This is a genomic window from Streptomyces sp. NPDC051183 (assembly GCF_040682455.1).
GTDB lineage: Bacteria > Actinomycetota > Actinomycetes > Streptomycetales > Streptomycetaceae > Streptomyces.
In genome coordinates this window covers 114,291-171,961 of record NZ_JBFBBA010000014.1, presented here as the reverse complement: position 1 = coordinate 171,961, position 57,671 = coordinate 114,291, and the positions used below count along the sequence as shown (strand labels likewise).

49 protein-coding genes and 2 tRNA genes (2 of these 51 cut by a window edge) are annotated in these 57,671 nt (G+C 71.3%); 9 read left to right on the top strand and 42 right to left on the bottom strand.

The genetic code is table 11. From position 1 onward, the window contains the following. The 4 genes from rsfS to AB0M99_RS15360 all read right to left on the bottom strand — a co-directional run. Positions 1 to 162, bottom strand: partial view of a ribosome silencing factor gene (gene rsfS, locus AB0M99_RS15375; RefSeq protein ID WP_365920425.1) — the beginning only. 285 nt of this gene lie to the left of the window's left edge; the window shows 162 of its 447 coding nt (coding positions 1–162); its start codon is at positions 160 to 162; the stop codon falls past the left edge of the window. Between the two features lie 120 nt (positions 163 to 282). Continuing rightward, on the bottom strand, positions 283 to 1,983 hold the full coding sequence (locus AB0M99_RS15370; protein WP_365920423.1) for an LCP family protein: 1,701 nt from the start codon (positions 1,981 to 1,983) through the stop codon (positions 283 to 285). 24 nt (positions 1,984 to 2,007) lie between these two features. Further along, positions 2,008 to 2,625, bottom strand: a complete 618-nt coding sequence (nadD, locus tag AB0M99_RS15365; RefSeq protein WP_365920421.1) for a nicotinate-nucleotide adenylyltransferase — start codon at positions 2,623 to 2,625, stop codon at positions 2,008 to 2,010. 66 nt (positions 2,626 to 2,691) lie between these two features. After that, entirely contained in the window at positions 2,692 to 2,856 is a 165-nt protein-coding gene (locus AB0M99_RS15360) for a hypothetical protein (protein WP_365920419.1), read from the bottom strand. A gap of 140 nt (positions 2,857 to 2,996) precedes the next feature. Here AB0M99_RS15360 and AB0M99_RS15355 point away from each other — a divergent pair, with 140 nt between their 5' ends. Then, the gene (locus AB0M99_RS15355) at positions 2,997 to 4,103 is read left to right on the top strand and encodes a M48 family metallopeptidase (RefSeq protein WP_365920417.1); all 1,107 of its coding nucleotides are present in this window, start codon (positions 2,997 to 2,999) and stop codon (positions 4,101 to 4,103) included. On the opposite strand, the gene AB0M99_RS15350 is transcribed toward AB0M99_RS15355, so the two are convergent. The 7 genes from AB0M99_RS15350 to AB0M99_RS15320 all read right to left on the bottom strand — a co-directional run bounded on the left by AB0M99_RS15350 (position 4,087) and on the right by AB0M99_RS15320 (position 10,485). After that, entirely contained in the window at positions 4,087 to 5,229 is a 1,143-nt protein-coding gene (locus AB0M99_RS15350; RefSeq protein WP_365920415.1) for a hypothetical protein, read from the bottom strand. The two genes, AB0M99_RS15355 and AB0M99_RS15350, sit on opposite strands and share 17 nt — an antisense overlap. A gap of 70 nt (positions 5,230 to 5,299) precedes the next feature. Beyond that, positions 5,300 to 5,863: a hypothetical protein gene (locus tag AB0M99_RS15345; protein WP_365920413.1), complete on the bottom strand. Its 564-nt coding sequence runs from the start codon at positions 5,861 to 5,863 to the stop codon at positions 5,300 to 5,302. A gap of 77 nt (positions 5,864 to 5,940) precedes the next feature. Further along, a complete protein-coding gene (locus AB0M99_RS15340; protein WP_365920411.1) occupies positions 5,941 to 7,224 on the bottom strand; it encodes a glutamate-5-semialdehyde dehydrogenase in 1,284 nt (427 codons plus the stop codon). A 159-nt stretch (positions 7,225 to 7,383) separates the two neighbouring features. Continuing rightward, complete coding sequence (locus AB0M99_RS15335; protein ID WP_365920448.1) at positions 7,384 to 7,773, bottom strand: hypothetical protein; 390 nt, start codon at positions 7,771 to 7,773, stop codon at positions 7,384 to 7,386. Between the two features lie 98 nt (positions 7,774 to 7,871). Beyond that, on the bottom strand, positions 7,872 to 8,999 hold the full coding sequence (gene proB, locus AB0M99_RS15330) for a glutamate 5-kinase (protein ID WP_365920409.1): 1,128 nt from the start codon (positions 8,997 to 8,999) through the stop codon (positions 7,872 to 7,874). A gap of 80 nt (positions 9,000 to 9,079) precedes the next feature. Then, entirely contained in the window at positions 9,080 to 9,514 is a 435-nt protein-coding gene (locus tag AB0M99_RS15325) for a GtrA family protein (protein WP_365920407.1), read from the bottom strand. Beyond that, the gene (locus AB0M99_RS15320) at positions 9,511 to 10,485 is read right to left on the bottom strand and encodes a glycosyltransferase family 2 protein (protein WP_365920405.1); all 975 of its coding nucleotides are present in this window, start codon (positions 10,483 to 10,485) and stop codon (positions 9,511 to 9,513) included. The genes AB0M99_RS15325 and AB0M99_RS15320 overlap by 4 nt, the downstream gene beginning before the upstream one ends. A gap of 158 nt (positions 10,486 to 10,643) precedes the next feature. On the opposite strand from AB0M99_RS15320, the gene AB0M99_RS15315 reads away from it, so the two are divergent. Both AB0M99_RS15315 and AB0M99_RS15310 read left to right on the top strand, forming a co-directional pair. Then, positions 10,644 to 13,523 (top strand): bifunctional glycosyltransferase family 2 protein/CDP-glycerol:glycerophosphate glycerophosphotransferase, encoded by a 2,880-nt coding sequence (locus tag AB0M99_RS15315; RefSeq protein ID WP_365920403.1) that lies wholly within the window; start codon positions 10,644 to 10,646, stop codon positions 13,521 to 13,523. Continuing rightward, positions 13,520 to 14,698: a glycosyltransferase gene (locus tag AB0M99_RS15310; RefSeq protein ID WP_365920401.1), complete on the top strand. Its 1,179-nt coding sequence runs from the start codon at positions 13,520 to 13,522 to the stop codon at positions 14,696 to 14,698. The genes AB0M99_RS15315 and AB0M99_RS15310 overlap by 4 nt, the downstream gene beginning before the upstream one ends. An 84-nt stretch (positions 14,699 to 14,782) precedes the next feature. On the opposite strand, the gene galE is transcribed toward AB0M99_RS15310, so the two are convergent. From galE to AB0M99_RS15220, 18 genes are all read right to left on the bottom strand, one after another. Beyond that, the gene (gene galE / locus AB0M99_RS15305; RefSeq protein ID WP_365920399.1) at positions 14,783 to 15,763 is read right to left on the bottom strand and encodes a UDP-glucose 4-epimerase GalE; all 981 of its coding nucleotides are present in this window, start codon (positions 15,761 to 15,763) and stop codon (positions 14,783 to 14,785) included. Positions 15,764 to 15,803: 40 nt separating this feature from the next. Next, the gene (locus AB0M99_RS15300) at positions 15,804 to 17,426 is read right to left on the bottom strand and encodes a glycosyltransferase family 2 protein (protein WP_365920397.1); all 1,623 of its coding nucleotides are present in this window, start codon (positions 17,424 to 17,426) and stop codon (positions 15,804 to 15,806) included. 52 nt (positions 17,427 to 17,478) lie between these two features. Continuing rightward, a complete protein-coding gene (gene obgE / locus AB0M99_RS15295; protein WP_365920395.1) occupies positions 17,479 to 18,924 on the bottom strand; it encodes a GTPase ObgE in 1,446 nt (481 codons plus the stop codon). A gap of 169 nt (positions 18,925 to 19,093) precedes the next feature. Continuing rightward, positions 19,094 to 19,348 (bottom strand): 50S ribosomal protein L27, encoded by a 255-nt coding sequence (gene rpmA / locus AB0M99_RS15290; protein WP_030027134.1) that lies wholly within the window; start codon positions 19,346 to 19,348, stop codon positions 19,094 to 19,096. A gap of 13 nt (positions 19,349 to 19,361) precedes the next feature. Next, entirely contained in the window at positions 19,362 to 19,682 is a 321-nt protein-coding gene (rplU, locus tag AB0M99_RS15285; protein ID WP_365920392.1) for a 50S ribosomal protein L21, read from the bottom strand. Positions 19,683 to 19,954: 272 nt separating this feature from the next. After that, positions 19,955 to 23,998, bottom strand: a complete 4,044-nt coding sequence (locus tag AB0M99_RS15280; protein WP_365920390.1) for an Rne/Rng family ribonuclease — start codon at positions 23,996 to 23,998, stop codon at positions 19,955 to 19,957. A gap of 232 nt (positions 23,999 to 24,230) precedes the next feature. Beyond that, positions 24,231 to 25,010 (bottom strand): TIGR03936 family radical SAM-associated protein, encoded by a 780-nt coding sequence (locus AB0M99_RS15275; RefSeq protein WP_365920388.1) that lies wholly within the window; start codon positions 25,008 to 25,010, stop codon positions 24,231 to 24,233. Positions 25,011 to 25,137: 127 nt separating this feature from the next. After that, the gene (locus tag AB0M99_RS15270; protein WP_365920386.1) at positions 25,138 to 26,337 is read right to left on the bottom strand and encodes a hypothetical protein; all 1,200 of its coding nucleotides are present in this window, start codon (positions 26,335 to 26,337) and stop codon (positions 25,138 to 25,140) included. A gap of 61 nt (positions 26,338 to 26,398) precedes the next feature. After that, entirely contained in the window at positions 26,399 to 28,324 is a 1,926-nt protein-coding gene (locus tag AB0M99_RS15265) for a TIGR03960 family B12-binding radical SAM protein (RefSeq protein WP_365920384.1), read from the bottom strand. A gap of 80 nt (positions 28,325 to 28,404) precedes the next feature. Further along, positions 28,405 to 29,943: a CYTH and CHAD domain-containing protein gene (locus AB0M99_RS15260; protein WP_365920382.1), complete on the bottom strand. Its 1,539-nt coding sequence runs from the start codon at positions 29,941 to 29,943 to the stop codon at positions 28,405 to 28,407. 49 nt (positions 29,944 to 29,992) lie between these two features. Further along, a complete protein-coding gene (rodA, locus tag AB0M99_RS15255; protein ID WP_365920380.1) occupies positions 29,993 to 31,192 on the bottom strand; it encodes a rod shape-determining protein RodA in 1,200 nt (399 codons plus the stop codon). Positions 31,193 to 31,204: 12 nt separating this feature from the next. Then, positions 31,205 to 33,385 (bottom strand): penicillin-binding protein 2, encoded by a 2,181-nt coding sequence (gene mrdA, locus AB0M99_RS15250; protein WP_365920378.1) that lies wholly within the window; start codon positions 33,383 to 33,385, stop codon positions 31,205 to 31,207. 13 nt (positions 33,386 to 33,398) lie between these two features. Next, positions 33,399 to 34,103, bottom strand: coding sequence for a rod shape-determining protein MreD (gene mreD, locus AB0M99_RS15245; RefSeq protein ID WP_365920376.1), 705 nt, complete (start codon positions 34,101 to 34,103; stop codon positions 33,399 to 33,401). Between the two features lie 12 nt (positions 34,104 to 34,115). After that, the gene (gene mreC / locus AB0M99_RS15240) at positions 34,116 to 35,057 is read right to left on the bottom strand and encodes a rod shape-determining protein MreC (RefSeq protein WP_365920375.1); all 942 of its coding nucleotides are present in this window, start codon (positions 35,055 to 35,057) and stop codon (positions 34,116 to 34,118) included. Between the two features lie 132 nt (positions 35,058 to 35,189). Beyond that, positions 35,190 to 36,209 (bottom strand): rod shape-determining protein, encoded by a 1,020-nt coding sequence (locus AB0M99_RS15235; RefSeq protein WP_008738981.1) that lies wholly within the window; start codon positions 36,207 to 36,209, stop codon positions 35,190 to 35,192. A 296-nt stretch (positions 36,210 to 36,505) separates the two neighbouring features. Continuing rightward, on the bottom strand, positions 36,506 to 36,916 hold the full coding sequence (gene ndk, locus AB0M99_RS15230; RefSeq protein WP_365920372.1) for a nucleoside-diphosphate kinase: 411 nt from the start codon (positions 36,914 to 36,916) through the stop codon (positions 36,506 to 36,508). Positions 36,917 to 36,992: 76 nt separating this feature from the next. Beyond that, positions 36,993 to 37,361, bottom strand: coding sequence for a DUF4233 domain-containing protein (locus tag AB0M99_RS15225; protein WP_365920370.1), 369 nt, complete (start codon positions 37,359 to 37,361; stop codon positions 36,993 to 36,995). 2 nt (positions 37,362 to 37,363) lie between these two features. Beyond that, entirely contained in the window at positions 37,364 to 38,896 is a 1,533-nt protein-coding gene (locus tag AB0M99_RS15220; RefSeq protein ID WP_365920368.1) for a folylpolyglutamate synthase/dihydrofolate synthase family protein, read from the bottom strand. Between the two features lie 118 nt (positions 38,897 to 39,014). Here AB0M99_RS15220 and AB0M99_RS15215 point away from each other — a divergent pair, with 118 nt between their 5' ends. Then, a complete protein-coding gene (locus tag AB0M99_RS15215; protein ID WP_365920366.1) occupies positions 39,015 to 40,064 on the top strand; it encodes a rod shape-determining protein in 1,050 nt (349 codons plus the stop codon). 24 nt (positions 40,065 to 40,088) lie between these two features. Here AB0M99_RS15215 and AB0M99_RS15210 read toward each other — a convergent pair whose 3' ends face one another. Then, a complete protein-coding gene (locus AB0M99_RS15210; RefSeq protein WP_365920364.1) occupies positions 40,089 to 41,237 on the bottom strand; it encodes an ATP-binding protein in 1,149 nt (382 codons plus the stop codon). A gap of 163 nt (positions 41,238 to 41,400) precedes the next feature. On the opposite strand from AB0M99_RS15210, the gene AB0M99_RS15205 reads away from it, so the two are divergent. Further along, a complete protein-coding gene (locus AB0M99_RS15205; protein ID WP_365920363.1) occupies positions 41,401 to 41,970 on the top strand; it encodes a vitamin K epoxide reductase family protein in 570 nt (189 codons plus the stop codon). Positions 41,971 to 42,066: 96 nt separating this feature from the next. Here AB0M99_RS15205 and AB0M99_RS15200 read toward each other — a convergent pair whose 3' ends face one another. Continuing rightward, on the bottom strand, positions 42,067 to 44,715 hold the full coding sequence (locus AB0M99_RS15200; protein ID WP_365920362.1) for a valine--tRNA ligase: 2,649 nt from the start codon (positions 44,713 to 44,715) through the stop codon (positions 42,067 to 42,069). Positions 44,716 to 44,842: 127 nt separating this feature from the next. Here AB0M99_RS15200 and AB0M99_RS15195 point away from each other — a divergent pair, with 127 nt between their 5' ends. After that, on the top strand, positions 44,843 to 45,778 hold the full coding sequence (locus AB0M99_RS15195; RefSeq protein WP_365920360.1) for a hypothetical protein: 936 nt from the start codon (positions 44,843 to 44,845) through the stop codon (positions 45,776 to 45,778). Positions 45,779 to 45,802: 24 nt separating this feature from the next. On the opposite strand, the gene AB0M99_RS15190 is transcribed toward AB0M99_RS15195, so the two are convergent. From AB0M99_RS15190 to AB0M99_RS15165, 6 genes are all read right to left on the bottom strand, one after another. Next, entirely contained in the window at positions 45,803 to 45,979 is a 177-nt protein-coding gene (locus AB0M99_RS15190) for a hypothetical protein (protein WP_365920358.1), read from the bottom strand. A 167-nt stretch (positions 45,980 to 46,146) separates the two neighbouring features. After that, positions 46,147 to 47,433 carry an ATP-dependent Clp protease ATP-binding subunit ClpX gene (gene clpX / locus AB0M99_RS15185; protein WP_030229634.1) on the bottom strand — a complete coding sequence of 429 codons (1,287 nt, stop codon included), beginning with the start codon at positions 47,431 to 47,433 and terminating at the stop codon, positions 46,147 to 46,149. Positions 47,434 to 47,586: 153 nt separating this feature from the next. After that, positions 47,587 to 48,258 (bottom strand): ATP-dependent Clp protease proteolytic subunit, encoded by a 672-nt coding sequence (locus tag AB0M99_RS15180; RefSeq protein WP_362045227.1) that lies wholly within the window; start codon positions 48,256 to 48,258, stop codon positions 47,587 to 47,589. Between the two features lie 55 nt (positions 48,259 to 48,313). Then, positions 48,314 to 48,931, bottom strand: coding sequence for an ATP-dependent Clp protease proteolytic subunit (locus AB0M99_RS15175; protein WP_030649990.1), 618 nt, complete (start codon positions 48,929 to 48,931; stop codon positions 48,314 to 48,316). 286 nt (positions 48,932 to 49,217) lie between these two features. After that, positions 49,218 to 50,612, bottom strand: coding sequence for a trigger factor (gene tig / locus AB0M99_RS15170; RefSeq protein ID WP_365920355.1), 1,395 nt, complete (start codon positions 50,610 to 50,612; stop codon positions 49,218 to 49,220). Positions 50,613 to 50,778: 166 nt separating this feature from the next. Next, positions 50,779 to 50,855: transfer RNA gene (locus AB0M99_RS15165), tRNA-Pro, on the bottom strand. A 167-nt stretch (positions 50,856 to 51,022) separates the two neighbouring features. Here AB0M99_RS15165 and AB0M99_RS15160 point away from each other — a divergent pair. Beyond that, a tRNA-Gly gene (locus AB0M99_RS15160) sits at positions 51,023 to 51,096 on the top strand. Between the two features lie 167 nt (positions 51,097 to 51,263). Beyond that, positions 51,264 to 51,707 (top strand): hypothetical protein, encoded by a 444-nt coding sequence (locus AB0M99_RS15155; RefSeq protein WP_365920353.1) that lies wholly within the window; start codon positions 51,264 to 51,266, stop codon positions 51,705 to 51,707. A 59-nt stretch (positions 51,708 to 51,766) separates the two neighbouring features. Here the strand turns inward: AB0M99_RS15155 and AB0M99_RS15150 are convergent, their stop codons facing one another. The 3 genes from AB0M99_RS15150 to AB0M99_RS15140 all read right to left on the bottom strand — a co-directional run bounded on the left by AB0M99_RS15150 (position 51,767) and on the right by AB0M99_RS15140 (position 53,959). After that, a complete protein-coding gene (locus AB0M99_RS15150) occupies positions 51,767 to 51,961 on the bottom strand; it encodes a hypothetical protein (RefSeq protein WP_365920351.1) in 195 nt (64 codons plus the stop codon). A 157-nt stretch (positions 51,962 to 52,118) separates the two neighbouring features. Then, entirely contained in the window at positions 52,119 to 52,574 is a 456-nt protein-coding gene (locus AB0M99_RS15145) for an HD domain-containing protein (protein WP_365920349.1), read from the bottom strand. Next, the gene (locus AB0M99_RS15140; protein WP_365920347.1) at positions 52,571 to 53,959 is read right to left on the bottom strand and encodes a pyridoxal-dependent decarboxylase; all 1,389 of its coding nucleotides are present in this window, start codon (positions 53,957 to 53,959) and stop codon (positions 52,571 to 52,573) included. The genes AB0M99_RS15145 and AB0M99_RS15140 overlap by 4 nt, the downstream gene beginning before the upstream one ends. A 253-nt stretch (positions 53,960 to 54,212) precedes the next feature. Here AB0M99_RS15140 and AB0M99_RS15135 point away from each other — a divergent pair, with 253 nt between their 5' ends. Further along, a complete protein-coding gene (locus AB0M99_RS15135) occupies positions 54,213 to 54,785 on the top strand; it encodes a DUF4232 domain-containing protein (RefSeq protein WP_365920345.1) in 573 nt (190 codons plus the stop codon). 16 nt (positions 54,786 to 54,801) lie between these two features. Here AB0M99_RS15135 and AB0M99_RS15130 read toward each other — a convergent pair whose 3' ends face one another. Together AB0M99_RS15130 and AB0M99_RS15125 are read right to left on the bottom strand one after the other, a co-directional pair. Beyond that, positions 54,802 to 57,165 carry an FtsX-like permease family protein gene (locus AB0M99_RS15130; RefSeq protein WP_365920343.1) on the bottom strand — a complete coding sequence of 788 codons (2,364 nt, stop codon included), beginning with the start codon at positions 57,163 to 57,165 and terminating at the stop codon, positions 54,802 to 54,804. Further along, a protein-coding gene (locus AB0M99_RS15125) for an ABC transporter ATP-binding protein (protein WP_365920341.1) crosses the window boundary here: on the bottom strand, positions 57,165 to 57,671 show its 3' portion. 315 nt of this gene lie beyond the right edge of the window; only the last 507 of its 822 coding nucleotides appear in the window; its start codon lies off the right edge, out of view — the gene reads right to left on this strand; it ends in the stop codon at positions 57,165 to 57,167. The genes AB0M99_RS15130 and AB0M99_RS15125 overlap by 1 nt, the downstream gene beginning before the upstream one ends.

Genomic DNA, 57,671 nt, shown 5'->3' with positions numbered 1-57,671 from the left:
CGACTTGACCTGGCGGTCGTTGGGCGCCGAGGCGAGCAGGAAGGCGTCGGTGATCGACAGCACGTCGCTGACGTCGTACGCGATGATGTCGTGCGCGAGCCGGTCGGCCGCGGCCTGGGCGGCGGCGGTGATGAGCTCGATGGAGCGGTCCGTGGCGGTCACTGGCCATGCTTTCGGGTTGGCGGGCAGATCCATACAAGGGTCTCATGTACCGCCGTCACCGCCCGCGCGGAACGTCCCGCGCGGGCGTATCCCCACCTCGGAGCCCTGACCGGGCAAGGCTCAGGACGTCTTGTAGTCCTTGCCCAGGATCACCACGATGTCCGCGTTGACCGTGTTCTCGCCCTTCTTCACGACGGTCTCGGGCAGCCCCAGCGTCTTGGCGACCTCGATCGCCCGGTCCCGCTGCGCGTCGTCCTGGTACGTGATCTGCGACGCGGGAGCGGTCTTGTCCGCCTTGCCGCCGTCGACGAGCGAGTAGCCGCCGTTGAGCAGCGCCGCCTTCGCCGCCGTCTGGTTCTTGTCGTCGCCGCTGGCGTCCTTGAGGCCGACCCGCGGGGCGGCGCCGGCCTGGGCCGCCGTGAAGGAGCCGCCGAGCACCTCCTTGACGACCGTCTTGTTGGCGTCGTCGGTCAGACCGCCGTCGGGCTTCACCGCGAGCACGTCGGTGCGGTACGAGCCCACCTTGGCGTGTTCGCCGAGCTTGGCCAGCATGGCGCCGAGGGTCTGCGCGTTCAGCGCCGGGTCCAGGATCTGGCCGATGCTCTCGACCGTCATCGTCGCCGACTTGGCGTCCCCGGGGACCTTGCGCAGTACGGCGTACAGGACCTTGCCCAGCCGGTCCAGCTGCTTGGCCTCGGGTTCGCCCTGGCCGCGGTGGGTGGCGTACGCGACCGCCATCGCGCCGCTGAGGCTCTGCTTCTGGCCCTGGGCCACGGCCGGGGCCTTGGCCGCGTCGTCCGCGGGCACGGCGGTGTCGGTGTCGACCTCGATGCCGCCGACCAGCTCGACGAGGTTCTCCAGGAAGGGGGTGTCCAGGCGCCAGGTGCCGCCGATGTGCGTGCCGAGCACTGTGTCGAGGGATTCGCGCACACCGAGGCCGCCCTCCTCGACCGCCTTGCCGAGGGCGGAGGCGCTGCCGTCCTCCTTGGGGACGTTGAGGGTGTTGGGCACGAGGACGGTGGCGCCCTTCTTGGTGGTGACGTTGTCGACGAGCAGCGCCGTGGAGGTGCCGCCCTTCTTGGTGTTGTGCACGTGCACGACGATCATGTCGCGCTTCTGCGGCCCGGTGGCGGCCGCGGCGTCCTTCGCCTTTCCGGGGCCCTCCAGGAAGGGCAGCTTGCCCGCGTACCAGAGGTAGCCGAGGCCGCCCACCACGAAGAGGGCGAGCGCGACGATCAGGGCCACCACGCGCTTGCGGCCGCGCCGGCGGGCCTCCTCGCGGCGCTCGGTGCGGCTCTCGGTGAAGGCGAGCCAGTCGATGACGTCCTCGGAGTCCTCGTCCGGCTGGTCGATGAAGTCGAACTGCTCGGTGCGGTACCCGGCGGACTGCTGCCCGGGGGCGGCGTCGGACCGGCGGGGCTCCGGGACCTGCGGGGCGGGCCGGCGGAACTCGGGCTCCGGGGCCGGTGCGGGCTCGGCCGCGGGGGGCCGGGCCGGGGCCTCGGGGGCGGCCTGCTGCGGGATCCACTGCTGCGTGGCCTGAGTGTCGTAGCCGTACGCCGGGGCCTGGGCGTAGTCCTGCTGCGGCTGCTGCGGCGGGTAGTACTGCTGCTGGGGCTGCTGGTCGTACGGCTGGTAGCCGTACCCGCCGTACGACTGCTGCTGCCCGTAGCCCTGCTGCTCGTACTGCTGGGCAGGGGTGGGCGACGGCTGCGCGGGCACCTGGCCGTACACCGGCCGCCCGTACTCGTCGTAGCCGATGAGCTGCTGCTCGTGGGCGTGCGGATCGTACCGGTCGTACTGATCCTGTCGGTCGTTCACCGCGGGGCCCCTCTCTCCGGAAGCTCAGGCTCCCCGGTACAGCTCACGCTTGTCGATGTAGCGCACCACGCCGTCCGGAACCAAGTACCAGACAGGATCCCCCTTGGCGACCCGGGCGCGGCAGTCCGTGGATGAGATCGCCAGTGCGGGCACCTCGACCAGGGAGACGCCGCCCTCCGGCAGACCGTCGTCGGTGAGGGCGTGGCCCGGCCGGGTGACGCCGATGAAATGGGCCAGCGAGAAGAGCTCCTCGGCGTTTCGCCAGGTCAGGATCTGTGCGAGGGCGTCGGCGCCGGTGATGAAGAACAGGTCGGCGTCGTCGTTGAGGGCGCTGAGGTCGCGCAGGGTGTCGATCGTGTACGTCGGCCCGCCGCGGTCGATGTCGATGCGGCTCACCGAGAACTGCGGGTTCGAGGCGGTCGCGATGACCGTCATGAGGTAGCGGTCCTCGGCGGACGACACGGCCCGCTGCGACTTCTGCCACGGCTCACCGGTCGGTACGAACATCACCTCGTCGAGGTGGAACAGCGCAGCCACTTCGCTGGCGGCCACCAGGTGGCCGTGGTGGATCGGGTCGAACGTCCCGCCCATCACGCCGAGCCGGCGCTTGACCGGGCCGGTAGGCACTTCCTGCTCTTCCATGAGCGCAGAGCCTACTGGCCCGGCGGACCGGTCCGGACCCGCATTCGAGCGCGTACGCGAGGTGATCTAGCGGTCGCGGTTCAGGCGCGTGGTGACCCACAGCAGCAGCATCAGGATGACGAACGCGGCGCCGCCGGTCAGGTAGGGGTTGAGGCTGTCGTGGTTGCCGCCGTGCTCGGCCCCCTCCGAGGCGAGGACGACCAGGCTGTTGGCGGTGGTGGCGAGGCTCATCAGGCAGGTACCTATCGAGTCGGGGAGCGGGCGGAGATTTCGCTCACATCGTATGCGGGGGCCTGGGGCACGCTCACGTCGACTCAGGCGTTGGAGAGGATAGACGCACAGGCTGGAAGTCAGATCGAGGGGGAGGCGCTATGACGGACACGGGATTCGAGAAGGCACCGGCACGGGACCGCAGGAGGTTCCCCGGGATCTCCTCGCGGGCGTACGAGCACCCCGCGGACCGCTCGGCGCTGGTGGCGCTGCGCAAGCTGAGCGGGTTCGACACGGTGTTCAAGGCCCTGAGCGGGCTCCTTCCGGAGCGGAGCCTGCGGCTGCTGTTCCTGTCGGACTCCGTGCGGGTGGGCGAGACGCAGTTCCCGCACCTGTACGCGATGCTGCGCGACGCCTGTTACATCCTGGACCTGGAGAAGGTCCCGCAGATGTATGTGCAGCAGGACCCGAAGCCGAACGCGATGTGCATCGGGCTGGACGAGCCGATCATCGTGGTGACGACGGGCCTCGTCGAGCTGCTCGACGAGGAGGAGATGCGGGCGGTCGTGGGCCACGAGGTGGGCCACGCACTGTCGGGGCACGCCGTGTACCGCACGATCCTGCTGTTCCTGACGAACCTCGCTCTGAAGGTGGCGTGGATCCCGCTGGGCAATGTGGCGATCATGGCGATCGTGACCGCGCTGCGGGAGTGGTTCCGCAAGTCGGAGCTCTCGGCGGACCGGGCCGGTCTGCTGGTGGGGCAGGACGTGAACGCCTCGATGCGCGGGCTGATGAAGATCGCGGGCGGCAACCACCTCCACGAGATGAACATCGACGCCTTCCTCGCCCAGGCCGAGGAGTACGAGGAGAGCGGCGACCTGCGCGATTCCGTGCTGAAGATCCTCAATGTGCTGCCCCGCACGCACCCCTTCACGACGGTACGGGCGGCCGAGCTGAAGAAGTGGTCGCAGACCCGGGACCACCAGCGGATCATGGACGGCCACTACCCGCGGCGGGACGAGGACAAGGACACCTCGGTGACCGACTCCTTCCGGCAGTCGGCCGCGCACTACGCCGACTCGGTGCGCACCAGCAAGGACCCGCTGATGAAGCTGGTCGGCGACATCGCCGGCGGCGCGGGCGACCTGGGCGGCAAGCTCCGGGACAAGTTCACCGGAGCCGGAGCCGGAGCGGGTGGAGCGAGCGACGCGGGCAGCGACGCGCAGGGCAAGGGCCAGGACGGCGGCGGGTCTACGGAACGGGGCTGACGCTCTGCGCCGGTGCGGGCGTCGCCGCCAGTACGCCGCACAGCCCGGCCGTCTTGCGCGGATGGCCGCTGGCGTACGGGTCGCTCGCAGCCGGGCCGACCGTGGTCGGCCCGGCCCCGGCCATCAGCGGGCGGAAGCCCGCGGCGGGGTCGGCGGAGCAGTCCTGCGGGCCGGCCATCACATAGGCCGAGGCCAGCTCGGCGCGCCGGGCGGTGAGGTCCTCGCGGTCGAAGCGCAGCCGCAGCTCGCGGCGGACGGTGAAGAGCGAGGCGCCGTCGGCCGCGGTCGGCGGCCCGGTGGCCGGGCGCACGGCGTAGACGAAGGTGTGGTCGGTGGTCACCTCCAGCACCTCCGGGCTCACCTCCTCGACTGCGAGGGTGCCGCTCACCCGGACCCGGGAGTCGGCCACGACGGCCGCGCCCGCGTCGAAGCGCACCAGCCAGCCGGTGGCGGCGTGCCGGCCGTCGCCCGTGGGCGAGAGCATGCTGCGGTCGAACTGCGCCAGCTGGTCGGGGTCGAGCAGGACCCGCACCGGCCGGGAGGCGGCGGAGGACAGCACGTCCGGGTCCAGCGAGGACTGCACCAGGTAGTCCTTGGCCACGGTCAGGGCGACGAGTACCTGGCTCTCGGTGAAGTGATGGGTGCGGCGCACCCCGGGCAGGGTGATCCCGGCCGCCCCGACGCGGTACTGCGCGGCCGGGCTCTGGGCGTACAGGTCGGCCGGGCGGCCGCCCGGGACGGTCACGCTGGGCGCCAGCGGGACGACGGTGCTGCTGAGCGGCTCGGCGCGGCCGCCGACGGGTGGCACGTACGGGTTGCGCAGGCCCATGTAGACGGCGGCGGCGAAGGCCGAAGCGATGAGCAGCACGAGCAGCATGCCCTGCCGGGCTCCGCGGCCGGGGCTGCCGGTGCGGGAGCCCGCGTAGCCGCCGGACCAGATGGAGCGGCTGCGTACGGCACGGGTGTGCCCGTCGAGGCGTTCCTCGGCGGAGTACTCCTGGATGCGGGCAGCCCTGACGAAGTCGTCGTCGAACACCACCGACCGGTACTCGTCCGCCCGGAACTCGTCGTCGCCCCCGCCGATGCCTTCGGGGGTGCCGTTGGGTGGATCTCCTGGCATGGCCATCGCTTCTCCCCGCTGTCCCCGCTTCAGAGAAGCCCCCGGCTCCGGCGAAAAAGGGAGTGGGGTCGTACCTTCAGGGTTGGCGGCCGACGGGCTGCGTAAACGCCTTGGCGCCGGTGACTTCGCCCATCGGAGTGCTGGCGGGTAGTGGGGCCGGGCCGGCGGGGTCGGCGTCGGCGGCGGCGCTTCGGTAGACGGCGCTGAAGGCGAGGGCCACCATGCCCAGGCCCATCACGAAGGCGAGCACCCAGGCGACGGGGCGCAGCCATGGTGAGCGGCCGCGGTAGGGGCGCAGGCTGCCGCCGTAGGCCCCGTACGGGCCTTCCGCGTAGCCGTAGCCGTGGCCGTGCTCCCAGCCGGATTCGTCGAGCCCGTATCCGTCGGGATGGCCGTAGGCGTAGTCCTCGTCGCCCTGCCAGCCGCCGGCGACGGCGCGGGCGGCTTCGGCCTCCGCGCGGGCCCGGTCGGCTGCCCGTTGGCGCTCCGCGGCGCTCGGTTCGTGGATCTCGGCGTTCCGGACGAAGTCCTCGTCGAACACCACGGAGGCGAAGTCCTTGTCCGCGCCTCCGCGGTCGTCTGCATCGTCTTCGGGGGTCCCGTCGTCCGGGAACGGCTTGCCCCCCACGTCGTCCGGCACAGCACCAGCGTAGACCTGGGGGGCGGGTTTGGGCAGGGCATGTGCCGAAATCCGGCCACGCGGCGTCCCGGCTGCGATTACCGAACGTGACCGTCGCCGGTGACGATGTACTTGGTCGAGGTGAGCTCGGGGAGGCCCATGGGGCCCCGGGCGTGCAGCTTCTGGGTGGAGATTCCGATCTCGGCGCCGAAGCCGAACTGGCCACCGTCCGTGAACCGGGTGGACGCATTCACGGCGACCGTGGTCGAGTCGACCAGCTGGGTGAAGCGGCGCGCGGCGGCCTGCGAGGTGGTCACGATCGCCTCGGTGTGGCCCGAGGTCCAGCGGCGGATGTGGGCGACGGCGTCGTCGAGGGAGTCCACGACGCCGGCCGCGATGTCGTACGAGAGGTACTCGGCGGCCCAGTCCTCGTCGGTGGCGGGGAGCGCGGTGACCTTGGAGTCCTCGGCGAAGGCGAGCACCCGGGCATCGCCGTGGACGGTCACCCCGGCGTCGGCGAGCGCGTCGAGGGCGAGCGGCAGGAAGGCGTCGGCGATGTCGCGGTGGACGAGGAGCGTCTCGGCGGAGTTGCAGACGGAGGGCCGCTGGGCCTTGGAGTTGACGAGGATGTCCACTGCCATGGCCAGGTCGGCCTGGGCGTCCACGTAGACGTGGCAGTTGCCGGTGCCGGTCTCGATGACCGGGACGATGGACTCCTCGACCACGGTCTTGATGAGGGAGGCGCCGCCGCGCGGGATCAGCACGTCGACGAGGCCGCGGGCGCGCATCAGTTCGCGGACGGAGTCGCGGGACTCGCCGGGTACCAGCTGGATCGCGTCGGCGGGCAGGCCCGCGGACTCGACGGCGTCGCGCAGGATGGCGACCAGGGCGGTGTTCGAGGCGTACGCGGAGGAGCTGCCGCGGAGCAGGACCGCGTTGCCGGACTTCAGGCAGAGGGCGGCGGCGTCGACGGTGACGTTGGGGCGGGCCTCGTAGATGATGCCGACGACGCCGAGGGGGACGCGGATCTGGCGGAGGTCGATGCCGTTGGGGAGCGTGGAGCCGCGGACGACCTCGCCGACGGGGTCGGGCAGGGCGGCGACGTCCCGTACGTCGGAGGCGATGGCCGCGACCCGCTCGGGGGTCAGGGTGAGCCGGTCGATGACGGTCTCGCTGGTGCCGGCCGCCCGCGCCTTGGCCGTGTCGGTGGCGTTGGCCTCGACGATCTCGGCCGTACGGGCCTCCAGCGCGTCCGCGATGGCCAGCAGGGCCGCGTCCTTGGCGGACCGCGGGAGCGGGGCGATGGCGGCGGCCGCCGTGCGGGCCGCTTGCGCGGTGGCGAGGACGGGCGAGGTGGCGGTGGCGTCATCGAGCGAGGTCATGCGGCCAGGGTAGTCCCCACCGACCCCCCGCCCGGCGGGGGTTCCACCCCCCGAGACGGCCGTTGCGCGGCCGGCCCGGGCGGCCCCCGTCGGTCCGGCCGTCGCCGTACGGAGTCCGGCGCAGCGGCCCGAAGCCCGCGAAGCGGTGCGAGGGTCGCGTCAGTAGGGGTGGACGCCCACCGGGTGGGCCGGGGGCGGACCGTAGCCCTCCGCCACGCGCTGGTGGTAGGTGGCGCGGTCGATGACCTCCAGCCCGACGATCTCCCAGGGCGGGAGCTGCGCCGAGGAACGGTGTTCGCCCCACAGCCGCAGGGCGACGGCGGCCGCGTCGTGGAGGTCGCGGGCCTCCTCCCAGTAGCGGATCTCCGCGTGGTCGTCGGCGTACCGGCTGGTCAGCAGGAAGGGGTGGTCGTGGGCCAGCTGCTCCAGCCCGCGCCGGACCTCGGACAGCGGCGCCGGCTTGCCGGAGACGCTCAGGGTCACGTGCCAGAGGCGGGAGGAGTCGTCCTGCCCGACTCCGCCGCCGTCCCCCGTGCCGACGCTGGTCAGCGCTCGTCTCACCAGCCGCCTCCTGTTCTTGCGCTACGCGTGTCCGCCCCTCACAGTTGACCAGTCCTCGGCGCACCGCGCGGCGGTTTTACGGAACCTCAGCCCTGGAGCAGGACCAGATCGTCACGGTGGACGACCTCCCGCTCGTACGCGGGTCCGAGTTCCCGCGCGAGCTCTCGGGTGGAGCGGCCGAGGAGCTGCGGCAGCTCCTTGGCGTCGAAGTTGACCAGGCCACGGGCCACCGCCCGGCCGTCGGTGGCCCGCAGTTCCACGGGGTCCCCGGCCACGAAGTCGCCCTCGACGGCGGCGATGCCCGCCGGCAGCAGGGAGCTGCCGCGCTCGGTGACCGCGCGCACCGCGCCCTCGTCCAGTACGAGGTGCCCCTGGGGGGTCGACGCGTGCTGGAGCCACAGCAGCCGGTCCGCGGAGCGCCGGCCCGTGGCGTGGAAGTGCGTGCCGGTCAGGCGCCCGGCCAGCGCGTCGGCCGCCTGGCTGGCCGAGGTGAGGACGACGGGGATGCCGGCGGCGGCGGCGATGCGGGCCGCCTCGACCTTGGTGACCATGCCGCCGGTGCCGACGCCCGCCTTGCCGGCGCTGCCGATCGAGACGTGCGCGATGTCCTCGGGACCGCGCACCTCGTCGATGCGGGTGGTGCCGGGCAGGGACGGGTCGCCGTCGTAGAGGCCGTCGACGTCGGAGAGCAGGACGAGGAGGTCGGCCCGGACCAGGTGGGCCACCAGCGCCGCGAGCCGGTCGTTGTCTCCGAAGCGGATCTCGTCCGTGGCGACGGTGTCGTTCTCGTTGACCACGGGGAGGGCGCCCATGGCGAGGAGCTGGTCCAGCGTCCGGTAGGCGTTGCGGTAGTGGGCGCGCCGGCTGGTGTCGTCGGTGGTGAGCAGCACCTGGCCGACGCGGACTCCGTAGCGCGCGAAGGAGGCGGTGTAGCGGGCGACGAGCAGTCCCTGTCCGACGCTGGCGGCGGCCTGCTGCCGGGCGAGGTCCTTGGGGCGGCGGCGCAGTCCGAGCGGGGAGAGGCCGGCGGCGATGGCGCCGCTGGAGACCAGGACGATCTCCTTCTCGCCGCCGCTGCGGGCCTTGGCCAGTACGTCGACCAGCGCGTCCACCCGGTCGGCGTCGAGCCCGCCGGCCGCCGTCGTCAGGGAGGAGGAGCCGACCTTGACCACGATCCTGCGGGCGTCCACGACACCTTGCCTAGCCGCTGACACTTCTGTCCCCTTGCCCCTTGCCGAATGCCTTGCCTGCCACCTCAATCTACGGGGTGGCAGGCGGGCACTGCGCGGGGGTTTCAGAGCCTGGACGCGCCGCTGACCGGCTCGGGGTCGGCGTTCTGCGCCGCGGCTCCCGGAGTGAGGATCTTGCGCGACAGCAGGAAGGTGAACGGGATGGCGATGACGGCCGCGGCCAGCGGCGCGATCTTGCTGTCCATGCCGGCCCAGGCGACGAGGGCGTAGACGCCCACCGACTGGACCACGTAGTTCGTGACGTTCGTCAGCGGGAAGAGGAGGAACTTCTTCCAGGTCGGCCGGGTCCGGTAGGTGAAGTAGGTGTTCATGAAGAACGACCCGATCATCGACAGCCCGAACGCCAGTGTGAAGGCCAGGAAGTACGGCATCCACGGGTGCAGGAGCAGGTAGATGAGGAAGAAGGTGCCGGTGTTCACGCCGCCCACGAGGGCGAACCGTATGACCTGGCCGAGCTGCTCTTTCCTGTCCTTCGTCATCGGCGGCTGTCCTCCGCGATCACTGCTTTGGACACGCCGGGCACTCCTTCCGCGCCGTGCGCTTCCTTCACGAGGAAGTGCGGGCGACGCTTGGTTTCGTAGTAGATGCGGCCGATGTACTCGCCGATGAGGCCCAGCATGATCATCTGGACCCCGCCGAGGCCGGTGATGAGGGCGACGAGGGTGACGTAGCCGGGCGACTCGACGCCGTTCGTGATCGCCATGACGGTGATCCACAGCGCGTACAGCCCGGTCAGGGCCACCAGCGACACGCCGAGCCAGATGCCGATGCGCAGCGGGCGGTTGTTGAACGAGATCAGCCCGTCCATGCCGTAGTTCAGCAGGGACCCGAACTTCCACTTCGTCTCGCCGGCCTCGCGCTGGGCGTTGCGGTAGTCGAAGTGGACGGTGTCGAAGCCGATCCAGGAGAAGAGGCCCTTGGAGAAGCGGTTGTACTCCGGCAGCGAGAGCAGGGCGTCCACGGCCGGGCGCGAGAGCAACCGGAAGTCGCCGACCCCGTCGGTGAGCTCCACGTCGACCCAGCGGTTGATGCCCCGGTAATAGAGGCGGCTGAGGGCCGAGCGGAGCTTCTTGTCGCCCTCGCGCGTGCGGCGGGCGATGATCTGGTCGTGTCCCTGCCGGTAGTAGTCGATCATGGTCGCGATGAGCTCCGGCGGGTGCTGGAGGTCCGCGTCCATGATCACGACGGCGTCGCCGGTGGCCTCGCGGAGGCCCGCGAGCATGCCGGCCTCCTTGCCGAAGTTGCGGCTGAAGGATACGTACCGGGTGCGCTCGCCGTGCTGCGCGGCGATCTTGCGGAGCTTTTCGAGGGTGCCGTCGCGGCTGCCGTCGTCGACGTAGCAGACCTCGTACTCGACGGGGAGGGCGTCCAGGACCCTGCGGATTTCGAGGTCGAAGCTGTCGACAACAGCTTCCTCGTTGTAGCAAGGGACTACTACGGACAGCTTCATGAACACTTCCTGCTGGGTCCGAACGGGTGATTGTCGGCGACCGGACCCGCCACTCACCTCTTCCTTAGAAGTATGCACGCCGACCATCGGCCTGCCTGAGTGGAGTGCGGCACACGGTAGCTTTGACGGGATAAGCGGAATGGAACGAAGGGATCGAGGTGCACGTGCCTGACGTCTCCGTGGTCGTCATCGTCTACAACGACGCAGAGCGTCTGCCGACAGCCGTCCAGTCGGTTTTGGACCAAACCCTGCACGGGGTCGAAGTCGTGATCGTCGACGACTGCAGCAAGGACCGGTCCTACGCGGTCGCGCAGGAGCTGGAGGCAGCCCACCCGGGCAGAGTGCGCGCCTTCCAGCTGCCCGAGAACAGCGGCGGCTGCGGTGCGCCGCGCAACCACGGCATCCGGCAGGCCACCGGCACGTACGTCATGTTCCTGGACAGCGACGACGTGCTGGAACGAAACGCCTGCCGCAACATGCTGTCCGCCGCCGAGCGGACCGGCTCCGACCTGGTCTCGGGCATGTGCGTACGCGTGCACCTCGACAACCGGTGGGGCAAGACCACCGAGTGGTACCCCTGGATCTACTCGCGTACCCGGACGCTGGAGTCGATCACCGAGTTCCCCGACCTGCTGGTCTACGACACCCTCTCCACGAACAAGTGCTACCGGCGCGCGTTCCTGCTGGAGCAGGGCCTGGAGTTCCCGGTCGGGATCCACTACGAGGACCTGCTGTTCTCCGCGCAGGCCTACGTCGCCGCCCGCCGCATCACGCTGATCCCCAACCACGTCTACTTCTGGAACGTGGTCGAGAAGGCCGCGGCGAAGTCGATCAGCAACCGGCGCCACGAGATCGCGAACTTCGTCCACCGGATGGAGATCCACCGGCGCGTGGACGAGCTGCTCGCGGCGAAGGGCCACGCGCAGATCAAGTCCGCGAAGGACGCCAAGTTCCTCAAGCACGACCTGGTGCTCCACCTGCGTGACCTGCCCCTGCTGGGTGACGCGTACCGGCAGGAGTTCGCCCGCCTCGCCAACGGCTACCTGGCCGGCATCGACCCGGCGGCGTACGACAACGTCAACCACCTCCAGGCCATCTGCGCCTACCTGCTGGGCAAGGAGGACTGGGACAACCTGCTGCCGGCCGCCGACGCCATGACCAACAAGGGCCGGCTCTCCTCCCCGCTGGCCGAGCGGGACGGCCGCGTCTACTGGTGCGCACAGCACATCGACGACCCCGAGGACACCGAGGCCCGCCGGATACTGGATGTCACCGACCAGGGCTTCCACACCACCCCGATCGGCTCCCTGACCCTGGGCAACCGCCTCACCTCGTACGAGGACGACGGGCGCGGCACGGTGACGCTCTCCGGCGCCGTCGTGAACCCGCTGGGCCGCATCAAGCCCGAAGCGGAACTCAAGGCCTCACTCGAATTCCGGGCCCGTCGGCAGATCGGGGTGCGCTCGTTCAGCTTCCCGGCGGCAACCGTGCGCCACGCCGGTGACACGATCGAGTGGACCGCGACGGCCGACATCGGGAGCACGATCCGCCCCCTCGGCATCATCGACGCCGTCTGGGACGTGCGCCTGAAGTTGACGGCCGACGCGGACCGGGTCACCACCCGCGTCTCGGTCGGCGGGGTCGACCTGGAGAAGGCGGCGCGCCTGCGGGTCCGCCCCCGGCTGACCCGGCTGGTCTCGGACCGCTTCGAGCCGGAGATGACCAAGAAGGGCAACCTCTCCTACGTCCTGACCGCCGAGGGCGCCGCAGCCGTGCGCACCCAGACGCTGATCAACAGCGCGATGCACGGCAAGGCCGCCGGTGTCGTCAAGCGCAGCCTGCGCAGGGCCCTGAAGGCCCGCCGCAACCTGGGCTCGGGCGAGCAGAAGGTGAAGGTCTACCACGAGGTCTTCTCGAAGCTGCCGATCAAGAAGGGCACGGTCGTCTTCGAGAGCCACATGGGCAAGCAGTACAGCGACAGCCCCAAGGCGATCTACGAGGAGATGGTGCGCCAGGGCGTGCCCTTCGAGGCGATCTGGTCCTACGCGGGCGGCAAGCCCACCGGCTTCCCCAAGGAGGCCACCCTGGTCCGGCGCTGGAGCTGGCCGTACCTGCGGGCGCTGGCGCAGGCCGAGTACTGGGTCGACAACCAGGGCTTCCCGCTGGCGCTGGCCAAGCGCTCCGGGACCACGTACATCCAGACCTGGCACGGCTCCGCACTCAAGCGGATGGGCTTCCACGAGCCGCGCACCAAGGCGCAGGGCCGGGCCGGCCAGGCCCGGTTCCAGGCGGCCGTCGACCGCTTCGACCACTTCCTGATCCGCTCCGAGCACGACACCCGCACCCTCGCCAAGGGCTTCCGGCTGCGCGACGAGGTCCTGCTGCGCACCGGCTACCCGCGCAACGACGCCCTGGTCGAGGCGCACCGCAGCGAGGCCCACAGCGGCGAGCGGGTGCGCGGGCCGCTGGCCGCGGAGCTCGGCATCGCCCCGGACAAGAAGGTCCTGCTGTACGCGCCCACCTTCCGGGCGAGCGCGGACGGCACCGTCGAGGGCTTCGAGTTCCCCTTCGACGTCGAGGAGTTCGCCGACCGGCTCGGCGACCGCTTCACGCTGCTGGTGCGCACCCACTACCTCAACAGCGTCTCGCTGCCGCCGTCGGTGGAGGGCCGGGTGATCGACGTGTCCAAGCACCACGACATCACCCCGCTGCTGGCGCTCGCTGACGGACTGGTCACCGACTACTCGTCGGTGATGTTCGACTACGCGGTCCTGGACCGGCCGATGCTGTTCTTCGCGTACGACTACGACAAGTACGCGACCGACATCCGCGGCACGTACTTCGACCTGAAGGAGAAGGCCCCGGGCCCGGTCGTGGCCACGGCGGACGAGCTCCTCCAGGCCCTCGCCGCCTTCGACGAGGCGGACGCCAAGTACGCCGAGGCGCGCCAGCGCTTCCTCACCGAGTTCGGCGAGTACGACCGTGGGGACGCGGCCCGCCAGATCGTCGAGAAGTTCTTCACCAGGAGCGGCAAGTGAGCCAGCACACCGCCGGGTCCGCGTCGGGCGGCCGTGACATCTTCCTCGTCTCCAACAGCGTCGACGAGCTCGGCGGGGTGACCACCTGGTCGCACCAGATGGCCCAGCTGTTCACCGACCGCGGGCACCGGGTGCACATCGTCGGCATCGCCCCGGTCGCCGAGGAGATCCGGCAGAAGCTGCCGCAGGACCTCCCGTACGAGATGACGACGCTCTACGACGCCCACCCGCCCAAGGCCCGCCGGCTGCACGGGATCAAGGGCCGGCTCAACGCCCCCGAGCGGCGCCGCCAGGCGGCCCGCCGGGCCCGGATGCGGGCCAAGGCGCAGACGCTGAACGACCTCTTCCGCGCGGCCCGTCCCGGCGGCGTCGTGATCGTCACCCAGGTCTGGGCGATGGAGTGGGTGGCCCTCGCCGACACCAAGGGCCTCAACGTCATCGGCATGAGCCACGAGTCCTTCGAGGCCAGCCAGAAGTCCACCCGGGGCGAGCGGGTACGCCGCTACTACCCGGAGGTCGACCGGATGCTGGTGCTGACCCCGGAGGACGCGGACCTGTGGATCCGGGCGGGCATGGAGAACGTGGGGAGCATGCCGAACCCGCTGCCCTTCATGCCGGACGCCCCCGCTCCGCGCACGGAGAAGGTCGTCGCGACCGTGGGCCGGCTCGCGTTCGAGAAGGGCATGGACCTGCTGCTCGACGCGTGGGCCGACGCCGCCCCGCGCCACCCCGACTGGGTGCTGCGGGTCTACGGCGCGGGCGTGGAGGAGCCGGCGCTGCGGGCGCACTGCACCTCGCTCGGGCTCGACGACTCCGTGGAGTGGATGGGCAGTACGGACGACGTGCTGGCGGCGCTGCGCGGGGCCTCGGTGTTCGCGCAGGCCTCCCGGGCCGAAGGGTTCCCGATCACCCTGCTGGAGGCGATGGCGGCGGGCGTGCCCGTGGCCGCCTTCGACTGCGCGCCGGGCGTTCGGGAGATCGTGGAGCACGGCGAGGACGGGCTGCTGGCCCGGCTGGGCAACACCATGGAGCTGGCCGGCCACCTGGACGCGCTGATGTCGGACCGCGCCCTGCGCGACCGGCTCGGCGACACCGGTTTCCGCCACGTGCAGCGGTATTCCAGCGCCGAGATCACCGACCGGTGGGAGGAGCTGTTCTCCTTCCTGGAGCGCTGACGCCCTCTCCCCCGCGTACGTACGAAGCCGCCCGCCCCGGACACGACCGGGGCGGGCGGCTTCGTACGTACGCGGGCGGGCGGGTCAGCCCTTGCGGTTGGCCTCCCAGCCCTTCCAGGCGGAGGTGATCATCTCGCGGACGTCGTGCCGCGCCTTCCAGCCCAGCTCGGCCGCGATCCGGTCGGCCGAGGCCACGACCTTCGCCGGGTCGCCGGGGCGCCGCGGGGTGACCACGGGCTCGTGGGTGTGCCCGGTGTTCTCGTTCAGCAGCTCGACCATCTCCCGTACGGAGACGCCCTCGCCGCGGCCGATGTTCACGGTGAGGTCCTGGTACTGGCCCTGCGCACCCCACTCGGCGAGCTTGCGCGCGGCCACGACGTGCGCATCCGCGAGGTCCTCGACGTGGATGTAGTCGCGGATGCAGGTGCCGTCCGGGGTCGGGTAGTCGTCGCCGAAGATCCGCGCGCCCTCGCCCGCGTCGAACCGCTCGAAGACCATCGGGACGAGGTTGAAGACGCCGGTGTCGGCGAGCTCGGGCGTCGCGGCGCCCGCCACGTTGAAGTAGCGCAGGCAGGCGGTGGAGATGCCGTGCGCCTTGCCGGCCGCGCGGACCAGCCACTCGCCGGTCAGCTTGGTCTCGCCGTACGGGCTCAGCGGCGCGCACGGGGTCTCCTCGGTGACCAGGTCAACGTCGGGCATCCCGTACACGGAGGCGGAGGAGGAGAAGAGGAAGTTGCGGATGCCCGCGGCGGCAACGGCCTGCAGCAGGACCGTGAGCCCCTGGACGTTCTCGTGGTAGTAGTACAGCGGCTTCTCGACGGACTCGCCGACCTGCTTCTTGCCCGCGAGGTGCACCACGCCGGTGATCTTGTGCTCGGAGATGGTCTCGTCCAGGACCAGCCGGTCCAGGACCGACCCGATCACCAGCGGGACGCCCTCCGGAACGCGGTCCTCGTTGCCCGTGGAGAGGTCGTCCAGGACGACCACCTTCTCCCCCGCGAGCAGCATCGCGCGGACGACGTGCGCGCCGATGTATCCGGCGCCACCGGTGATCAGAAAAGTCATGCCGTGTCTCCCGAGTCCTGTCCGATATCTCTGGTGTGCCTCAGCCCGACGCGCGGCCCGCCATGGCCCGGTGCAAACGGTTGCGTACGAAGCTGAGCGCGCCCTGTGCGCCGGGCGCGAGCCGCAGGCCCAGCGAGCCGCCCGCGGCACGGAACGGCTGTGCCAGCAGGACACCGTACCGGCTGCTGGCCAGCGCGCGGCGGTGGAGCAACCCGTCCAGGGGGCGCGGGGAGGTGAGCAGGGAGCTCCCGTCCTCGCACTCCACGCCCACTTCGACGTTCCAGGCCTGCATCCCGCGCCCGCCCGTGCGGCGCCCGGCGGCGGCCACCGCGGTGAGCCGGAACGGCAGCACCGCGCTCCAGCCGCCGGCCTCTTCGGGCCGCAGCCCGGCAGACCGGGTGACCACGGGCTCGCCGCCCGCGCGGGGCACGAAGCGCAGGTACGCCGTGTGCGGCCCGGCCGCGGCGAGGCGCCCGTACAGGTCGTGCACGTGGATCCGCAGCCCGGCGGAGCCGGCCGGCCCGGCGTCGATGGCGACGGGCAGCTCGGCGACCGGCAGCCCGGCCAGGCCGTCCAGCCCGACCGGGAGTTCCGCGCTCCACACCGGCAGCCCGTCGGCGCCGGTGGCGTACGGGGGCAGCAGGCGGGGCGGGTCGGCGGCGAAGCGGATGAGCCGGTCCAGGTCCGCGGGCGCGGGCGGGGTCGCGGTCGCGCGCAGCACCCGGACGATCCAGCGGGCGTGCGCCGCGGCGGCCTCGATGTCGGCCTCGGCGAAGGTGTCGACGTACTCGCGGGTCAGGGTCCACCAGGCGGCCTGGTACTCGGGGTCCTTGCCGAGCTCGCGCAGGTACATGCGCAGGTCGTACTCCAGGAACTTGACCTGGCAGGCGCGGCCCAGCTCGGGCGAGGACGCGCTGATGATCCGGGAGGCCGTGCGGTGGGCCTCGATGCGCGAGCGCCAGTTGCCCACGTCCTTGCGGTCCAGGGAGATCGACACCTGGGCGGCGCTGCGGCGCACGTGCCACACGTAGACGAGGTCGCCGATCACCGCGATGCGCGGGGCGGCGGCCAGGACGCGGGCGGTGAAGACGAAGTCCTCGTAGATGAAACGACCGTCGGGAAAGCGGATCGAATGCTTGTCCAGGAAGGAACGGTCGTACAGCTTGTTGACGCAGAGCGTGTCCCGGACCAGCCCGGGCCGGTCGGCGGGCCGCTCGATCACGTCGCCCGCGGTGTACACCCCGGGCGCCCACGGGACGTCGCGGCCCTCGGGCAGCTCCCGCCTGACGCAGGCGCCGACGGTGACGGGCGCGCGGTGCTCCTCGGCGGCCCGCACCAGGGCGTCGGCCGCTCCCGGGGGCATGACGTCGTCGCTGTCCAGGAAGAGCACGTACGGGGCGCTCGCGGCCGCGATGCCGTCGTTGCGCGGAGTGCCGCAGCCGCCGCTGTTCTCCATGCGGTGCAGCACCTTCAGGCGGGGGTGGCGGGCGGCCAGCTCGTCGAGCACCCGAGCGGTGCCGTCGGACGAGGCGTCGTTCACGGCGATGACCTCGGCGACCACCGGGCCCTGGGCGAGAGCCGAGGAAACGGCCTCGCCCACGAGCCCGGCGTCGTTGTACGCGATCACCACGACGGAAACGGTGGGAGAAATGGTGCTGGTCACCCGGTGGATCCTAGGCGACCGGAGTAAACACCACCTCAAGGGCGTCCGGCACTCAGAAGGGACGGAACTCGTCGTACTCCTGCTGGGCGGAGTCCCCGCGCCTGGCTTCCTTCTCCTTGCGGCGCGTGGTCGCCGGGCGGGGGGCCTCCAGGCGGTGGTCCTCGCCTCGGCGGCCCAGCATCTCGGCGCCGGCCATCATGGTCGGCTCCCAGTCGAAGACGACCGCGTTCTCGTCGGAGCCGATGGCCACGCCGTCACCGGCGCGGGCGCCGGCCTTGCGGAGCGCGTCCTCGACACCGAGGCGGTTGAGGCGGTCCGCGAGGTAGCCGACGGCCTCGTCGTTGTTGAAGTCGGTCTGGCGGACCCAGCGCTCCGGCTTCTCGCCGCGCACGTTGTAGACGTCCTCGACCTCGTCGTAGGTGACGGTGAAGCCGGCGTCGTCCACGGCCTTCGGGCGGATGACGATACGGGTCGCCTCCTCCTTCGGCTTGCGGGCACGGGCCTTCGCGATGACCTCGCCGAGGAAGTAGGACAGCTCCTTCAGGCCTGTGCGGGAGACCGCGGAGACCTCGAAGACCTTGTAGCCGCGGGCCTCCAGGTCCGGGCGGACCATGTCGGCGAGGTCCTGGCCGTCGGGGATGTCGACCTTGTTGAGGACGACGAGGCGCGGGCGCTTCTCCAGGCCGCCGCCGTAGAGCTTGAGCTCCTCCTCGATGACGTCGAGGTCGGCCAGCGGGTCGCGGTCGGACTCCAGGGTGGCGGTGTCCAGGACGTGCACGAGGATCGAGCAGCGCTCGACGTGGCGCAGGAACTCCAGGCCGAGACCCTTGCCCTGGCTGGCGCCGGGGATCAGGCCCGGGACGTCGGCGATCGTGTAGACGGTCGAGCCGGCCGTGACGACGCCGAGGTTCGGGACGAGGGTGGTGAAGGGGTAGTCCGCGATCTTCGGCTTGGCCGAGGAGAGCACCGAGATCAGCGAGGACTTGCCGGCGCTCGGGAAGCCGACCAGCGCCACGTCGGCGACGGTCTTGAGCTCCAGGACGACGTCGCCGGTGGTGCCGGGGACGCCGAGGAGCGCGAAGCCGGGGGCCTTGCGGCGGGCGGAGGACAGGGCGGCGTTGCCGAGGCCGCCGCGGCCGCCCTCTGCGGCCACGTAGGTGGTGCCCTGGCCGACGAGGTCGGCGAGGACGTTGCCCTCCTTGTCGAGGACCACGGTGCCGTCCGGCACGGGCAGGACCAGGTCCTGGCCGTCCTTGCCGGAGCGGTTGCCGCCCTCGCCGGGCTTGCCGTTGGTGGCCTTGCGGTGGGGACTGTGGTGGTAGTCCAGCAGGGTGGTGATCGCCTGCTCCACCACCAGGATGACGTCGCCGCCACGGCCGCCGTTGCCACCGTCGGGACCGCCGAGCGGCTTGAACTTCTCCCGGTGAACGGAGGCGCAGCCGTGGCCCCCGTTACCCGCGGCGACGTGCAGCTCGACGCGGTCCACGAAGGTGGTCATGGGTGTTCCTCCAGATACATACGGGAATGTCCCGGGCAGGCCTTGCTGCCCATTAAACGTGTCTATGTGACAACGCGCCGAGGGCGGACCTCTCTTCCCGGCTTGCGCCGGAAAGAGCTGAGATCCGCCCTCGGGAAGTTACGAACGCTCTAGATCAGCAGAAGCTGGATCAGGCGGCCGGAACGATGTTGACGACCTTGCGGCCACGGTGCGTACCGAACTGCACGGCACCGGCCTGCAGCGCGAACAGCGTGTCGTCGCCGCCACGGCCGACACCCGAACCCGGGTGGAAGTGGGTGCCGCGCTGGCGGACGAGGATCTCACCAGCGGAAACGACCTGACCGCCGAAGCGCTTCACGCCGAGCCGCTGAGCATTGGAATCGCGCCCGTTCCGGGTGGACGATGCGCCCTTCTTGTGTGCCATGTCTCAGTCCCTCTTACTTCGCAGCCGCGGGGATACCGGTGACCTTGATCGCCGTGTACTGCTGGCGGTGACCCTGGCGACGGCGGTAGCCGGTCTTGTTCTTGTAGCGCAGGATGTCGATCTTGGCGCCCTTGTGGTGGTCCACGACCTCGGCCTGGACCTTGATGCCGGCCAGGACCCACGGGTCGCTGGTCACGGCTTCGCCGTCGACAACGAGCAGGGTCGAGAGCTCGACCGTGTCGCCAACCTTGGCAGTGGAAATCTTGTCAACCTCAACGATGTCGCCGACAGCAACCTTGTGCTGGCGACCACCGCTGCGCACGATGGCGTACACGCGGATCTCTCTCTCACTCGGGACGGATGCTCCTGAAGCCAGCCGCTCAGGCAGGCCCCTCGTGAAGAAGGGTCCGCACAGATCCGGATTGGACGAGCGGCCTCTCCGGGCAGGGCCCGGAGGAAGGTGCTCAGGAGCGCGGCGTGCACTCAGACACGCCGACGGTCTAGGTTACGGGGCCGGTACCGGAGGGTCAAACCGGGCCCCGTACGGCCGTGGGCCCCGCCTCTCGGCAGGGGCCCACGGTCGTGCTGTGCCTACTCGGGCGCGGGTCAGGCCTCGGTCGGAGCCGAGACGGACGGCAGCGTCTGCTGCTCGGCCGCCGCGGTCTTCTTCGTCGCCCGCTTCGCCACGGTCTTCTTGGCGGTGGCCTTCTTCGCCACCGTCTTCTTGGCAGCGGCCGTCTTGGCGGTTGCCGCCTTCTTGGCCGGAGCCTTCTTCGCCGTGGTCGTCGCCTTCTTGGCCGGAGCCTTGCGGGCCTTCTTCACGGGCGCCTCGGCCTCGGCCTCGGCGGGGGCCGCCTCGGGCTCCGCGGCGGCCACCGGGGCCGCCTCGACGACCAGGACGGCCGCCTCGGCCGCGCCCGCCGGGGAGCCGGCGGGTGCGGTGGCCTTACGGGTGGCACGGCGGCGCGGACGGGCCGGTGCGGCCTCCGCGACGGGCTCGGCCGGGGTCTCCACGACCACGGGCTCGGGCTCGGCCACGACGACCGGCTCGGGCTCGACGACCGGCTCCGGTGCGACGGCCGGCTCCGCTGCGACCTCGGCCGCAGGGGCCGGGGCCCCCGCCGGAGCGGTCGCCTTACGGGTGGCACGGCGGCGGGTGCGGCCCTTGGGGGCTTCCTCCGCGGCCGGCTCCACGACGGGCTCGGCCTCGGCCACGGGCTCGACGACGGCCTCGACCACTGCCTCCGGCTCCGGCTCCGGCTCTGCCACAGGGGCCGGGGCGGGGGCCGACGCCGCCGGGGCGGCTGCCGCACCGCGCGGGGCGCCCGCCGGAGCGGTCGCCTTGCGGGTGGCGCGACGGCGGTTGCGACGGCCGCTCAGACCTGCCGCGGCCTCGGCCTCGGCCGGGCTGCTGTAGAGCTCCTCGTCGGGGACGAAGGACGGCTCGGGCAGCGCCACGGGGGCGGCGGCCTCCGCGGCGACCTCGGCCTCGGTCTCCACCTCGAAGACCTCGGCGCCCTCGGTCTCGACGGCCTCGATCTCGTGGTCGTGCTCGTGGGTGCGGCCACCGCGGCGCTTGGAGCGCTTGCCGTTGCCACCGCCGCCGATCGCGGCCGGCGTCTCCATGTGCACGATGACGCCACGGCCGTTGCAGTGGACGCAGGTCTCGGAGAAGGACTCCAGCAGACCCTGGCCCACCCGCTTGCGGGTCATCTGGACCAGACCCAGCGAGGTGACCTCGGCCACCTGGTGCTTCGTACGGTCGCGGCCCAGGCACTCCAACATGCGCCGCAGGACCAGGTCGCGGTTGGACTCCAGGACCATGTCGATGAAGTCGATGACGACGATGCCACCCAGGTCGCGCAGCCGCAGCTGGCGCACGATCTCCTCGGCCGCCTCCAGGTTGTTCCTGGTGACGGTCTCTTCGAGGTTGCCGCCCTGACCGGTGAACTTGCCGGTGTTGACGTCGATGACGATCATCGCCTCGGTCTTGTCGATCACAAGCGAGCCGCCCGAGGGCAGCCACACCTTGCGGTCGAGCGCCTTGGCGAGCTGCTCGTCGATCCGGTACGTCGCGAAGACGTCGACCTCGGAGGTCCAGCGCGACAGCCGGTCCGCCAGGTCCGGGGCCACGTGGTTCACGTAGCCGTGGATGGTCTCCCAGGCGCTGTCACCGCTGACGATGACCTTCGAGAAGTCCTCGTTGAAGATGTCGCGCACGACACGGACGGTCATGTCCGGCTCGCCGTACAGCAGGCTCGGCGAAGAGGTCGAGATCTGCTTCGACTTCTTCTGGATGTCCTCCCACTGGGCCTGCAGACGCTCGACGTCGCGGCGCAGCTCGTCCTCGCTCGCACCCTCGGCGGCGGTGCGCACGATGACGCCCGCGTCCTCGGGGACGATCTTCTTGAGGATGGTCTTCAGGCGCGCGCGCTCGGTGTCGGGCAGCTTGCGGCTGATGCCGGTCATCGAGCCCTCGGGCACGTAGACCAGGTAGCGGCCGGGCAGCGAGACCTGGCTGGTCAGGCGGGCGCCCTTGTGGCCGATCGGGTCCTTGGTGACCTGCACCAGGACCGACTGGCCGGACTTCAGGGCGGACTCGATGCGGCGCGGCCCGTTGGCCATGCCGAGCGCCTCGAAGTTGACCTCGCCGGCGTACAGGACGGCGTTGCGGCCCTTGCCGATGTCGATGAAGGCGGCCTCCATCGACGGCAGCACGTTCTGGACCTTGCCCAGGTAGACGTTGCCGACGTACGAGGTGGCTTCTTCCTTGTTGACGTAGTGCTCGACGAGCACGTTGTCCTCAAGGACGCCGATCTGGGTGCGCTCGCCGGACTGCCGGACGACCATCACGCGCTCGACGGCCTCGCGGCGGGCCAGGAACTCGGCCTCGGTGATGATCGGGACGCGGCGGCGGCCCTGCTCGCGGCCCTCGCGGCGGCGCTGCTTCTTCGCTTCCAGACGGGTCGAGCCCTTGATGGACTGGACCTCGTCGGAGGAGGTGGACTCGCTGCGCTCGCGCGCCGGGCGCGGCTCGCGGACCTTGACGACGGTGCGTACGCCGTCCTCCTCGCCCGCCTCGGCGGACTCGGCGGAGGGCTCACCGCTGCGACGGCGACGGCGGCGACGACGACGGCTGGAGCTGGAGCCGAGGGCCTCGTCGGCCTCGTCCTCCTCTTCCTCGTCGGCCTCCTGCTCGGCGGCCTCGGCCTCCTCCTCGACGGACTCGTCGAGGTCGGCGGCCTCGCCGCGACGGCGACGACGGCCACCGCGACGGCGGCGGCGCGACGGGCGCTCGCCCGACTCGTCGCCCTCTTCGAACTCGGCGGACTCCTCTTCCAGCTCGGCCTCGGGCTCCTCCTCGGCGAGCACCTCGGGGAGGGAGACCGGCGCGGACTCGGCGACCGGGGCGGCCTCGACGGCGCCGCGGCCACGACGGCGGCGACGGCCGGCCGGCTGCGGGGCCGGGGCGGTCTCGACCGGGGCGGCGACCTCGGTGAGCTCGTCCTCCTCTTCCTCGACCTCGTCGGCCGGGGCGGCGGCGCGGGCGGCGGCCGCGGCCATGGCCGCGGTCTCGGGGGTCTGGAACATCGGCTCGGCGAAGACGGGAGCCTGGAAGACGGCCACGGCGGGGCGCGCGGCGTGGCGTGCACGGCCCGGGGCGGCGGTTTCCTCGGCCTCGGCTGCGGCCACGGGCTGCGCGGCGGGGGCGGCCGGGGCCGTGGCGCGGGTGGCGCGGCGGCGGCCGCCGCGCTTCGGGGAGTCCACGGCGTCGGCGACGGTCACGGCGCGGGCGGCGGTCTTGGCGGCCGGGGTCTCCTCCGCCACGGGCGCGGCCGCAGCGGCGGCGGGCGCCTCGGGGGCGGTCACGGCGCGGGTCGCACGGCGACGGGCACGCGGGGCCGGAGCAGCGGGCTCCTCGGCGGCGGCGACCGGCGCGGCCTCGACGGGAGCAGCCTCGACCGGCGCGGCCTCGGCCGGCGCGGCCTCGGCCGGCGCGGCCTCGGCCACGGCGGCCGGAGCCTCGGGCGCGGTCACGGCGCGGGTCGCACGGCGACGGGCACGCGGAGCGGGAGCAGCGGCCTCCTCGGCGGCGGCGACCGGCGCGGCCTCGACGGCGGCCTCGACCGGCGCGGCCTCGGCCACGGCGGCCGGAGCCTCGGGCGCGGTCACGGCGCGGGTCGCACGGCGGCGGGTACGGGCCGGGGCGGCGGCCGGAGCGGCCTCCTCGACGGGAGCGGCCACCGGCGCGGCCTCGGCCACGGCGGCCGGAGCCTCGGGCGCGGTCACGGCGCGGGTCGCACGGCGACGGGCACGCGGAGCGGGAGCGGCGGCCTCCTCGACGGCGGCGACCGGCGCGGCCTCGACGGGGGCCTCGGCGGGAGCAGCCGCCACAGCGGCCTCGGGGGCGGTCACGGCGCGGGTCGCACGGCGGCGGGTACGGGCCGGGGCGGCGGCCGGAGCGGCCTCCTCGACGGGAGCGGCCACCGGGGCGGCCGCGGCGGGAGCCGTTTCCGCGGCGACCGGACCGCCGGGCGGGCCGGCGGGCCGGGAAGCGGCGCGGCGACGCCTGCGCGGGGGCAGGTTGTCGCTCGGGCTGCCGCTGTCGGCGCTACCGGCGGTGGTGTTGTCGTTTTCGTTGTTGAGCATGCGGGGTTTCTCCCGTCACGCTCCCGGGCGCCGCGGCTGACTTCCGGTCCGGCACGGTTCCGCCCGATGAGCACGGAACCGGCCTCCGGGGCGCGTTCGCCACACGGGAGCTCAGTTCATGGCCGCCGGTTCCGTACGTGTTGTCCGTACGGCCTGGCGGAAGTCTTCAGGTCTGTGCGCGGCCCGACCCAGGTGGCTCCCGAGTGCCAGGGCTGCGCGACGACGACGATCCCTACGCGGCGGGACCTTCCGGCGCCTTCGCGTCGGCGGCTACGGCGGCCGTGGGTGGGGCGGCCGTGACAGCCTCGCGGTCGGGCGCGAGCGGGTCGGTCACCGTGCCGGACTCCTCGTCGAAGAGCCCCTGCGCCAGCCTGGTCACCGCTGCGGGGACCGGCGGCGCCAGGTCGGCCACAGCTCGGAGACCGGACAGGACGTCGTCGGGTCGCACGGCAGGTGTCAGATGCCGAACAACCAGCCGCAGTATCGCACAAGCATTGTCCAGGGTCCTATCAGCCTGCGCGGGAACCGCTTCCAGACTGACGACGGCGCCCCGGGTGTCGAAGGTCCGCATGCCGTTCTTGGTGCGGCGCTGGACCTCCACGCTCTCGGCGGCGAGGAAGGCAGCCACGGCGCGCTCGGCGTCCGCGTGCTCCACGCCGTCCAGGCGCAGCTCCCACACGGAGGCGGTCAGCCGGTCGGCGAGGCCCGAGGTCCGGGCCTCGACGGCGTCGACGATGTCGAGGCCGACGGGCATCGACTCGTCGAGCAGCTCGCGGAGCTTGGCGGGGTCGCGGGGCTCGGCGAGGGCGATCTCCAGGTACTCGGCCTCGCTGCCGGTCCCGGTCGGGGCGGCGTTCGCGTACGAGACGCGCGGGTGCGGGGTGAAGCCCGCCGAGTACGCCATGGGCACCTCGGAGCGGCGCAGGGCCCGCTCGAAGGCGCGCTGGAAGTCCCGGTGGCTGGTGAACCGGAGGCGGCCGCGCTTGGTGTAGCGCAGACGGATGCGCTGCACCACCGGTGCGGGGGGCGGGCCTTCGGGCTGTCGCTTGCCCAGTGGTTCTTCTCCTTGTGCGGGGCTCCGCGCTCGCGCGTCGCCCTGAGGTCTTTGGGAGCCTGCGGGCCACTCCGTGCCCTCCGGCTCACACCTGCTTGTGCAGGGAGACGTCGGGGGCGGGCGTGTTGCCTGCGGCTGTCGTACTACCCAGAGTACGCGCCCGTGACCTCGCCGGTTCCCGGGGCGGCCCGCCGAACAGCGCCCGCCGCACGTCCGCCCGGGCCTCCCGCACCGCCGTGCGGGCGGTCCGCCAGACCTCCCGGACGACGTGCCCGACGGGAGTGGCGAACTGTCGGTAGACCCAGGCGGCGGGCCGCGCGACGAGTCCGCGCCACAGCCGGACGAGCCCCCGCCCGAGGGCCCGGCTGACCCGCCCGGCCAGGTGCCAGGCGCTGAGCAGCAGCCGCCCGAGGGGCGCGAGCACGTACGCGTACAGCCCGCGCGCGACCCAGCCGATCCCGTGGCCGAGCGGTGTCAGCAGGTACCGGTACACGCCGGCCGCGACCGGCACGACGGCGTACCGCCACAGCGCGACCCACGGCCATACGAACAGCGCCCGGCCCAGCCATGCCAGCGCGGCCCCGATCCCGCGGGCCACCCAGGCGGTCCCCTGGCCGACGGGCACGAGCACGTACCGCCACAGCCCGACCCACGGCCACACGAACACGGCTTTCAGCGCACGCGGCACGAACCAGGCGATCGCCCGCCCGAGGGGGGTGAGCAGGTGGGCGTGGATCCCGGTCGCCACCCAGGTGATCCCCGCCGCGGCGGGCCTGAGCAGGTAGCGCAGCAGCGCGCTGCCGCCGGGCGCCAGGACGTAGCGCCACAGCGCGACCCAGGGCCAGACGAACAGCGCCATCCCCAGCGGCCGGAGCAGGTAGGTGTACACCCCGCGCCCCAGCCGGGCCAGCCCCTGGCCGACCGGCACGAGCACGTACGTCAGCACCCCGCGGCCCAGCCACGCCAGTGCTCGGCCGACGGGGGTCAGGACGTACCGCCACAGACCGACCCACGGCCAGACGAACACCAGCTTCAGCAGGGTCAGCGCCGTCCATCCGAGCGCGCGCAGCACCGGCCGCACGGCGTGCTCGTGGAACCAGCGCAGCCCCTGCCCCACCGGCCCGAGGGCGCGCCGGTTCAGTATCCGGGCGCCGGCGACGAGCAGGTCCCAGACCACCCGCACGGGCAGCACGATCAGCACCGCCACGATCCTGACGGGCACCCGGACGACCCCGACGAGGCAGCCGTCCCCCTGCGGTGACGGCTGTGGTTTCTCCAGTTCCATGAAGGTAGAGACACGCGAGGGACCCCCGCCGTTGCGGCGGGGGCCCCTCGTTGTTCAGGCGTTACTTGACGACCGACAACGGCAGCAGCTTCTTGCCCGTCGGCCCGATCTGGATGCTGGTGTCCATCTGCGGGCAGACACCGCAGTCGAAGCACGGGGTCCAGCGGCAGTCCTCGACCTCGGTTTCGTCGAGGGCGTCCTGCCAGTCCTCCCAGAGCCAGTCCTTGTCGAGGCCCGAGTCCAGGTGGTCCCAGGGCAGGACTTCCTCGTAGGTGCGCTCGCGCGTGGTGTACCAGGCCACGTCCACGCCGTAGGCGGGCAGCGTCTTCTCCGCGGCCTCCATCCAGCGGTCGTACGAGAAGTGCTCGCGCCAGCCGTCGAAGCGGCCGCCCGACTCGTACACGGCGCGGATGACGTCGCCGATGCGGCGGTCACCGCGCGAGAGCAGGCCCTCGACGATGCCCGGCTTGCCGTCGTGGTAGCGGAAGCCGATGGAGCGGCCGTACTTCTTGTCCCCGCGGATCTTGTCCCGGAGCTTGCCGAGGCGCGCGTCCGTCTCCTCGGCCGACAGCTGCGGCGCCCACTGGAACGGGGTGTGCGGCTTCGGCACGAAGCCGCCGATGGACACGGTGCAGCGGATGTCGTTCTGGCCGGAGACCTCGCGGCCCTTGGCGATGACGTTGACCGCCATGTCGCCGATCTGGAGGACGTCCTCGTCGGTCTCGGTCGGCAGGCCGCACATGAAGTACAGCTTCACCTGGCGCCAGCCGTTGCCGTACGCGGTGGAGACGGTCCGGATCAGGTCCTCTTCCGAGACCATCTTGTTGATGACCTTGCGCATGCGCTCGGAGCCGCCCTCGGGGGCGAAGGTCAGGCCGGAGCGGCGCCCGTTGCGGGTCAGCTCGTTGGCCAGGTCCACGTTGAATGCGTCCACGCGGGTCGACGGCAGGGACAGGCCCACCTTGTCGTCGGTGTAGCGGTCCGCGAGGCCCTTGGCGATGTCGGCGATCTCGGTGTGGTCGGCCGACGACAGCGAGAGGAGGCCGACCTCCTCGAAGCCGGTCGCCTTGAGGCCGCGTTCCACCATCTCGCCGATGCCGGTGATGCTTCGCTCCCGCACGGGGCGCGTGATCATGCCGGCCTGGCAGAAACGGCAGCCGCGAGTGCAGCCGCGGAAGATCTCCACGGACATGCGCTCGTGGACGGTCTCGGCGAGCGGGACCAGGGGCTGCTTGGGGTAGGGCCACTCGTCGAGGTCCATGACGGTGTGCTTGGACACGCGCCACGGCACGCCGGAGCGGTTGGGCACGACACGGCCGATGCGGCCGTCCCGCAGGTACTCGACGTCGTAGAAGCCCGGCACGTAGACGTTGCCGGTCTTCGCGAGGCGCAGCAGCACTTCCTCGCGTCCGCCCGGCCGGCCCTCGGCCTTCCAGGTGCGGGTGATCTCGGTCATGTCGAGGACGGCCTGCTCGCCGTCGCCGATGACCGCGCAGTCGATGAACTCCGCGATCGGCTCGGGGTTGAAGGCCGCGTGGCCGCCCGCGAGGACGATGGGGTGGTCGACCGTACGGTTCCTGGACTCCAGCGGGATGCCCGCGAGGTCCAGCGCCGTCAGCATGTTGGTGTAGCCGAGCTCGGTGGAGAAGGAGAGCCCGAAGACGTCGAAGGCACCGACGGGTCGGTGGCTGTCGACGGTGAACTGCGGCACCTTGTGCTCGCGCATCAGCTCTTCGAGGTCGGGCCACACGCTGTAGGTACGCTCCGCGAGCACGCCCTCGCGCTCGTTGAGCACCTCGTACAGGATCATGACGCCCTGGTTGGGCAGGCCGACCTCGTACGCGTCGGGGTACATGAGCGCCCAGCGGACGTCACACTCGTCCCAGTTCTTGACGGTGGAGTTCAGCTCCCCGCCGACGTACTGGATCGGCTTCTGGACGTGCGGAAGCAGGGCCTCGAGCTGAGGGAAGACCGACTCGGTCATCACGCGACTTTCGTGAAGCGGGCAGGGGGCGACTCTCTAGCGTACCCCGGTGCCCGGACGCCCCCGCTCGCCAAGATCACCGGCTACCCGGTGAGGGCCGCCCGGTGCGCCGGGTCCGCGGCGGCCGCCCAGACGTCGGGCAGCTCCCTTTCCCGCCGTTCGGCCAGGGCTTCCTCGCGGGCGTACAGGACTCCCCAGGTGAAGGCCGACTCCCCCGCGCCCGCCGCCTGGGACGCGATGCCGAGCAGGGCGGTGCGGGCGACGACGCTGTCCTGGTGGTCGCCGAGCACGGTCTGGACCGACTTCATGGCCTTGGCCAGCCGTTTCGCCGGCTTGCCCAGCGCCGGCGCCGCCGCTTCGGCCGCGTACCGGGCGCGCTTGGAGGCCTTGCGCGCCTCGTGCAGGGCGAGGTCGCGCTCGTGGCCCGCGTCCATGGCCAGGGCGCCCTCGACGCGGGTGGCCAGGCGCTCGTAGTCGCCGAGGACGGCCTTGGGCAGGGTGTGCGCGGCGGACCGGGTCGAGGCCCCCAGCAGCGGCGGATCGGCCAGCAGTGCGTCGAGGGAGTCCAGCAGGGTCACGTACCGCTTGCCGTCGAGCACGGCGAGGGCGCGGCGCCGCGAGCCGGAGCGGCGGGTGGTGTTCCAGGTCCGCAGGCGGCTGCGGGCCGGGCCCGCGACCAGGGTGCGCGGGAGCTCTCCGAGGCGGGTCCGGATCCGCTCCAGCAGCACCTCCTGGTCGCGGTCGACGCCCAGTTCGGCGGCGAGCCAGCGCAGTTCCTCGCCGATGGGGTCGGTGGCGGTGCGGTCCAGCACCTTGCGGTACGTCTTGAAGGCGCTGCGGAGCCTGCGGGTGGCGACCCGCATCTGGTGGACGGAGTCGGGCAGGTCCCGGCGTACGGCCGGGTCGTGGGCGATCAGGGCGTCGCGCTGTTCGCGCAGGTACGAGAGCACGTGCGCGCCCGCCGTGCCCTCGGCGGGACCGCCCCCGGGCCGGGTCGGGGGCTCGCCGCCCGTCTCGGCGAGTGCGCGGGCGAGCTTCGAGGGGGCGTCGGAGACCCGCAGCCCGGCCGCGGCGAAGGTCTGCTCGACGGCGTCGAGGAGTGCCGGGTCGACCCCGTCGGCGAGTTCCACCTCGACCTCGGTCCAGGAGGCGGTCCGCTCGCCCCGCTCGGCCCTGACGCGGTCGGTGGACAGTTCCGCGAGCAGGGCCCCGTCGGCGTCCAGGAGATGGCTGAGCCGGCGCGAGGAGACCAGCCTGACCTGCGGTTGCAGGGCGGAGTCCCGGACGCGGGAGCGGACCAGGGCGGCCAGGGCGCGCGGGACCGTGTCGCCGAGCGGTGCGCCCACCTCGTCGCGGACCCCGGGCGACACGGGCAGTTTGAGGTGCCAGCCGGCGTCCGCGCCGCCGGTCCGGCGCCGCAGGGTGAGGCCGTCGGCGGCGAGCCGCTGGTCGGGGGTGTCGTAGTAGGTGGCGTCGAGCTCGACGGCCCCCTGGTCGGAGACGGCCGTGATCCCGGCCGTGCCCGTCAGGTCCGGCACCTCGCGCCGGGCCCCTTTGGACTGCTTCTTGTGGGCCCGGGTGAACTCGAATTTCCGCTCGATCTCACGCTTCGTGTCCGCCATAGACCGAACTTAGTCCTGAACGGAACGCGGCGGCAGAGTGAACTCCGGATTAGGCCGACAACGGCCGTTGGACCTTGATCGATTGGAGCAGGCCGATGGCCACCCACACGGCGAACATCGAGGATCCCCCGTAGGACACGAACGGCAGCGGAAGCCCCGCGACCGGCATGATCCCCAGGGTCATACCGATGTTCTCGAAGGCCTGGAAGGCGAACCAGGCGATGATCCCGGCGCAGACGATCGTCCCGTACAGCTCGGTGGTCTCGCGGGCGATCATGCAGGCCCGCCACAGCACGATGCCCAGCAGCGCCAGGATCAGGCCGGCGCCGATGAAGCCCAGCTCCTCCCCCGCGACCGTGAAGACGAAGTCGGTCTGCTGCTCGGGGACGAACTGGCCGGTGGTCTGCGAGCCCTTGAACAGCCCCGAACCCGTCAGGCCGCCGGAGCCGATCGCGATGCGCGCCTGGTTGGTGTTGTAGCCGACGCCCGCCGGGTCGAGCTCGGGGTTGGCGAAGGCCGCGAAGCGGTTGATCTGGTACTCGTCCAGGACGCCGAGCTGCCAGATCAGGACGGCCCCGGCCACGCCCGAGCCGAGCAGGCCCAGCACCCAGCGGTTGGAGGCGCCGGAGGCCAGGAGCACGCCGAGCACGATGACGACCATGACCATGACGGAGCCGAGGTCGGGCATCAGCATGACGATGCCCATCGGTGCGGCCGCGAGGCACAGCGCCTTGACGACCGTGCGGTGGTCGGGGTGGGTCAGGTCGCCCGCGTCCACCCGGGTGGCCAGCAGCATCGCCATGACCAGGATGATCGTGATCTTCACGAACTCGGAGGGCTGGAGGGAGAATCCGCCGCCGATCACGATCCACGCGTGGGCGCCGTTGATGGTGGCGCCGAGCGGGGTGAGCACGGCGAGGATCAGCACCAGCGAGAGCCCGTAGAGGACCGGCACGGCGCCGCGCAGGGTGCGGTGGCCGAGCCAGACGGTGCCGATCATCAGCACGAGGCCGATGCCGGTGTTCAGGGCGTGCCGGGCGAGGAAGTAGTACGGGTCCCCGTTGTTCAGCGAGGTCCGGTTGCGGGTCGCCGACCACACCAGCAGCGCGCCGATGAGGGACAGCGCGAGGGCGGACAGGAGTATCGGCCAGTCGAGCCGGCGCACCACGGAGTCGCGGGCGGTGAGCTTGGCCATCGCCCCGCGCTCGGGCGCGTACCGGGAGACGGAGAACTTGTTGGCGGTCGGCATGTCTTTCGGTCCTCAGTCGTGCTGCGCGGGGCGCTGGGCGGGCGGGCCGGCGAGCGCGGGCGGCGCCGCCTCCTCCGGGGACGGCGGCACGTACGGCCGGATCTCGGGGGAGTCGATGGAGCCGTCGGGGTAGATCTTGGGCAGCTTCGCCTCCGGCCCCAGCAGCAGGGCCTTCTTCAGGTCCTGCTTGCCTTCCATGTCGAGACCGTAGATGGCGTTGTAGATGTTGCGGACGGCGGGGCCGGAGGCTCCCGAGCCGGTGCCGCCCTGGGAGATCGTCATGACGATCGTGAAGTCCTTGGTGTAGGTCGCCAGCCAGGAGGTGGTCTGCTTGCCGTAGACCTGGGCGGTGCCGGTCTTGGCGTGCATCGGGATCTTGTCCATGGGCCAGCCGCCGAACCGCCAGGCGGCGGTGCCGCCGGGCTCGACGACCATGCGCAGGCCGTGGTCGAGGTCGCTGATGGTCTGCGCGTCGACGGGCAGCCTGCCGTGGGCCTGGGGCTTGATCATCTCGATGTGCTTGCCGTCGGGGCTGATCACGGCCTTGCCGACGGTGGGGTCGAAGAGGGTGCCCCCGTTGCTGATGGCGGAGTAGGCGGTGGCCATCTGGATGGGGGTGACGAGGACGTCGCCCTGGCCGATGGCGAAGTTGATGCTGTCGAACGCCTTCAGCTGATTGCCTTCGAGGCAGCTCTCGTAGGCGATCTGCTCGACGTAGGTGCCGCCCTTCTTGCCCTGCTTGCACCAGGAGTCCTTGTTGGCCGCCCAGAAGCTCTTCTTCCACCGGCGGTCGGGGATGCGGCCGCTGACCTCGTTCGGCAGGTCGATCCCGGTCTCGGAGCCGAGTCCGAACTCGCGGGCGGTCCGGTAGAACCAGTCGTGGGCGTCCTTCTTGGGCTTGAGACCGCCGTCGCGGTTCCACTCCTTGTGCCCGAGGGCGTAGAAGACGGTGTTGCAGGAGAACTTGAGGGCCTCGCCGAGGGTGATGGGGCCGTGTCCCTTGGACTCGAAGTTCGCGAAGCTCCGGCCGCCCATGTTGTAGGAGGCGCTGCAGTTGTACTTGTCGTCGAAGGCGTAGCCGGCCCGTACGGCCGCGCTCGCCGAGACAACCTTGAAGATGGAGCCGGCGGGGGCCTGGCCCTGGATGGCCCGGTTGAGCAGCGGGTAGTTGGACTTCTGGCTGGTGAGGTTGGCGTAGTCCTTGCCGGAGATGCCGCCGACCCAGGCGTTGGGGTCGTAGTCGGGCTGGGAGGCCATCGCAACGACGCGGCCGGTCTTGGCCTCCATGACGACGACGGCGCCCGAGTCCGCCTCGTACTTGCGGCCGGTGATGTTGTCGGTCTCGTTGCGGACGACCTTCATCGCCTCTTGGAGCTCGTACTCGGCCACGGCCTGGACCCGGGCGTCGATGCTGGTGATGAGGGTGGATCCGGGTACGCCCGCGTCGGACTGGGTCTGGTGCATGACCCGGCCGAGGTTGTCGACCTCGTACGAGGTGACCGTCGCCTTGCCGCGCAGCTGCCTGTCATAGGTGCGTTCGATGCCGGAGCGGCCGACCTGGTCGGAGCGCAGGTGCGGCGAGTCGGTGTCCTTGGCCTTCTGGATCTCGTCGTCGGTGACCGGCGAGAGGTAGCCGAGCACCTGTGCGGAGCGGGCCCCGCCGGGGGCCGGGTAGCGGCGGACGGCGGTGGGCTCCGCGGTGATGCCGGGGAAGTCCTCCGGGCGTTCGCGCAGTTGCAGCGCCTGCTGCGTGTTGGCTTCGAGGGTGATGGGGATCGGCTGGTACGGGGAGCCGTTCCAGCAGGGCGCGGGGGTCTCGGAGTCGCAGAGGCGGACCTTCTCCATGACCTCCTTGGGGGTCATGTCCAGGACGTCGGCGAGGCGGGTCATGACGCCCTTGCCCTTGTCCTTCATCTTCATCAGGGCCGTGCGGCTGGCCGAGACGACCAGGCGCGTCTCGTTGTCGGCGAGCGGTACGCCCCGGGCGTCGAGGACCGGCCCGCGCACGGCGGGCCGGACGACCCGCTGGACGTGGTTGCTCTTCGCCTCGTGGTAGTACTCCTCGCCGTTTCGGATCTGGAGGTACCACAGGCGTCCGCCGAGGGTGATGAGCATCGAGACGACGAGTACCTGGATGATGACGAGGCGGATCTGCACCCGGGAGGTGCGGCCGGTCTCGGGGATGTTGGTCACGTCCGCTCCCTCCTCAGAGTTTCTTGATGCTCTTCACACCCTTGACGCCCTTGACACCCTTTATCCGGCCGGCCCGGTTGGCGCGGCTGCGCGCGGTCTTCATGCGCAGGCCGCCGCGCTGGCTGCCGATCCGCAGACCGGTGCCGCCGGCCAGCCAGCCGGAGGCGAAGTCCTTGCCCTGCGGCGGGCCGCCGTTGGCCTCGACGGCCATCGGGTCGTTCTCGGAGCGCCGGGCGAGCGCCATGATGAACGGCACCGTGAAGGGGGCGAGCAGCAGGTCGTAGAGGACGGCCGTGAACAGCAGTCCGGTCAGCCCCACGTGCCGGGCGGCGGTGTCGCCGACGAGCGCTCCGACACCGGCGTAGAGCAGCGTGGAGGCGAAGGCGGCGCCCACGACGGTGAGCATCGGGCCCCAGGCCGAGCGGAACCGTCCGCTGTCGGGGCGGACCAGCCCGGCGATGTAGCCGATGACGCACAGGACGAGCGCGTACCGGCCGGCTGCGTGGTCGGCGGGCGGGGCCAGGTCGGCGAGGAGTCCGGCGGCGAAGCCGATGAGGGCCCCGCTGACGTGCCCGTACACGAGTGCGAGGGCGACGACGGTGAGGAGGACCAGGTCGGGCACGGCGCCGGGCAGTTGGAGCCGGCCCAGGACGGAGACCTGGAGGACGAGGGCGACCACGACGAGCGTGCCCGCGAGCAGGATCCGGTTGAAGCGCATGGCGGTCAGCTCCTACTCGTCGGCCGGCTTGCCGGACGCAGTGGCGGACGGGGTGACCGTGACGGTGACCGTCGGGATGGGCTTGGGCGCCTCGGGCTTGGGCGGCAGGACGGCGTCGCGCGGGTCCTCGCGCGGAGGCATCACGACGACGCCGACGATGTCGAGGCGCGAGAAGGAGACGGCCGGCTTCACCCAGACGGTGCGGGTCAGGTCTCCGCGGGAGGGGTCGACCTTGATGACCTCGCCGATCGGCACGCCGGGCACGAAGGGCTTGTTGCCGCGCGAGCCGAAGGTGACGAGCCGGTCGCCGGGGTTGATCCTGGCCTTGCCGTTGAGCATCTGGACGGACATCGCGCGGTCGCCCTGGCCGGTGGCGAAGCCGAGCTCGCCGGTCTTCTCCAGGCGGGTGCCGACGGTGAAGTCCGGGTCGTTGGCGAGCACCACGGTCGCGGTGTCGGGGCCGACGGTGGAGACGCGGCCGACGAGGCCGTCCCCGTTGATGACGGTCATGTCGCGCTCGATGCCGTCCTTGCTGCCGGCGTCGATGGTGACGGTCCAGGAGAAGCCCTGGGCCGCTCCTATGGCGATGACCTCGGCGCCCTTGATGCCGTACTGTCCGGCGCCCGCGCGCTTGAGCATCTCGTCCAGCTCGCGGATCCGGCTGCGGGTCTGGTCGTCGCTGCCCAGCTTGGCCTTCAGGAGGGCGTTCTGGCGCTCCAGCACGGCGATCCGGTCGTGCCGCTCGCCGGAGTCCCGTACCGCCCCTATGGCGTTGGCGACGGGGTCGACGGCGGTCGACACGCCCTTCTCGACCGGGCCGAAGACCGCTGCGGCGGCCTGCCGGGCGCCGTCGACCGGCGACTCCTCGCCTGCCCTGATGTCCACCGTGATCAATGCGAACGCGATGGCGATCAGAAGCACCAGGAGCAGCCGGCTCTCTCGTGTGTCCCTCACGTGCGGCGGCCGTGCCTTCCTCGTCGTAATTCTCTTTTGCCTGTATATCAACGATCCGCCGCACGGGCCCGGTAGCACCCGTACGGCGGATCCTTGTGTTCCGCATGGCCCTCCGGCAGGGAGGGGTGTGTGTCAGCGCCGGGGCTGGGCGTCCAGGACCTGCTGGAGGGCCTCGAACTCCTCGACGCACTTGCCGGAGCCGAGCGCGACGGAGTCGAGCGGGTCCTCGGCGATGTGGATGGGCATGCCCGTCTCGCGGCGCAGCCGCTCGTCGAGGCCGCGCAGCAGGGCGCCGCCGCCGGTCAGGACGATGCCGCGGTCCATGATGTCGCCGGAGAGCTCCGGCGGGCACTTGTCCAGGGTGGTCTTGACCGCGTCGACGATGGCGTTGACCGGCTCCTCGATGGCCTTGCGCACCTCGGCTGCCGAGATGACGACGGTCTTCGGCAGCCCGGACACCAGGTCGCGGCCGCGGATCTCGGTGTGCTCGTCCTTGTCGAGGTCGTAGGCCGACCCGATGGTGATCTTGATCTGCTCGGCGGTGCGCTCGCCGAGGAGGAGCGAGTACTCCTTCTTGATGTGCTGGATGATCGCGTTGTCCAGCTCGTCGCCGGCCACCCGGATGGACTGCGCCGTGACGATTCCGCCGAGGGAGATGACGGCGACCTCGGTGGTGCCGCCGCCGATGTCCACGACCATGTTGCCGGTGGCCTCGTGGACGGGCAGGCCCGAGCCGATGGCGGCGGCCATGGGCTCTTCGATGATGTGCACCTGGCGGGCGCCGGCCTGCGTGGACGCCTCGATGACGGCGCGGCGCTCCACTCCCGTGATGCCGGAGGGCACGCAGACCACGACGCGCGGGCGGGCCAGGTAGCGGCGCTTGTGGATCTTGAGGATGAAGTACCGGAGCATACGCTCGGTGATCTCGAAGTCGGCGATCACGCCGTCCTTCAGGGGCCGGACGGCGACGATGTTGCCGGGCGTCCGGCCGATCATCTTCTTCGCCTCGGAGCCGACCGCGAGAATTCCGCCGGTGTTCGTGTTGATGGCGACCACGGACGGCTCGTTCAGAACGATTCCCCGGCCCCTCACGTACACCAGCGTGTTGGCGGTCCCGAGGTCGATCGCCATGTCACGGCCGATGAACGACATGTTGTTCCCCTTGTTCCCCATGAGGAGCGTCTGGCCTTCCAGTTGATAGCGGCTGCTGTCAGGTCGGCGAGGTGGGTGTGTGGGTGGAGGCCCCATCGTAGTGCCGCAGGTACGGACATCGCGCGACGGGACTCCGGCAATCCCGCCGGAACGGATACCCGTCCCCTTAGTGGTGACGTCGGGTCCTGCACATGCGTTCCCGCTACGGCTCATGAATACCGAAGGGCGACCGAAATTACTTCGGTCGCCCCAGGTCATGAGCGCTATTTGGCTGATGTTGAGTCAGAAAAGAGTGATCACAGCGCCGGGAAGAACAGCTTCAGCTCACGCTCGGCGGACTCCTCGGAATCCGAGGCGTGGATCAGGTTCTCCCGGGTGACGGTGCCGAAGTCGCCGCGGATCGAACCGGGCGCCGCGGCGATCGGGTCGGTGGGTCCGGCCAGCTGGCGGACACCCTCGATCACGCGTTCCCCTTCGACGACCAGGGCGACGACGGGACCGCTGGACATGAAGCCCATGAGGGGCTCGTAGAAGACCTTGCCCTTGTGCTCGCCGTAGTGCGCCTCAAGGGTCTCCTGGTCCAGCGTGCGCAGCTCCAGCGCCGGGATGGTCCAGCCGGCCTTCCGCTCGATGCGGCCGATGATCTCGCCCACCAGACCGCGGCGGACGGCGTCGGGCTTGAGCAGGACGAGGGTGCGCTGGGTCATGTTTCGGCTCCTTGCGGCATACGGGTGCGGTGGGACGAATCTACAGGGCCGTCGGAGGCCGTCGGATCGGTACCCGTCACGCAGCGTCAGGCGCGGTCGGCGGCGCCGCCGATTCCTGCGCCGCGGCCCAGCGGGCCTTGATCGAGTCGATCTTGCGGCCGTAGTGCACCGAGCACCACCACAGTGCCGCGAACGCCGTTCCGAGGATGAACATCATCGGTACGACCAGCCCGCTCAGGAACAGACCGATCTGGAGCGCCCACCCGATCTGCACGGCCCCGGGCCGCGAGAGCATCCCGCACAGCAGGACCGACAGCAGCATGGCGATCCCGCAGACCGTCCAGACCGCCGCCTGCGTCAGGTCCGGGTTCTTCATCGCCACGAGTCCCGCGAACCCGATCACGAAGAACTCGGCGATCAGCGTGCTCGCACACAGTGTGCGCATCCTCAGCCCCTCCCCAGCAGCAGGCGGGCCTCGCCCACCGTGATCACGGACCCGGTCACCAGGACACCGGCCCCGCCGTACTCGGCCTCTTCCTCCGCCAGGGTGATCGCCGCCTCGATGGCGTCGTCCAGCCGCGGCTCCACCTGCACCCGGTCCGGCCCGAAGACCTCCACCGCGATCGCGGCGAGCTCGTCGGCCCCCATCGAGCGGTGGCTGGAGTTCTCCGTCACCACCACCTCCGCGAGGATCGGCTCGAAGGCCTCGAAGAGCCCCCGCACGTCCTTGCCCTCGCTGGCGCCGACCACGCCGATCAGCCGGCTGAAGCCGAAGGACTCGGTGACCGCCTCGGCCGTGGCCGCCGCGCCCGCCGGGTTGTGCGCCGCGTCCAGGACCACCGTCGGGCTGCGCCGCACGACCTCCATCCGGCCCGGCGAGGTCACCGAGGCGAAGGCCTTGCGCACCGTGTCGGCGTCCAGCACCCGCGCGCCGTCGCCGCCGACCCCGAAGAAGGCCTCGACCGCGGCCAGCGCCACGGCCGCGTTGTGCGCCATGTGGGCGCCGTACAGCGGCAGGAAGATGCCGTCGTACTCGCCGCCCAGCCCGCGCAGCGTCAGCTGCTGGCCGCCGACGGCGACCTCGCGGGTCACCACGCCGAACTCCATGCCCTCGCGGGCCACCGTCGCATCGACCTCGACGGCCTTCTTCAGCAGCACCTGCGCCGCGTCCACCGGCTGCTGCGCCAGGATCACGGTGGCGCCCTGCTTGATGACCCCGCCCTTCTCCTGCGCGATCTCGCCCGGCGTGGAGCCGAGCCGGTCCGTGTGGTCCAGGCTGATCGGGGTGACCACCGCGACCGAGCCGTCGATCACGTTGGTCGCGTCCCAGCTGCCGCCCATGCCGACCTCGACCACGGCGGCGTCCACCGGGGCGTCCGCGAAGGCCGCGTAGGCCATGCCGGTGAGGACCTCGAAGAACGACAGCCGGTACTGCTGGGCCGCGTCCACCATCTCCACGTACGGCTTGACGTCGTGGTAGGTCTCCACGAACCGCTCGGCGGTGATCGGCGCCCCGTCCAGGCTGATCCGCTCGGTGATCGACTGCACGTGCGGGCTGGTGTAGCGGCCCGTGCGCAGCTCGAAGGCGTTCAGCAGGGCCTCGATCATGCGGGCCGTGCTGGTCTTGCCGTTGGTGCCGGTGACATGGATGGACGGGTACGCGCGCTGCGGCTCGCCCAGTACGTCCATCAGCGCCGCGATCCGCGACACCGACGGCTCCAGCTTGGTCTCGCCCCAGCGGGCGGCCAGCTCCTGCTCCACCTCCTGCAGCGCCTTCGCCACCTCGGGGTCGACGGGCGCCTGGGGCACCGGGTCGCCCTGGGGCGGGCCGGCCTGGGCGCGCAGGGTGCGGCTGCCCGCCTCGATCACCGCCAGGTCGGGGTCACGGTCGGACTCTGCCGCCACGATCCGGTCGAACTCGTCGGGTCCGGCGGAACCGTCGAAGGGGCCGTCGTGGCTGTCGGGCTGCTGCTCACTCACGGAGCCCAGTCTACGGACGCGGACCCCAAGGACTTTCGGCCCGGCCGTTTCGGGACCTTCGGCGACGGAAGCGACCGTATCGTTATGCAAGCCTTGCGGGCAGGAGATTGGGGAACAAATGCCGCAGGCCAGCACCAACAAGACAGCATCCAGCCGCGACATAGGGATAGACCTCGGGACGGCCAACACGCTCGTCTATGCGCGGGGGCACGGCATCGTCCTGAATGAGCCGTCCGTGGTCGCCGTCAAGGCGGGCACGACCACGGCCCTGGCCGTAGGCGCCGAGGCCAAGGAGACCATCGGCCGCACCCCCGGCTCCATCACCGCGATCCGCCCCCTCAAGGACGGCGTGATCTGCGACTACGAGGCCGCCGAGGAGATGATCCGGCACTTCGTCCGCAAGGCCGTCCCCGGCCGCCGGACCCGCACCCGGATGGTGATCTGCGTACCGTCCGGGGTGACCCCCGTCGAGCGGCGGGCCATCGTCCACGCCTCCACCCGGGCCGGCGCCAAGGTCGTGCACCTGATCGAGGAGCCCATGGCGGCCGCGATCGGCGCCGGACTGCCGGTGTCCGAGCCGCGCGGCTCGATGGTCGTCGACATCGGCGGCGGCACCTCCGAGGTCGCCGTCATCTCGCTGGGCGGCATCGTCACCTCCCAGTCGCTGCGCGTCGGCGGGGACCGGCTGGACGCCGCGATCATGGACTATGTGCGCAAGGAGCACTCGCTGCTCATCGGCGAGCGCTCCGCCGAGGACATCAAGGTGGGCATCGGCTCGGCCTGGCCCGTGCCCGGACAGCCCGAGCTGGAGACCCGCACCTTCACCGTGCGGGGCCGCGAGAAGGTCGGCGGCATGCCCAAGACGCTCCAGCTCGCCGCCACGGACGTGCGGGCCGCGCTCGACGAGCCGATCGAGGCGATCATCGCCGCGGTGCGCACCACCCTGGAGGAGTGCCCGCCGGAACTGTCCGGCGACGTGATGGAACACGGCATCGTCCTGACCGGCGGCGGCGCACTGCTGCCCGGCCTGGACCTGCGCATGGCCTCCGCGACCGGCATCCCGGTCTTCGTGGCGGACGACCCGCTGGACTGCGTGGCGCTGGGCTCCGGCAGGTGCGTGGAGGACCTGGACACCCTGAGCAGCCTGCTGGCCCCGGCCCGGGCCTGACCGGCTCGGGACGGGCCGCGCGGCTCAGCCGCGCGGGAGGGTGGCCACGACCTCGTACGCGTCCGGGGTGCGCGTCGCCTTCAGGTCCCCGCCCAGGCTGCGCACGCGCTCCGACATGCTCGCCGTGCCCGAGCCCGCCGAGACCGGGGCCCTGGTCGGGCTCCGGTCGGGCAGGCCGTTGCGCACGGCGATCCGCAGCCGGTCCCCCTCCGCCGTGATCGACACCTCGATGGTCTCGCCGCGGGCGTGCTTGGCCGCGTTGGTCAGGCACTCCTGCACCACCCGGTAGACCGCCGCCTGCCGCAGCGGCGACACCCCGTTCACGTCCGGGTCCATGGCCAGCCGTACGGGCGAACCGGCCCGGCCGCTCTCCTCCGCGAGCGCCGCCAGCCCGTCGACGCCCGGGGTCGAGGCCCGCTCCCCCCGCTGCACGATGATCTCGTTCAGCACCAGGTGGGCCCGGCGCGCCGTGTCCGCGAGCTCCTCGAAGTCCTTCGCGTACGCCGTCTCCCGCGCCCGCATCGACAGCACCTCGGAGCGCACCGTGAGCAGCGTCAGCTCCCGCCCGACGAAGTCGTGGACGTCGCGTGCGACCGAGGTCCGCTCCTGCTGGACGGCCTGGAACACGGCGGACTCGGCCCGCCGGGCGGCGATCTCGCGCACCAGGTCGTGCCGGTAGGCGGCGATGCCCACGGCCGAGGCGAGCACCCCGATGGGCACGACGAGGCTGAGGAAGGAGCTGAGGGTCTCGACCCGCTGCTCGGGCCAGTCCGGCACTCTGAACAGCACCAGCGCGAAGGCCACGTACCCGAGGGTGGCCAGGATCCCGGCCCGGCGCCCGCGGTAGCGGCCGACCGAGTAGAGCGCGAACTGGATCAGGGTGAGCTCGTGGAGCCAGCCGATGAAGAGCAGCGCGGCGAGGAACGAGACCCACGGCGCCCGGCGCCGCACCAGCAGGCTCGCGCAGCCCGCGGCGAGCACGAAGGCGGCGGCGGGGCCGCTGAGCGAGTTGTCGGCGGCCGCCAGACCCGGCAGGTCCAGCGCCATCAGGGCGAAGCAGCTCAGTGCCGCCAGCACGTCCAGCGTCCGCGGTGACCCGGACCAGCCCTCGCTGAGCCGGCGGCCGGTGGCCGCGGCCCAGTTGAGCGCCGAGGCGACGGGCTTGACGTGCATGTCCCCCATCATCCGTCGTCGGCGGCCGCGATCCGATCCAGCCAACGCCGCAAATGGAGTGATATACCGCACTCCAGTCATCACGGAAAGGGGCCGGAAGGCCCTGCGGGCCGCGACCTTCCGCCCTGCCGGGGGGCGCCGCGGCTCTCGTAGCGTCGAAAGAATGACGACCGATGACACCCGCCCCGTCCGTACCTCCCTGGGTACGGCACTGCTCCTGCTGATCGGTGGCCTGATCGGCACGCTGGCCTCGGCCGTCCTCACGTACGACCGCATCCGCACCCTGGAGGACCCGCTCTTCACACCCGGATGCAATGTCAACGCGGTCCTCAGCTGCGGCGACGTGATGACCACCTGGCAGAGCAACCTGCTGGGCTTCCCCAACATGCTGCTCGGCATCGCCGGCTTCGCGGCGCTGGCGGGTCTGGGCGCGGCCCTCGTGGCCGGCGCCGCGTTCCCCCGCCGGCTGTGGCTCGTCCTGTGGGCCGCGACCGCCGCGGGCTTCGCCTTCACCGTGTGGCTGATCAGCCAGTGCCTGTACGTGATCGGGGCGCTCTGCCCGTGGTGCATGGTCGTCTGGGCGGTGATGATCCCGCTGTTCTGGTACGTCACCCGGCAGCTGGCCGCGCCCGGCTCACGGCTGCGGGCGGTCCCCCACTGGCTGGTCCCGGCCGCCCTGTACGCGGTGCTCGCCGGGCTGATCCTCGGACAGTTCGGCACCCGCCTGCTGTGATGCCGGCCCCGGCACGGGGAAGGCATACGGGGAAGGCCCCCACATCGACCGACGGTGTGGGGGCCTTCCCTGTGTGCTCTGCCTTCGTACGGGCTGCTAGGCGGCGGGCAGCGCGTCCAGCTGGGCCTGGAGCCGGGCGATGTCCGCCTCGGCCTTGGAGAGCCGGCCCTTGATCTTGTCCACGACGTTGTCGGGAGCCTTGGCGATGAACGCCTCGTTCCCGAGCTTCGCCTCCGCCTGCTGCTTCTCCTTCTCGGCGGCGCCCAGGTCCTTGGTCAGGCGCTTGCGCTCCGCCGGGATGTCGATGGTGCCCGACAGGTCGAGCGCGACCGTGGCACCGGCGACGGGCAGGGTCGCGGTGGCGCTGAAGCCGTCGCCCTCCGGCTGGAGGCGCAGCACCTGGCGGATGGCGGCCTCGTGGGCTGTCAGCGAGGTGGCGGACAGGTCCAGGCGGGCCGGGACCTTCTGCTTGTCGTCGAGCCCCTGCTCCTTGCGGAACCGGCGGACCTCCCGGACCAGGCTCTGGACGGCCTCGATCTCGGCCTCGGCGGCCGCATCGCGGAATCCACCCGGGGCGTCGGCCCCAGGAACGGACACGGACTTCGGCCAGTCGGCGATCACGAGGGACTCACCGCCGGTCAGCGCGGTCCACAGCGTCTCGGTGACGAAGGGAACCACCGGGTGCAGCAGCCGCAGCATGACGTCGAGGACCTCGCCGAGGACCCGGGCGGAGGCCTTGGCCGGCTCGCCGCCCGCGAAGAAGGTGGTCTTCGACAGCTCGACGTACCAGTCGAAGACCTCGTCCCACGCGAAGTGGTAGAGGGCGTCCGACAGCTTCGAGAACTGGTAGTCCTCGTAGAACGCGTCGGCCTGAGCGACCGTCTCGTTCAGCCGGGACAGGATCCAGCGGTCGGTCGCCGACAGCTGCTCGACCGGCGGCAGGTCGCCCTCGATCGTGGCGCCGTTCATCATCGCGAAGCGCGTGGCGTTCCAGATCTTGTTGGCGAACTTGCTGGAGGCCTGGACCCAGTCCTCGCCGATCGGGACGTCGACGCCCGGGTTGGCGCCGCGGGCCAGGGTGAAGCGGACGGCGTCGGAGCCGTACTTGTCCATCCAGTCCAGCGGGTTCACGGCGTTGCCGAAGGACTTCGACATCTTCTTGCCGCGCTCGTCGCGGACCATGCCGTGCAGGGCGATGGTGTGGAACGGCGGGGTGCCGTCCATCGCGTAGAGGCCGAACATCATCATCCGGGCGACCCAGAAGAAGAGGATGTCGTAGCCGGTGACCAGGACGGAGTTCGGGTAGAACTTCGCCAGGCTCTCGGTCTGCCGCGGCCACCCGAGCGTGGAGAACGGCCACAGGCCCGAGGAGAACCAGGTGTCGAGGACGTCGGTGTCCTGGGTCCAGCCCTCGCCCGCGGGCGGCTGCTCGTCCGGTCCGACACAGACGACCTCGCCGTTCGGGCCGTACCAGACGGGGATGCGGTGGCCCCACCACAGCTGGCGCGAGATGCACCAGTCGTGGAGGTTGTCGACCCAGTCGAAGTACCGCTTCTCCATCTCCTGCGGGTGGATCTTGACCTTGCCGTCGCGAACCGCGTCACCGGCGGCCTTCGCGAGCGGACCCACCTTGACCCACCACTGCATGGACAGGCGCGGCTCGATGGTGGTCTTGCAGCGCGAGCAGTGGCCCACGGAGTGGGTGTACGGGCGCTTCTCGGCGACGATGCGGCCCTCGGCGCGCAGTGCGGCGACGATGGCGGAACGGGCCTCCAGCCGGTCCAGGCCCTGGAAGGGGCCGTGGGCCGTGATGATGGCGTGCTCGTCCATGACGGCGAGGTTCGGCAGGCCGTGACGCTGGCCGATCTCGAAGTCGTTGGGGTCGTGCGCCGGGGTCACCTTGACGGCGCCGGTGCCGAACTCCGGGTCGACGTGCTCGTCGGCGACGATCGGGATGCGGCGGCCGGTCAGCGGCAGCTCGATCTCGGTGCCGACCATGTGCTTGTAGCGCTCGTCCTCGGGGTGGACGGCGACGGCCGTGTCGCCCAGCATCGTCTCGGCGCGGGTCGTCGCGACGACGATGGAGTTCTCACCCTCGCCGTAGCGGATGGAGACGAGCTCGCCGTCGTCGTCCTGGTACTCGACCTCGATGTCCGAGATCGCGGTGAGGCAGCGCGGGCACCAGTTGATGATGCGCTCGGCGCGGTAGATCAGCTCGTCGTCGTAGAGCTTCTTGAAGATGGTCTGGACGGCCTCGGAGAGGCCCTCGTCCATGGTGAAGCGCTCGCGCGACCAGTCGACGCCGTCGCCGAGGCGACGCATCTGGCCGGAGATCTGACCGCCGGACTCGCCCTTCCACTGCCAGACGCGCTCGACGAACGCCTCACGGCCCAGGTCGTGGCGGGACTTGCCCTCCTTGGCGAGCTCGCGCTCGACGACGTTCTGGGTCGCGATGCCGGCGTGGTCCATACCGGGCTGCCACAGGGTCTCGAAGCCCTGCATGCGCTTGCGGCGGGTCAGGGCGTCGATCAGCGTGTGCTCGAAGGCGTGGCCCAGGTGGAGCGAGCCCGTGACGTTCGGCGGCGGGATGACGATGGTGTACGGAGGCTTCTCGCTCTTCTCGTCGGCCTCGAAATACCCACGCTCTACCCAGCGCTCGTAGAGCTTCCCCTCTACGTCGGCCGGCGCGTACGTGGTCGGCAGTTCGGAGTTGGGGGCGCTGGGTGTCTGCGTGTTCTCGGTCACGGGGCACAGTTTAGAGCCGTAACAGTCCAGTCATGAAACCGGCTTTCCCGGGACCCGCGGCCCTGCGCGGCTTCGGCTTCCGACAGGATGTGAGAAACGGATAAGCAACCTCACAGGGGGACGCGGGATGAGTTACAACCAGCCGGGACCGTACGGGCAGCAGCCGCAGCAGCCGGGACCCTACGGGCAGCAGCCCCCGCAGGCACCGGGACCGTACGGGCAGCCCGCCCCCCAGCCCGGTTACGGCTACCCGCAGCAGCCGGGCGTACCGCCGCAGGGATACCCGCAGCAGCCCGGGTACCCCCAGCAGCCCCCGCAGGGCGGCTACGGCTACCCCCAGCAGCAGGCCCCGTACGGCGGGCAGCCCCCGAAGAAGTCCAAGGCGGGCGTCATCATCGCGGTGGTCGTCGCGGTCGCGGTGGTCGCGGGCGGCGGGTACTGGTTCCTGAACAAGGGTGCCGGCAACGGCGATGTCTCAGCTGACACCAAGGGTTACAAGATCGTCCCGCCGGCGACGGTGAACGACTTCAAGAAGAGCGCCAAGGCAGGCGACAGCACCATGGACGACAACGAGAAGAAGGAGACCGAGGCGATCGGGATCAAGAACCCGACCAAGGTCAGCCAGGGGTACGAGATCACCAACCCCGCCAAGCCCCTAGAGGGCAAGTCCCTCAGCTTCTCCGGGTTCTACGGCGAGATCGCCGACCCCGCGAAGACCCTCGACGCCTCCTTCCAGCTGATGAAGACCTCCAGCCTCACGAAGGAGGACAAGGACGCCGATGTGCAGTTCATCGGCTCCCCGGAGACCTTCAAGCCCGCTGGCTTCAGTGGTGCGCTGATGAAGTGCCAGGAGGTGAAGATCGTCTCCAAGAAGCCCTCCACCAACCCGCTGCAGCCCAAGGAAATCACGATGCCGATGTGCATCTGGACGGACTACAGCACCATGGGCATGACCATCGGCATCGACATCGGCAAGGTGATGACAGGCGGCAAGGGCTACACCCTGGCCCAGACGGCCGATCTGAACGCGAAGCTCTACGCCACCGCGCGCGTCAAGGCCTGACAAGCCAGCGCCCGGCACGGGCAGTTACAGCCCGGCAGGGGAGTTGGCGCTCTGCACGTTCGGACCGACCACATAGCCGGTTGAATGCAGGTAGTACTGACAATCGCCCTGATCGGCCGACGCCGGCGAAGCCGCCACCAGCGGCAGCCCGGTAGCGGCGACTGCCACCGCCAGGACTCCCATCACACGGTTCAACTTCACGCTCTTATCCCTCGATCGGAAACGGCTCGAGGGGGAGCCGATCAAGGAAATAACCTCCACACCAGACAGAGTCGAAAATTTGTCTGATTATCCTTGAAGGTGGTCCAGAAACAGAAGGGGCGCCCCCGGTCGGGGGCGCCCCTTCTGCTCCGCGTACCGCCTTGCGGCTACGCCGACTTCTCGTGCGGGCCCTGGTCCTTCGGGACGATCCGCGGGACCAGCGTCGGGTTGACGTTGGAGCGGACCACGTCCGCGGTGATGACCACGCGGGCCACGTCCTTGCGGGACGGGACCTCGTACATCACCGACATCAGGACTTCCTCCATGATGGCGCGCAGGCCGCGCGCGCCGGTCTGGCGGAGGATCGCCTGGTCCGCGATGGCTTCCAGCGCCTCGCGCTCGAAGTCCAGCTCGACACCGTCGAGTTCGAACAGCCGCTGGTACTGCTTCACCAGGGCGTTGCGCGGCTCGACGAGGATCTGGAGCAGGGCCTCGCGGTCGAGGTTGTGCACGGAGGTCAGGACGGGGAGGCGGCCGATGAACTCGGGGATCATCCCGAACTTCACCAGGTCCTCCGGCATGACCTCCTGGAACTGGTCGCTCGCCTCGATCTCGCGCTTCGAGCGGATGGTCGCCCCGAAGCCGATGCCCTTGGCGCCCGCACGCGACTCGATGATCTTCTCCAGGCCGGCGAAGGCGCCGCCCACGATGAAGAGCACGTTCGTCGTGTCGATCTGGATGAACTCCTGGTGCGGGTGCTTGCGGCCGCCCTGCGGCGGGACGGAGGCGGTCGTGCCCTCCAGGATCTTCAGCAGGGCCTGCTGAACGCCCTCGCCGCTCACGTCGCGGGTGATCGACGGGTTCTCGCTCTTGCGGGCGACCTTGTCGATCTCGTCGATGTAGATGATCCCGGTCTCGGCCTTCTTGACGTCGTAGTCGGCCGCCTGGATCAGCTTGAGCAGGATGTTCTCGACGTCCTCGCCGACGTATCCGGCCTCCGTCAGCGCCGTCGCGTCGGCGATGGCGAACGGGACGTTGAGCATGCGGGCGAGCGTCTGGGCCAGCAGCGTCTTGCCCGAGCCCGTCGGGCCCAGCAGCAGGATGTTGGACTTCGCGAGCTCGATCGCGTCGTCACGGCCCTGCGCGCCGCCGTTCTCGCCGGCCTGGACCCGCTTGTAGTGGTTGTACACCGCTACCGAGAGCGCCTTCTTCGCCGGCTCCTGGCCGACGACGTAGCTCTCCAGGAACTCGTAGATCTCACGAGGCTTGGGGAGTTCCTCCCACCGGACCTCGGAGGTCTCCGCGAGCTCCTCCTCGATGATCTCGTTGCAGAGGTCGATGCACTCGTCGCAGATGTACACACCGGGTCCTGCGATGAGCTTCTTCACCTGCTTCTGGCTCTTTCCGCAGAACGAGCACTTGAGCAGGTCGCCGCCGTCACCGATGCGTGCCACGAGGTGCTTCCCCTTCGCCTGGGAGACGCCTGGTTCAGCGCTCCTGGTGCCTCATATCCGACGGTACCTTGCCGGGGGCCCCGTGCGGGGCCCCCTTGACGTGGTTCACATCGCCGAATGCGGCTGTGTGCCCACGCCAACTGGCGGCAAGGATCAGGCCGAGCTCTTGCGGGTGGAGATGATCTGGTCGATCAGGCCGTAGGCCAGAGCGTCCTCGGCCGTGAGGATCTTGTCGCGCTCGATGTCCTCGCGGATCTTCTCCAGCGGGGTCGTCGAGTGCTTGGCCAGCATGGACTCCAGCTGGTCGCGCATGCGCAGGATCTCGTTGGCCGCGATCTCCAGGTCGGAGAGCTGCTCACGGCCGGTGCCGCCGGAGGGCTGGTGGATCAGCACTCGGGCGTTCGGCAGGGCCATGCGCTTGCCGGGGGTACCGGCGGCGAGCAGGACCGCGGCGGCGGAGGCCGCCTGGCCCATGCAGACCGTCTGGATGTCCGGCTTCACGAACTGCATCGTGTCGTAGATCGCCGTCAGCGCGGTGAAGGAGCCGCCGGGGCTGTTGATGTAGATCGAGATGTCGCGGTCCGGGTCCATCGACTCCAGGCACAGCAGCTGCGCCATGACGTCGTTGGCCGAGGCGTCGTCGATCTGCACGCCGAGGAAGATCACGCGCTCCTCGAAGAGCTTCGCGTACGGGTCGTACTCGCGCACGCCCTGCGAGGTGCGCTCGACGAAGCGCGGGATGACGTAGCGGTTGTCCACCTGAGCGCCGGTGTAGAGGCCGCTCGCGGGAGAGAGGTTGTTCATGTGCATCTGGGTGTTCACCATCCTGGTGGCGTTCTGCGGGCTGTCGGCTGCTGGGTACTGACGGTGTGCTCCGGGATCAGGCCCCGGTGCCGCCGCCGCCCGGAACGTTGGACGCGGCCGAGATGATCTCGTCGATGAGGCCGTACTCCTTGGCCTCCTCGGAGGTGAACCAGCGGTCGCGGTCACCGTCACGGATGATCGCCTCGACGGTCTGGCCCGAGTGGAACGCGGTGATCTCGGCCATGCGCTGCTTGGTGCGCAGCAGGTACTGGGCCTGGATCTTGATGTCCGACGCGGTGCCACCGATGCCGGCGGAGCCCTGGTGCATCAGGATGTCGGTGTTCGGGAGGGCGAAGCGCTTGCCCTTGGCGCCGCCGGTCAGCAGGAACTGGCCCATCGAGGCCGCCATGCCCATGCCGATGGTGACGACGTCGTTCGGGATGTACTGCATGGTGTCGTAGACGGCCATGCCGGCCGTCACCGAGCCACCGGGGCTGTTGATGTACAGGTAGATGTCCTTCTCCGGCTCGGCGGCCAGGAGGAGGAGCTGCGCCGTGATCTTGTTCGCGATGTCGTCGTCTACCTGCTGGCCGAGGAAGATGATGCGCTCGCCGAGCAGCCGGTTGTAGACATGGTCGCCGAGGCCGCCACCGATGGACGGCTCACCCGCGGCGTAAGGCTTCAGATTCGTCACGTATCCACCTGCTCGTCTCCGACGGCCACATGCCGTCTCAGCGTCTTGTTCTGGGGCGCGGACCGGCCGTGCGGACGATGCCCACCGGCTTCGGGTACTCCCGTGCCCTCGTATTCATGGACCCTAACGCGCAGGTCGGACAACGCCATCCCGCTTCCCGAACTGTTCGCTCGGAGCGCAAGGTACGGGGGCCCTTGAAACGGTGTGCGGAAGGGCCCGGACGCGACTGCGTCCGGGCCCTTCCGGCACTGCTCAGCGGGTCTCGCGCGGGGCGGGACCCGAGGTGCTACTTGGCCTCTTCGGCCGCGGCCTCGGCGCCACCGTCGACAGCGTTCTCGACGGTCTCGGCGGCCTGCTCCACCTCGTCCTCGTCGTCGGAGAGGTCGACGACCTCACCCTTCGTGTCGACGACCTTGGAGGCCTCGACGACGACCGCGAGGGCCTTGCCGCGGGCGACCTCGCCGACGAGCATCGGGACCTGGCCACCCTCGACGACGGCCTGGGCGAACTGGTCGGGGGACATGCCGGAGGAGGCGGCGCGGCGCATGAGGTGCTCGGTGAGCTCCTCCTGGTTGACGCCCAGCTTCTCCTTGTTGACCAGCGCGTCGAGGACGAACTGGGTCTTGATGCCCTTGATCGCCTGCTCGGAGGTCTCGGCGTCGAACTCCTCGCGGGTCTTGCCCTGGATCTCGAGGTACTTGTCGAGGTCGAGACCCATCTGGCCGAGCTGGTGGTGCTCCAGGTTGTGCGTGCGGGTCTGGACCTCGTCCGCGAGGAGCTTCTCGGGGATCGGGACCTCGACGAGCTCCAGCAGCTTCTCCAGGACGCGCTCCTGGGCCTGCGTGGCCTGGTCGTACTGCTTCATGTTCTCGAGGCGCGTACGGCTGTCGGCCTTGAGGGCCTCGATGGTGTCGAACTCGCTCGCCATCTGCGCGAACTCGTCGTCCAGCTCCGGCAGCTCGCGGGCGGAGACCTTGGTGACCTTGACGGTGACCTCGGCGTCCTTGCCCTCGGCGGAGCCGCCCTTCAGCTGGGAGGTGAAGGTGGCCTCGCCACCGGCCTCCAGGCCCTTGACGGCCTCGTCGATGCCTTCGAGGAGCTCGCCCGAGCCGATGGTGTAGGAGACGTCGGTGGCGACACCGTCCTCCAGCACCTCGCCGTCGACCTTGGCCTCCAGGTCGATGGTGACGACGTCGCCGTCCTCGGCCGCGCGCTCGACGTCCTTGGTGGACGCGAAGCGGCCGCGCAGCTGCTCGACCGACTTCTCGACGTCCTCGTCGGAGACCTCGATGGCGTCGACCTCGACCTCGATGCCGGAGTAGTCCGGGATCTCGATCTCGGGGCGCACGTCGACCTCGGCGGTGAAGGCCAGCAGCTCGCCGTCCTTCAGCTCCGTGATGTCGACCTCGGGCTGGCCCAGCGGGTTCAGGTCGGCCTCGTTGACGGCCTCGGTGTAGAACTTCGGGAGGGCGTCGTTGACGGCCTCCTCCAGCACCGCACCGCGGCCGAAGCGCTGGTCGATGACGCGGGCAGGGATCTTGCCCTTGCGGAAGCCCTTCACCGTGACCTGCTGGTTGATCTTCTTGTACGCCGCGTCGAGGCTGTCCTTGAGCTCCTCGAAGGGCACCTCAACAGTGAGCCGAACCCGAGTCGGGTTCAGGGTCTCCACGGCGCTCTTCACGGTTCGGTCTCCTTGTGGCTGACTGCTGGGGATTCTGCCGTCGCGCTGAGATTCAGCGGTTCGGCGGACTTCGGCCCGGTACATCAGACACACGGGCACGCAGCTTGCATAGTAACCGCAAGCGGCAATCAGCCCACAACGCGATCATGACGATGAGCGGTGGTGGTGGTCGGGGTGGCCGGATTCGAACCGACGACCTTCCGCTCCCAAAGCGGACGCGCTACCAAGCTGCGCCACACCCCGTCGGTGCGACACGTAGGGTACATGCCCGGAGACACTCCGACGCCCCTGGTTTACGGGAAGGCCTCGCGCGAGCCACGCGCGACTCCGAAATGCGGTGTGCGATCCCCCGCCGCGACCCGCTAGGATGCTGTCCGTGCCGCGGTCCTCGGACCTGCGGCGCACGCGTTGCGGGTGTAGCTCAATGGTAGAGCACTAGTCTTCCAAACTAGCTACGCGGGTTCGATTCCCGTCACCCGCTCCAAACGGCTCAGGGCCAGGTCAGAGGATGTTTCCTCGATCTGGCCCTGATGCATTTCCGGGGCGGTGCGACGACCAGTGGGGGCGCTCACGCCTCGGGATAGGGTGCCGGGACGATGGTGCAGGCATTCTCGCAGGCCGGGGGACCAAGTAGTGGCTCAGCAGGTCGATTTGACCCACCTTCCAATGGACTTCGGGCGGCCTGTCGAGCTGTTCGCCTACATCATCGGACACAGTCAGCTGCTGCTCAGGGGGCGGCAGGATGACGAGCAGGGCCTCTCGACGACGCTCGAAGTGCTCTTCAAGGACGTCAGCGCCCTGTCCGTCCGGGCGTACTACCCCTCGCTGACCCTGCGCGACGCATCCGGCGAGGAAGAGGCGGAACTGCGTGAAGCGGTTCCGGACCCTTGGTGCGACGCGCGGGCCTTCGTCCTCGGTGAGCGGTTGCTGGGCGGGTTCGTGGTCGCCGGCGCCGTGTACTGGGGGGAGTCCTCCGCTCCGGAGACGTACAGCAGCTTCCTCGTCCCCGAGTACGAACTGCCACGGCTTGATATGGACCAGCCCCGTCCGACTGAACCTCGGACGATCTTCAAGCCTTACCCGCGGCACCGGTAGGGGCAATGCCTCAGGGCCAGGTCAGAGGGTGTTTTCCTCCGCCTGGCCCCGGCGCGTTTCTAGAGCTTGATGCCCGCGATGGTGTCCGCGAGGGAGTTCAGGAAGCGGTTGACGTCCGGGGCGATCGAGCTGGACGCGAGGAAGAAGCCGAAGAGGACCGCGACGATCGCGGGGCCGGCCTTGATGTGGTTGCCGCGGACGAGCACCACGAGGATGATCGCCAACAGAACCACGACTGACAGCGAAATGGCCACTACTGATCACACCTTCGGTCGTCCCCTGGTCGGCCCGGGGCGCACGGCCACGCACACCCCCACATGGACCATCCTCCCACCAACGGGCCCCGGCTATCCGCCCCGTGGCGAATCGCCGTCGGAACGTTTCCGCCAACCACACGTGCACCGGGCACAGTCAGGGTGCACCGAGGCCGAGCAGTGAGCGGACATGGGCGTACTTCGCGGCCAGTCGCTCGCGGGTGGGGGCGTCCAGTACGGACAGGCGCGCCGGGTCCGCGTTGTGCGCGAGGTCGGCCTCCTTGACCAGCAGGGCGCCCGGGGTGGCGAGGATGCGGGCCGTGTACTGCTCCAGGGGTTCGCCGGCGCGCTTGGTGAGTGCCAGGACCATGTCCTTGACCGACTGCGGGAGTTCCGCCTCCGCCAGCCACTGCGCGCTCAGGGCGTCGTCCTCGACGGAGTCGTGGAGCCAGGCCGCCGCCTGCTGTTCGGCGCTGCCGCCGCGGGCGCGGACCCCTTCGGCCACGGCCGCCAGGTGCTCGGCGTAGGGGCGGCCGGCTTTGTCCGTCTGGCCCTCGTGCGCCGCGCGGGCCAGGGCCTCCACTTCGGCGAGGGTCAGGGGGTGGGCCTTCACTTGAGCTCCCTTGCTGCCGTACGGAGGGCCTGCGCGGCGCGGCGTACATCCGCGCGCGTGGTGCGCCAGTTGGAGAACGCGGCGCGCAGGGCGGGGGTTCCCGCGTAGACGGTGGGAGTGACGAACACGTCCCCGGCGGCGGCCTCCCGCAGGGCCGTGAGACGGGCCGGAGTGGGGTCGTCGGCCAGGGTGAAGCAGACGACGTTGAGGCGCACCGGGGCGAGGACGGTGAACTCGGCGCCCTGCCCGAGGTCTTCGCCGAGAGCGCGGGCGCAGGCGACGTCGCGTTCGACGATCTCGCGGTGGCCCTCGCGGCCGTACGCGCGCAGGGTGAACCACGCCGCGAGGGCGCGCAGCCGGTGGGAGTTCTCGGGGGTGAGGTGGACCAGGTCGGGGTGGTCGCCGAGGGGGCCGAGGTAGGCGGCGGAGTTCTGGAAGACCCGGGCCTGGAGGTCTTGGCGGCGGGTGAACTGGACCGCGCTGTCGTAGGGGACGTTGAGCCATTTGTGCAGGTCGACGCAGAGGGAGTCGGAGGCGTCGAGCCCGGCGACGAGGTGGGCGTGCTCCGGGGAGAGCGCGGCGAAGGCGCCGAACGCGGCGTCCGTGTGCAGCCAGAAGTCGTGCCGGTCCTTGAGTGCGGCGACGGCGCGCAGGTCGTCGAAGTCGACGGTGTTGACGGTGCCCGCGTTGGCGACGACCACGGCCGGTCCGCGGGTGTCGGCGAGTGCCCGGTCGAGCGCGGCCGGGTCGACGGCCTCCCGGCCGGGCAGGGTCGGTACGGGGACCAGCGAGTTCCGGCCGAGCCCGAGGACCGAGAGGGCCTTGGCGATGGAGGAGTGGGGGGCGCCGGACAGGACGCGGACCGGGCCGAGGGCCGCCGCGCCGTCCTCGGCGGGCGAGACCCCGGCGCGTTCCCCGAGCCACTCCCGGGCGATGGCGAGGCCGGCGGTGTTGGACATGGTGGCTCCGCTGACGAAGGTCCCGGTGTGGGCCGCGGAGAGGCCGAAGAGGTCGCGGAGCCAGCCCACCGTCTCGCGTTCGAGGTCCTGACCGGCGCCGTCGAGGGCGGAGTTGGAGTTCTGGTCGTGGGCGGCCGTCAGCCAGTCCCCGGCCAGGGCGGCGGGGGTGGCGCCGCCGGTGACGAAGCCGAGGTAGCGGGGCCCCGCGGAGGCCGACAGGCGGGGCGCCCAGCGCCGCTGGAAGGCGGCCAGGGCCGCGTCCGTGCCGGCGCCGAGCTCCGGGAGGAGCTCGGGGGCGTACTCCCCCGGCGGCGGCGGTACGACGGGACGCGCGTCCAGGGTCGCGAGGGCGTCGGCGGCGGCGCGGCGGGTGGCGTCGAGGAGTTCGGGGAGCCGGGCGAGGTCGGCGGCGAGCGTGCGGTCCATGGGGGCACGGTAGGCCGCCCCGGGGTGCGGCGGGCGGGCCAATCATGACGAGGTGGCCCGCCCGACGCCCCGGCCGTCGCCCCGACTCGTCCATCGCCCCGACCCGCCGGGCAACCCGGCCTGCCAGGCACCCGCCCGGCCAACGCCCCGGCCCGCCGGGCACCCTGCCCCGCCCGGCAACCCGGGCTGCCCGGACCCCGGCCTGCCCGGCAACCCGGCCACGCCCGGCGGCTCGGCCTCGTAGGGTCTGGGTATGAGGACGAGGGTGTGGATGCGGGGAGTTGTCGGGGGGCTGGCACTGGCGGGGGCGCTCGCGGGGTGCGACGTACCGCCCGCGCCGCAGGCCGTGGAGGAGCCGACCGCGCGGGCGACGGCCGCGGCCGGGGCCGAGTGTCCCGAGGGCGGGGTGCGGGCTTTCGAAGGGACGGGGGACGCGGCCATGGGGCTGCGGGTGGCGCAGATCCAGCTGGTCAACTGCGGTGCGCAGCCGTACGTACTGGAGGGCCACCCCGACATCCGCGTGCTGGACGGGCAGCGCCGGCCGGTGGAGGTCTCCGTCGGGCAGGGGTCGAACGGCATCTCCAGCGCGACCGGCCTCGACGCCGCCCCGCAGCGGGTGACGCTCCAGCCCGGGGAGGCCGCGTCGGTGGGGCTCCTGTGGCGCAACCTCGTCACCGATGCGGCCGTGCCGGCCGTGGAGGGCTGGGTGCTGGACATCGGGCCCCGGCCGGGCGCGCCCCGCCTGACCCTGGCGCTGAAGAACTCCATCGACCTCGGGAACACCGGAAAGCTCGGGGTCGGCGCCTGGACCCCCCTCAGGCGCTGACCCGAGCGCCCGCGGCCTACCCCCGTACCCGCAGGGCGCGGCGCGCCGGGAGGGTGGTCGCCGCCACGGCCAGCGCCAGGGCGGCGGCCGCGAAGGAGCCGTACAGCAGGGGCGGGACGTACGGGGAGGTGCCGGTGACGGCGTTGGCCAGGGGGAACAGCGTCGCCAGGGCGATCGCCGTGCCCAGGCCGATCCCCGCGCAGCCGACGAGCAGGGCCTCCCAGCGGAGCATCCGCAGCACTTGGCGGCGGGTGGAGCCGACGAGGCGCAGCATGCCCAGCTCGCGGCGGCGGTCCAGGACGGTCATGACCAGGGTGTTGGCGGCGGCGACGGCCGCGAAGCCGCCGAGGACGGACGCCATCGTGGTGTTGGCCCAGGCGTTGAGCTCCCGGTCCAGGCTGCGCTGCGCGGTCCAGGCCGAGGCCGACTCCGCGGGGCCGAGGCCGTCCGGGAGCGGGCCGCGGACCAGGAGTTCGGTGGCCCGCCCGGCGGTGGTGTGCGGGTTCAGGTCGGACGCGGGGAGGGTGACCTCGCCGAGCCCGAGGCCCCGGCTGTAGACCGCCACGATCTCGGGGGTGGCCACGGTGCCGTCGGGCAGGCGCAGGTCCATGCGGTCGCCGACCGAGGCGTGCGCGGAGTCGGCCAGGGTGCGGTCCACGGCCACGGTTCCGGGGGCCAGGCGGGCGAGGGTGCCCTCGCGGACGCCGAGGTCCATGACCTTGGAGATGTCGCCGGACACGCCCTGGGCCGAGGCCGACCGGAGCAGTCGGCCGCCGCCGGTGCCCACCACCGCGAGGACGGAGCTGCGGGTGACGGCCGTGCCGGCGCCGCTCGCCACCGCTTCCCGGGACGGGTCGGTGAGCACGTGGTCGGCGAGCAGGCCCGCCTCCTGCTGCTGCCGTACGGCCCGGTCCTCGCTGGTGTGCAGGAAGACCAGGGTCGAGGAGAAGGCCATGGCGAGCACGATCGCGGTGATGGCGGAGGCCAGTCGGCGGGCGTGGGCCCGGGAGTTGGCGGCGGCCAGTTCACCGGAGGCACCGCCCGCGCGCAGCGGGAGTCCGAGCACGGCGGCGCAGGCGCGGGCGATGAGCGGGCCGAGCAGGGCGACGGCCAGCATGAAGAGCATGACGACGCCGAGCGCGGCGTTGGCGGCGTCCTCACCGCTGGAGGTGGCGGCCAGGCCCGCGCAGGCGATGCCGCCGGCCAGGGCCGCGAGGCCCAGCGGGGTACGGATCCAGCCCGGCCGCAGGCGTTCCACGGCGGCCGCGGCGAGGGCCTGGCCGGGGCGGATGCGGGCGGGTCTGCGGGCGGCGGCCCAGCCGGCGAGCAGTGCCGCGACGAGCCCGATGCCGATGGCGCTGACCAGCGGGATCCAGGAGACGGCGAGGTCGACCCCGGCCGGGATCGCGCCCTTGTCCCGGAGCCGGCCGAACCACCAGGAGGCGAGGCCGATGCCGGGTACGCAGCCCAGTACGCCCGCGATCGGGGCGACGAGCAGGGCTTCGGTGGCGACCGTGCGGCGGATCTGGCGCGGGGTGGCTCCGATCGCGCGGAGCAGGGCGAACTCGCGGGAGCGCTGCCCGACGGAGAGGGCCACGGTCCCGGCGGCGGTGAAGACGGCGACGAGGGTGGCGATGCCGCCGAAGGAGCCGCCGAGGCCGGCCAGGAGTTCCTTGGCGCCGGCGAGCGCGGGGTCCAGGGTGCGGGCGGAGCCGGTGAGCACCTGGGCGCGGCCGTCCAGGGCCTCGCGCGCCTCGGCGGGGTCGGCGTCGAGCAGCACGATGGCGTCCAGGGCGTCGGGGTGCCCGGACAGGGCGCGGGCCTCGGCGTCGGAGAACCAGACCCCGGCCCCGGTGGCGTGGCCGACGACCCGCAGCTCCCGCGTCCCGGCGGGGGTGTCCAGCCGTACCCGCCCGGCGCCCTGGCCTGTGCCGAGGACGACTTCGCCCGGGCCCGCCGGAGCCCGGCCCTCGCTGAGCTTCGTACCGCTGAAGGCCGTGGAGCCCCAGCCGTACGCGTCGGCCGTGCGGCCTTCGCCGTCCCGTACGGGGAACACCACGTCGGGCACCGCCCGGCCCAGCGGGGCCAGCCGGTCCAGCAGGGCGGCGTCGACCCGGGCCCGCTCCGGGACCCGCGCGGGCGAGTCGTAGGCGCCCTCGCCGCTGCCCACCCGCAGGTGGATCTGCTGGTCGGCGGCGACGACCACGGGGGCACCGGCGTACCGCGTCGGCGGGACGCTCGCGCGCAAACCGCTCTCCAGCAGGATCCCGCAGGCGGAGACGATGGCGACGGTCATGAACAGGGCGATGAAGGTGCCGACGAACGCGGCGGGGCGAAAGCGCACCGCCGCGCGCGCCAGGCCGTTGGGGCGCGGGAACATCAGGCGGCCGCACCCGCGTAGGAGGGGACCGGGCGGGCGGTGAGCGCCGTCATCCGGGCGGCGACGGCCGCGGCGGAGCTGCGCGGCAGCCGGTCCGCGATGAGGCCGTCGGCCAGGAAGAGCACCTGGTCGGCGTGGGCGGCGGCGGCCGGGTCGTGGGTGACCATGACGATGGTGGCGTTCATCGTGTCGACGGCGTCCCGGAGCAGGCCGAGGACTTCCGCCGCGGTGGTGGTGTCGAGGGCGCCGGTGGGTTCGTCGGCGAAGACGACGTCGGGCCGGGTGACCAGGGCGCGGGCGATGGCGACGCGCTGCTGCTGGCCGCCGGAGAGCTCCGCGGGGCGGCGCCCGCCCTTGCCCTCCAGGCCGACGCGGGCGAGGAGGTCGGCGGCCCGGTCCCTGCCCCGTCCGGTGGAGCGGCCGCCCGCGAGGCGCATCGGGAGCAGCACGTTCTGCTCGACGGTGAGGGAGGGCAGCAGGTTGAAGGCCTGGAAGACGAAGCCGAG

Bases quoted from the DNA above. Each gene is read 5' to 3' on its own strand.
- AB0M99_RS15350 (WP_365920415.1), bottom strand. From the start codon at position 5,229: ATGGCCATGCCAGGAGATCCACCCAACGGCACCCCCGAAGGCATCGGC.
- AB0M99_RS15325 (WP_365920407.1), bottom strand. From the start codon at position 9,514: ATGACGAAGGACAGGAAAGAGCAGCTCGGCCAGGTCATACGGTTCGCC.
- AB0M99_RS15205 (WP_365920363.1), top strand. From the start codon at position 41,401: ATGACGACCGATGACACCCGCCCCGTCCGTACCTCCCTGGGTACGGCA.
- galE (WP_365920399.1), bottom strand. From the start codon at position 15,763: ATGACTTTTCTGATCACCGGTGGCGCCGGATACATCGGCGCGCACGTC.
- AB0M99_RS15180 (WP_362045227.1), bottom strand. From the start codon at position 48,258: ATGGTGAACACCCAGATGCACATGAACAACCTCTCTCCCGCGAGCGGC.
- ndk (WP_365920372.1), bottom strand. From the start codon at position 36,916: ATGACCCAGCGCACCCTCGTCCTGCTCAAGCCCGACGCCGTCCGCCGC.
- AB0M99_RS15340 (WP_365920411.1), bottom strand. From the start codon at position 7,224: ATGACCTCGCTCGATGACGCCACCGCCACCTCGCCCGTCCTCGCCACC.
- AB0M99_RS15235 (WP_008738981.1), bottom strand. From the start codon at position 36,209: ATGTCGTTCATCGGCCGTGACATGGCGATCGACCTCGGGACCGCCAAC.
- rodA (WP_365920380.1), bottom strand. From the start codon at position 31,192: ATGCCGACCGCCAACAAGTTCTCCGTCTCCCGGTACGCGCCCGAGCGC.
- AB0M99_RS15355 (WP_365920417.1), top strand. From the start codon at position 2,997: ATGACGGACACGGGATTCGAGAAGGCACCGGCACGGGACCGCAGGAGG.
- obgE (WP_365920395.1), bottom strand. From the start codon at position 18,924: ATGACCACCTTCGTGGACCGCGTCGAGCTGCACGTCGCCGCGGGTAAC.
- AB0M99_RS15225 (WP_365920370.1), bottom strand. From the start codon at position 37,361: ATGCGCACACTGTGTGCGAGCACGCTGATCGCCGAGTTCTTCGTGATC.
- AB0M99_RS15280 (WP_365920390.1), bottom strand. From the start codon at position 23,998: ATGCTCAACAACGAAAACGACAACACCACCGCCGGTAGCGCCGACAGC.
- AB0M99_RS15195 (WP_365920360.1), top strand. From the start codon at position 44,843: ATGAGTTACAACCAGCCGGGACCGTACGGGCAGCAGCCGCAGCAGCCG.
- nadD (WP_365920421.1), bottom strand. From the start codon at position 2,625: ATGGAAGAGCAGGAAGTGCCTACCGGCCCGGTCAAGCGCCGGCTCGGC.
- AB0M99_RS15140 (WP_365920347.1), bottom strand. From the start codon at position 53,959: ATGGACCGCACGCTCGCCGCCGACCTCGCCCGGCTCCCCGAACTCCTC.
- AB0M99_RS15320 (WP_365920405.1), bottom strand. From the start codon at position 10,485: ATGAAGCTGTCCGTAGTAGTCCCTTGCTACAACGAGGAAGCTGTTGTC.
- AB0M99_RS15135 (WP_365920345.1), top strand. From the start codon at position 54,213: ATGAGGACGAGGGTGTGGATGCGGGGAGTTGTCGGGGGGCTGGCACTG.
- AB0M99_RS15130 (WP_365920343.1), bottom strand. From the start codon at position 57,165: ATGTTCCCGCGCCCCAACGGCCTGGCGCGCGCGGCGGTGCGCTTTCGC.
- AB0M99_RS15260 (WP_365920382.1), bottom strand. From the start codon at position 29,943: ATGGCGGACACGAAGCGTGAGATCGAGCGGAAATTCGAGTTCACCCGG.
- rpmA (WP_030027134.1), bottom strand. From the start codon at position 19,348: ATGGCACACAAGAAGGGCGCATCGTCCACCCGGAACGGGCGCGATTCC.
- AB0M99_RS15270 (WP_365920386.1), bottom strand. From the start codon at position 26,337: ATGGAACTGGAGAAACCACAGCCGTCACCGCAGGGGGACGGCTGCCTC.
- AB0M99_RS15360 (WP_365920419.1), bottom strand. From the start codon at position 2,856: ATGAGCCTCGCCACCACCGCCAACAGCCTGGTCGTCCTCGCCTCGGAG.
- AB0M99_RS15215 (WP_365920366.1), top strand. From the start codon at position 39,015: ATGCCGCAGGCCAGCACCAACAAGACAGCATCCAGCCGCGACATAGGG.
- AB0M99_RS15210 (WP_365920364.1), bottom strand. From the start codon at position 41,237: ATGCACGTCAAGCCCGTCGCCTCGGCGCTCAACTGGGCCGCGGCCACC.
- mreD (WP_365920376.1), bottom strand. From the start codon at position 34,103: ATGCGCTTCAACCGGATCCTGCTCGCGGGCACGCTCGTCGTGGTCGCC.